This is a genomic window from Mycoavidus sp. B2-EB, from assembly GCF_014218255.1.
Lineage (GTDB): Bacteria > Pseudomonadota > Gammaproteobacteria > Burkholderiales > Burkholderiaceae > Mycoavidus.
This window is the reverse complement of the sequence record NZ_AP021872.1, coordinates 115,344-173,014: the sequence shown is the minus strand read 5'-3', so window position 1 is coordinate 173,014 and position 57,671 is coordinate 115,344. Positions and strand designations below refer to the sequence as shown.

Genomic DNA, 57,671 nt, shown 5'->3' with positions numbered 1-57,671 from the left:
CGGCCGCACTCCGCCCTGTGCAAAAGCCTTCATTGAAGCGCAAATCGCCGAAGTCATTTGCGCGCGGGAAGATCCAAACCCGCAAGTTTCAGGTCAAGGTTTAGCTTTACTACGCGCAGCTCAAATCAATGTGCGTTGCGGCTTGCTCGCGCATGAAGCATATGAGCTTAATCTAGGCTTTATGTCACGCATGACCCGCCACCGACCATGGGTCCGCGTCAAAATTGCCGCCAGCTTAGACGGTCGGACCGCCTTACCCAGCGGAGAAAGTCAATGGATTACAAGCCCCGCAGCGCGCGCGGATAGCCATCTCTGGCGCGCTCGGGCCTGTGCCATCTTGACGGGCATTGGGACCGTACGCGCGGATAATCCGCAATTAACCGTACGTGAAATTGATACACCAAGGCAACCACTACGGGTATTAGTCGATAGCCGGCTTGAGGTACCGCTCAACGCCCATTTATTAAATGGCCATGCTCCGCTACTGATTGTCTGCGCCTCGCTCAACGCTACGCAGATGCAAAAAGCGCACGCATTGCGGGCGCGCGGCGCTGAAGTCATTCCACTTGCCGGCCATGCTTCGGCTCAAGTAGATCTGCCTGCGTTGCTGCACTTGCTAAGCGAACGTGGCATCAATGAATTACAGGTTGAAGCTGGCCAAGGTCTAAATGGTGCGCTATTACAGCAGCATTGTATTGATGAACTGCTCATCTATTTAGCGCCCAGTTTATTATGCGATGCGCAGGGTATGTTCAAACTTGTCGCACCCGCCACGTTAGCGCAACGCGTCACACTTTCATTTCAATCGGTTGAGCGCGTTGGCCGCGATCTACGCATTCTGGCGCGCATTAGCGTACTAGACGATAAAACCGAGCACGCTTGCGCTATCGATACCGCTTAACTTTTTTATTTCCAGAAAATTGAATCCAATGTTTACAGGCATAGTCGCTGCAATTGGTCAAATTGAAACGGTCAGCCCGCTTGGCGACAGCGCCGCTGGTGTACGACTCGCGGTCAATCCAGGCACCCTCAGCCTTGACGATGTTTCTCCAGGGGACAGCATCGCGCTTCAAGGAGCGTGCATGACCGTTGTCACAAAACATCATGCAGCCAACGGCTGCCAGCATTTTATCGTTGACGTATCTCGCGAAAGCCTCGTGCGTACCGCCGGACTCGATACACCCGGCGCAGTCAATCTTGAAAAAGCGTTGCACGCTCATGATCGTCTTGGCGGACATTTAGTAGCGGGGCACATCGATGGGGTCGGCGCTGTCACTCACTTTGCGCCAGCTGGCGAATCCTATGAACTGCGTGTGCTTGCGCCCCACGCGCTAGGCCGCTACCTTGCCTATAAAGGTTCGGTCACCGTAAACGGCGTAAGCTTAACGATTAACAAGGTTCAAGATTTGGCTGACGGCTGTGAGTTTTCAATCAACCTGATCGCGCATACCCTCTCGGTTACCACGTTAAAGCAACTCAAAGTGGGCACCCGCGTCAATCTTGAGATCGATTTAATCGCCCGTTATGTTGAGCGTATTTTGAGTTTCTCAAAAACCTCCGCACCCTAAGCTAAAACATTACTAGAGACAACAGTAATATCTCTTTTGACGCCAATAGCGTAAAATTCATACTTTACGTTTGCCCATCATTATGTCCATTGCTTCTACTCAAGAAATTATTGCCGAGCTTAAAGCGGGTCGGATGGTGATTCTGGTTGATGAAGAGGATCGTGAGAATGAAGGCGATCTAATGCTCGCGGCAGATTTTGTAACCCCCGAAGCCATTAATTTTATGATCCGCTTTGCGCGGGGTCTAGTCTGCCTAACGCTTACGCAAGAGCATTGCGAGCGGCTCAATTTACCACTGATGACCCCCAATAATGGGACGCAATATAATACCGCCTTCACCGTTAGCATTGAAGCCGCGCAGGGCGTCACCACTGGCGTTTCCCCAGCAGACCGCGCACGCACCGTGCAAGCTGCAGTAGCGCGCCATGCGCGGGCAACAGATATTGTACAGCCAGGCCATATTTTCCCGGTGGCGGCGCAGCCTGGCGGTGTGCTCGTGCGCGCCGGCCACACTGAAGCGGGCTGCGACCTCACCCGACTAGCAGGCCTTACGCCGGCCGCGGTCATTTGTGAAGTGATTAATGACGATGGCAGCATGGCACGTTTGCCTGATCTGATTGATTTTGCAACTAAACACGCCCTTAAAATCGGCACTATCGCAGATTTGATTCAATATCGCAGCCTGACTGAATCGATCATTGAACGTGTGGCCGAACGTCCCATGCATACTCCGTACGGGGTATTTCAGGCGGTTATTTATCGAGACAAATCCAACGGAGCGCCGCATATCGCACTGGTGCATGGCGCCCCTCAGCCTGACCGCACAACTTTCGTGCGCGTGCATGAGCCTATGTCCGTATTGGATTTGCTTGAAATCGATGCCGCCACCCACTCTTGGACCCTGCATGCCGCCTTGCAAGAAGTCGCAGCCAATGAATGCGGTGTCATTGTATTGATGAACTGTAGCGACTCAAAAGAGTACTTATTTAATGCGTTTGAAGCATGCAATCAACCAGAAAAAGCGGCACAGCTTAAGCATCGCCCCGCAGATTTCAAAACTTATGGTGTTGGGGCGCAAATCTTGCATGATTTAAACGTGGGTAAAATGCATGTGCTTTCGAGCCCGCGCAAACTGCACGCTATGTCTTGCTACGGCTTAGAGGTGACAGGTTTTGCTCCAATGCCAGGGGTAACTGCTGTACAGTAAAAGCGATTGTCTATTGAGACGCTCTCTAGGCTTCATACACTACTATTTTTATAAACCGAAATTATGGAAATCAACCAATATCAACCCGATCTCGACGGTAATGACCTTTCTATTGGCATCGTGCAGTCGCGCTTTAACGAAGCGGTTGGCAATAGCCTAACGGATGCCTGCCTTGAAGAGCTTGAACGGCTGGGGGTAGAGAGTGAGAATGTGCTATGCATTACCGTTCCCGGCGCACTTGAAATTCCATACGCCCTGCAAAAACTCGCCGTCAGTGGCGAGTTTGACGCATTCATCGCTCTTGGCACCGTCATTCGTGGTGAAACTTATCACTTTGAAGTTGTTTCAAATCAGAGCAGTGCAGGCATTCAGCAAGTTGCCCTCGAATTTCAAGTTCCAATTGCGAACGGAGTGCTCACGACCGATACGGAAGAACAAGCGATCGCCCGTATTGCGGAAAAAGGCCGTGATGTGGCGCGCGTTGCCGTCGAAATGGCGAATTTATCGACTGCGATTGATCTTTCTTTAATCCCCGAAGAAGGAGAGGAAGACGAGGAAGACTTCCAATGAAGAGTGCCCGTCGCCGTTCCCGAGAATTTGCGGTACAAGGTCTATATCAGTGGCTGCTAACTGGAGCTGACGCTGTCGCTATTGTCACCCAGTTACAATCTGCCCCAGGGTTTGGCAAAGCGGATCGGGAGCATTTCGATACGCTATTGCAAGGGGTAATCCGCGATGCTAAAACCCTGGATACACAGTTAACACCCTGTATCGACCGGCCAAGCGCGGAATTATCTCCAATCGAGCACGCCGTCTTGCTAATCGGCGCATATGAACTGACGCATCATATTGAAATTCCATACCGTGTGGTCATTAATGAAGCGGTCGAAGTGACAAAAACTTTTGGTGGCACGGATGGCTATAAATATGTAAATGGGGTGCTTGATCAACTCGCCGCACAGCTACGCGCGGTTGAAATAAAACAGGCGGGCCGCTAACTTAATAGCGTTAAGATTTTTCTGCTATACGCCCAACTCAGCAGACTCCCCTCTGCCATCCACTTTCTGATGGTTCCCCCCCAGCTCGAGCTGCGCCGCCCGTGAGGCTGGGGCAATCAAGATCTTAGGGGGCTGAGAGGCCGTTGCGGTGGCAACTTTCTTGGAATTTTTAGACGCAGCATAAGCCGTTGCCACAAGCGGTCTTTTGGGACGCGACAGTGCAGTGCCTCTGGGCGTTTTATTATATGCCTGAATTATTGAACGGCTAGGCTTTTGCGGAAGATGAATAGAGATATCGTGCCCTTGCGCAACATTGCGTAAACGCTCGCGCTCGGCTTGGACCTTTGCGCCATAAATACCATCATATTTTGAAGTAGCGCCAACATATAAGCGCAGTCCTTGGGCCAGCGACCCACCCCTTACAATACAATCTTTTAAAATCAGAGCGCCGACCTTAAGATTAGCCAGTGGGTCAAAAGCCGCCGCAACCCCGCCAAAATGCTCGAATTTATCCGCATGTAACTTAGACATAACCTGCATCAACCCTTGTGCGCCCACGCCACTTTCCGCATAGGGATTAAATCTAGATTCAATTGCAATGACGGACAAGAGTAGCAAAGGATCAAGGCCAAATTCTCGGCCCGTAATAAAGGCTTCTTTTACGAGCTTGTTGAGCGGCTCGCGCGCGACACGATAACGACGCGCCAGATAATCAACTACCCACTTCCGTTCTTCTACTGAAGCCAAGGCTCGCTCATCACGCGCGTCAGGCGCAATACGGGCAGAAGTGATTTTGCGTACGCGTGCTTCAAATGCAGAAAGCGGCATTGCCTTGGCCAGTTTTTTTACTTCAAGCACGCTCCTTGCTGGCTGAGAAATCTCAGACACCGGCGGCGCGAGCCGCACCATGAACGCTTGCCGCAAAGCAGGCGACAACCAACCTAAGATGAGACCCGAGATTACGATAAAACAGACTAAATAAGCAAAGTAACGGCTGATTTGGGCGCTATGATGCAGGGTTGCGCGCACCGCAGGCACAGACATCAATCTTAAAACGCCTCTTTCCGCCAGAGGCGAAAATTTCGCATATAACAGGCGCCCCGCCTGCATGCCCCACAACCCTAATTGGAAAGCCCATTTCCGCCCCAAGCGACAGCAGCATCCATAACATACCCGTAGCCCCTTTATAAAGGCCGCGGCGAACGGAGCTCTAAGGGTCGGTTGGTTAGAAGGAGGAGGTAAATGAGCATTCATGTAGAAAATTTTAGCAGGCTTTTATGGCCAGTCAATCTTATTCAAAGACATATCTATTACTTTTGGTAATAAAAAGAGAGTTTTTGAATAAATGACCTGCGTTTCTCTTGGCTTGGTTTCGCTCCTCCGCCTGTCTTTTTTCTTCCACAATGAGTCTATTTAATTTTCAGCGCCTTAGGGCATGTTGGGGCAAGCGCCAAAAGACAATAGGCTATTTGTCGATGCGGTGCTGTATCGCTATCGGGCGGGAATACCTTGGCGAGATATTCTCGCTGATTATGGACACTGGAAAGTGATCCATACGCGCTTTAGTCACAAGCGGGCGAAATGGGCTTAAATTCAATGAGCCGTCGCCCACATCACCCCTACTGAACCAATCATCTCACTCTTTTTTACTATAAAAAACATTAAAAACGGTTTGCAGAAAAGTGAAACGATGTCTGTAAATCGCACATTTTACTCAGAAACAGTATAATTTATTAAGTCCCTTAGCCTATCTCGCCCATATGGTCTCTGTTTAACAAGAAAATTCATACATAGACTCTAACGGCTGTGAAAAAACCCATCGCAAAGGAAAAATATGCCAATCAACCCTATCAATAGCAACGTTTCGCTTCCAGTCTCCTCTACTGCTAATCAAGTGAGGACCAATACAATAAAGCAAGAGCCAGAAGATGCGTCGCAGCCCACGGAACTTGTTTCTTCCGAAGCCAAACGAAAGAGCGCTCATCTAGATTCAGAGTCGCGCTCAGTACGTATAAAGCGAGAGCAAGAAAATATATCGTACTTTCAGTTTAATCAAGGGCGTATAAATATAAAGTTAGAATCAGAAGATGTACCGCAACTTCATTTGAAAGATGATCTGAGCGATTCTAAACAAACAGTGCCTACGTCCCTTGCCCCTCACACCCAAGATTCATATACGTTTACTGTTCGAGGGGTAGAAATAAAAATAATCAAAAATGAAATCTTAAAGGAAGCAATAGATCAGCAGGCGGAAGCTAGGAAAGCTTTTTTAAAGCTTATGAATTCTGAAGCAACTTCTGTGGATAAGAAAAGTGCTACTGCAATATTAGCAGCACTTAATACAGTTAACGTAAGTTCTTATTCGTCCATTGAATATGAAACAGCAAAGAAGAGAGAGTTAAAGGAAACCAAAGACTTCCTTTCCAGGATTATTTTAAACTCTGACCAAGAAACGGTAAATAAGGAAAAAGGAGAAGCTTTCAGAACAATAGAAAAATGCCTTAATATAATAAGGTTTCAAGAAGTAGCAGAAAGAGATATAATGGAGCAGCGGACGGAAGCCAGGAAGGTTTTTTTAAAGCTTACGAGTCCTGAAGCAACTCCTATGGATAAGGAAAGTGCCTCCACAATACTAGCATTTCTTAATAAAGTGAGGTTTGATAGGGCCTCTACAATAGATGAACAGAAAGATTTAGCAACAAAGAGGAGAGAATTAAGGGAAGCCAAAAAATTTCTTTCTACATTTATTGCAAACTCTAACCCAGAAGCGGTAAATAATGAGAAAGAAAAAGCTTTTGGAAGAATAGAAAAATACATTAACGTAAGACCGTTTGGGGATCAGGCAGAAAAGGATATTGCAGAAATCTTTGCAAGGCTTAAGAATTACAGAGCGTATGATGAAGAAAATCCTGGAGAAGAGTATTTTCCTACGGCGATCCGTATCGCACTTAGTGGGTCTATACATGCACAGGAATTTAAAATTCTGTTCGATCTTGTAGATAAACTGAGCGTTTTTCCTGAAGAGGATAAAAGAAGATCTCACTACATAAGCTGCAGAATAGTAGAGCGTTTAGTAAAGAATATAACAGATAAAAACAAGAGAAAAAAAGAAGACATAATAAATGAAGAAGGACTAAGAAATTTCCTGATACAGCTTTTAGAGAGAGAAGGGGGAAACGGGGTCTGGAGTGCTTCTATGATGTCCACTATAATTGAATATTTAAGGATGGATAAAGAATGGGTAAAAGGAAACATAATCCTTCTAATGCGTATTTTAAACGTTGCCCTAGCAGAAGATGGGTTTGAGCCCATAAATGAACGGGGCCTTCACATTAATGAAAAAGTGGAGTTTACAGATAGCATAGGATTTTTAAGACATCATATTTTTAGGGCCCTAATAAGCATTAAAGATTCTTTGCCAAAAGATATTCGAGATGCTTTTAAAGCATATGCCCAAAAAGATAATGATGGTAATGAATCTTCCTTTTATGGATTTGCGAGGGGAATTGTGGAGTAGTAAATATGTAGAAGTTAAGACTTAATCTGACATTTTACTAATATTTCAGGTAACTGAATATCCGGCTACCGTCATGCCTAGTGCATTCAGCACAGGCGCTAGATCATCCTGGTTTGGTGATTTGCGACTTTCGCAAAGGATCCTTGTGCTGGATATTCCAGTTGATGGAAGGCACCCGGTTTGCAAGCGGTATGCCCGAACAATCGAATGATCTTAATTCTGATATCGTTGAGGTTTGAGACGGCCTCATGGATGAGCGCGTGTTGATGATTGAAGATGCGTACCAACGCAATGCCCTCCATTAACTGGAATATCCATCGCAAGGTGGGTGTGCTAGTGGGTTTACCCAGTTGATTTGGCAATGTGTCAGCACAGTCCCCGAGTTTAGCGCGTATCTGAAATTGTGTAAGGTTGTATACCATCAGGCATAAAATCATTACCATCATCAAAGCAGCGATACGCTGCGGCGATTTTAAAAAGAGCGTATCGGCTAAGACAACTATACGGCCTGGCAATAGCTCTTTTATACGCTCCCATTGGTCATCTCGTAGCCCATAACGACGATTCACTGGCTTTTTCTCTCATTTTGTTCGATAAGCCAGTTTTTTCTAACACAATTTTTTAATTGAGGACACGCCTAGCGAATACTTGGGGCTAGGGCAGGTTAAAATGACACGATGAAATATAAAGACCTGCGCGATTTTGCCCATCAACTCGAAGCGCTTGGCGAGCTACGCCGCGTAAGCGCCCCCATTTCTCCGGCCCTTGAAATGACAGCGTTATGCGATCGGGTGCTGCGCGCCGGCGGCCCTGCTTTACTCTTTGAAAAACCAACTGGCTATACCATGCCAGTCCTGGGTAATTTATTCGGTACCACGCGACGCATTGCGCTGGGTATGGGTATCGACGCAGCGCAGACAGAGACTGATGCGCTCGCCTCGCTACGCGAGATTGGTCATTTACTATGCGCGCTAAAGGAACCTACCCCGCCCCAACGGCTTAAAGACGCCGGCAAGCTATTAACGCTGGTTAAAGCCGTATGGGATATGGCGCCCAAAACCATTAGCGCGCCCCCCTGCCAAGAAATTGTGTGGGAAGGCAACGACGTTGACTTGACTCAACTCCCGATCCAGACCTGCTGGCCGGACGACGCCGGTCCACTCATTACTTGGGGCCTCACCGTAACGCGTGGACCTAATAAAGCCCGACAGAATCTCGGCATTTACCGCCAGCAAGTCATTGGGCGCAACCAGGTGATCATGCGCTGGCTTGCGCATCGGGGCGGGGCGCTGGATTTTCGGGAATTCGCTCTGGCCTTTCCGGGCCAGCCTTATCCCGTCGCCGTCGCGCTAGGCGCTGACCCAGCGACTTTGCTTGGCGCTGTAACTCCTGTGCCAGATACCCTTTCTGAATACCAGTTTGCGGGTTTGCTACGAGGCGGGCGCACTGAATTAGCCAAGTGCATAACGCCTGGCTTAAGCGCACTACGCATACCCGCGCGCGCCGAAATTGTGCTAGAAGGCTTTATCTATCCCACAGCAGATGCAACTGCGCCCGGCCCGGCGAGCTATGAGCACGCGCTCGAAGGTCCTTTTGGTGATCACACCGGCTATTACAATGAAAAGGCTTTATTCCCGGTGCTTACAATCGAGCGCATCACCATGCGGCGGCAGGCGTTGTACCATTCTACGTATACCGGCAAACCACCGGATGAACCCGCGATACTCGGGGTCGCTCTCAATGAAGTGCTGGTGCCTTTGCTGCAAAAACAATTTACAGAAATCACAGATTTCTACTTACCGCCGGAAGGGTGCAGCTACCGCATGGCGCTGGTTCAAATTAAAAAAAGCTACCCGGGCCATGCTAGGCGTGTCATGTTCGGCGTTTGGGGGTTCCTACGGCAATTTATGTACACCAAATTCATCATCATCGTAGACGATGATGTGAATCTGCGCGATTGGAAAGAAGTCATTTGGGCCATCACCACGCGCGTTGATCCAACGCGCGACACATTACTGGTAGATCATACGCCGATTGACTACCTTGACTTTGCATCGCCCACCGCCGGCCTCGGTTCGAAGATGGGGCTTGACGCCACCCATAAATGGCCTGGCGAGACACAGCGCGAATGGGGACGACCGATTACGATGGACCCAGCCGTCACACGCCGGATCGATGCTTTATATGAAGAGCTCGCTCTGGCCGTTGATGGCCAAGCACAAAAGTGAGATGGCCAAACTACGGGGACTCGTTTTCTTCTTCGAAGTCTTCCAGTAAACTCGTGGAACAGCAAGGCCCAAATGGTACGTGCATTCTTGTTGGCTAATGCTACGGCGGCCACATTCTTGTTTCGCCGATTAACCACACCGTTGATCCAACTGCATGCCTCAGGTTTCTGCTCGGCGTAGCGAATCACAGAACGCCCGCCATGTATCAGCAAAGTTCGGAGATATGTATCGCCTATGGAAGCCACAAGCGCGCTGGCCGTAATCGGTCCAATACCCGGAATGCGCGCAAGCTTGCAACTCGCTGTATTATTGCGATGCCAGGCTTGAATCTGCGCTTCAATTTCATCGACCTGACGGTCCAATTCCTTGAGATGGTCCAGCAGCCTTTGTACAAGTAGGCGAAATGCGCCGGGCAATTCATTGCTAGCTCAGGTACTCGAGTCTGGATGACACCAATGCCTTGTGGGATGATCAATCCGAATTCAGCAGGCAAGCCGCGAATCTGGTTAGCCTGCGCCGTACGTGCTTTCACAAAGCCTTGCCGTACTCGATGTAACGCCAGTACCGCTTGCTGTTCTATATTTTTTATCGGGACAAACCGCATATTTGGCCGGCCTACTGCTTCGCAGATTGCCTCAGCGTCAGCAGCATCATTCTTGTTAGCCTTCACATAGGGCTTAACGAATTGAAGCGCCATCAGCTTCAGTTTTGTGTGCCTACGACACACCTGCTTCAAACTGTTCTCGACTTATATCACTTGGGCAGTGCTTTCTTTTCTTTCAAAAAGATTATTTGCATAGAATAAATAATTGTGCAAGTTTATTTGGTGTTTTGAGAATCATCATTTAGACTTGGCGCATTACATATGATTAAACGGGGTGAATGATGTTAAGACCTATTCATGGGATATCCACTCAATATATTCGAACTCATTCGATTACACCAGATAGGCCAGAGCAAATACCCGCCCCTTCTAATCCAGAAGCGGATGCACCGACGGCGCACCGTGCTCACTCTATCCCCCGCAGCCTGAATCGCGTTATAAAGATTGCCGGAGAGCCGGCCCAACTGATTTTTTCTAATGCCAATGGGATGGAGTGCTGCGGCTATCAATTTCTCCATACCAACCGCCTTGTGCTCACAACCGGCGAACCGGTTTTAAATCGTGACGGTGAGTTTCAGGCCTTTCGTCTAAAAACAGGTCAAATAACGATTCAAAGCAAAACAACCCTCAAAGGATATGAGCAGATTGATGTAATCGCGTATTCGATCAAAATAGAGGGCGAGTTATATGCCAATAAAATTAACTTGAATACAGCAGTGAATGGCTCGAATCTGAGCTTGCCCGTTACGCTGCAACAGGACATAGCCGACACGACCATTCATTCGGAGTTCCCCCGCCAGCTGCAATTCACAGGCACCGCCAAGGTAAAAGCAAAAGAACATTTGAGCATTCAAGCAGATACGCTCGATAATGCCAGTTCTCAGATTCAATCAAACGGAAATATTACCCTCAAAGCCAACCGTTTGATTGGCGCAGGAACGCTCGGCGCCACACTGGATCTTACGGCAAAGCTGGAAGAGCATTACACGCATCGCACTCAACTCAACGCTGGCCGCCATCTATCGATTTCAACGGCCCAAAGTTTCACGAATCAAGGCACTCTAAAAACGCGAGGTGAAATCACGCTTAAAGCTAAAACGTTTGAAAATCAATCCACCTCTTTGATAGACGGTGTTCACCTTAAATTCAAGGTAGAAAATGTGCTTAAGAATTATGGAGTGATTCAGGGCAGCACAGTGGTGATTGATACGCAGCATTTGCTCAATGATGGCACTGAAGATACGGATGAGCAGCAGGCTGGGGCTATCCTCGGGCGAGATCAACTGATGCTTGGAGCAAGGACCCTGCATAACCAGGAGCATGGGTTACTGCATAGTGATGGCGACCTGACAATAGGAGATGCTTTTTATAAACAAAACACCGTCACGGATTTAGCCAAAGAGTTTATGAATGCGGAGTTTTCCACGGTTGAATCAAGAGGAAAGCTTTTGATTAAAGCTATATTTTTAAATAATCAGAAAGGACAGATTACCGCGGGTTCTGATCTGGTTCTTGAAAGTGATACGCTCACCAATGATCAGGGGCATATAGAAGCGAAGGGAGATCAAAGCGTATTGAAGGTGCGGGCTGATATCATTAATAATCACTCAGGTTATCTGATTCATAATGGTGCTGGACCCATCCAGATAGTTGCCGACATGATGGAGAATCATAATGTTGAAGCAATAAAAGGGGCGGGGTTAATTAGCAGTAAGGGTCCGATAACGATCAGCGTTGCCAAGCTGTCTAATCATCAAGGTGGGACCATCCTTTCGGATCAAACACTCAAAATAGGCACTTTTTACACAGCTTCTTTGGTATGCTATTTGAAAAATCTAGCCGGCACACTATCGGCGCACCAAAAAATTGAGATTGGTACATATAAACTAGATAACAGCAAAGGTCTGATTGCCGTAGGGAAAGAGGAAGCTTCCGAACCGGAGATTTCAAGTGATCCAGACCGTTCCACACAGCCGACTCATCCAGGCAGCGTACTTGAAATTTGTGCGCATGCGGTCATTAACACAGAGGGGGGGCAAATCGTTCAAAGTGGACAGGGTGAGATCAAGATTTTTTTAAATGCCAGTGGTAGTGGATACGAAGCGCAAAATGGTTTGATGAGTGCTCAGGGTCGCATCACGATAGAAGCGCCGAATATTGTCCATACGAATAAGAGCCAGATGACGGGAAAAGACCTCAATCTGGTCATCGGAGAAAGAATTCTTAACCAAGCAAATGCAACGCTATTTGCCCGCGATAGATTGTCCTTAAAAGCCTTAGCGCTCGATAATATGCAACAAGGGGTTTTGCAAAGTGAGGGGCGCATCTTCATTTTAGCGATGGCTTTTTGTAACGAAGGCACGATACACAGCCAAGGGGAGATCCGGATCCTTTCTAATAAGATGCGTAACCGTCGAGAAAGTGGCACATTGACCCAGCACTTATTGCGTTTGGCGATTCACCCGGGCCTGATTACGGGCGATACGATTTTAATCAGTGCGCGTGGGCCTGACTCTCTGTTGAGAAATACGGAGAGCATGATTTTCGCGCAAAACAGCCTTCAAATCGGGGTTCATGAGATTCAAAATCGTGCCGGTGGTACGCTTTATAGTGGCGGTGATTTAGCCATTGGCCGTAAGCTGAATGCGGAGTCTATCGTGCAGGGTCGCAGTGAACGCATTCTCAATCATGGATCCACGATGGATGCGGTGGGAGATCTAACGATTCATGCAAAAAAGCTAGTCAATCAAAATGCAAGATTCGAAATCGAAGAAAGGCTGATTGAGGAGCGTGGCATACACGAATGCCACGATGACCAGACAAACCAACGCTTTGATGGCTCCCAAATCGCCTGGCACGGCGACGTAGGGGGCCTCTACCGTGTGCACAGCTCCGGTCATGAAATATTTCGTTTTATCAACTATGTCTTTACGCGCCGAGTGACCACAACCAGGGTGACGCACAGCGAACCTGGCAAGATTCAGGCAGGTGGCGCGATCTCTCTGTCAGACCAGGTGATGAACGATAAAAGCATGATTATCGCTGGAGGGGCGCTCAGCGACCTCGAAGGCAGGCCTGCCCAGATTGAAAACCGGGATGCCATCGGTCAACGCGTCACGACTGATCGGGGAACCTCGCAATACTCAGACAGAGAGTGGCATGGTGGAATTAGTTTCTTCGGCAGCGGCGGTCGGTACTGGGAGCGTAAGTGGAGTGGGCAAGCCCCCTACCATCCGGCCCCAATAGTCGAGCATCACACGCTGACGGTCGCCGTCTCTCAAGAGCATACGGCAGTAGAGCATTCCGCGCCCTCTACCGCCTTAGTGCCGAGTTCTTCGGCTTTAAGCCGTAATACTTTATTAAATAGCGGCTTATTGCACCTGAACACCGATCCCAATCAACGCTATCTGATCCAGATCGACCCCCGCTTTACCCGCCACAGCGACAGGGTTTCGAGCGATGTATTGCTGCGCTTACTGAATCTGGACCCTCAGCACATTCCCAAACGCCTGGGCGATGGACTCTATGAACAGCAACTGATTCGAGACCAAATTATTGGTCTGACGGGCCATTATTATTTATCCAGCTATCACAATCCCATCGCTGAGATTCGGGACTTGATGCACGCCGGAGCAGACTGGGCCAAACGTTTTAATTTGATGCTCGGCATTGAACCGACACCTGAGCAAATCAATGCGTTAACCACCAGCCCCGTCTGGCTAGTGAATCAACGTGTTCAATTACCCGATGGCTCAGAACAGACGGTCCTGGTGCCTAAAGTGTATCTGGCCCCAAGCGATGCGCCGGCCATCCCACGAAGCAATGCACTGATTTCAGCCGATACGATCGAGTTAGAGAGCGACCGCCCCTTTAAAAACACCGGAACTGTGCTCAGTCGCAGCACAACCCGTATTCGTGCAAGCCAAATCGATAATCAGCGCGGCACGCTGGCCAGCCGGGGCACCCTCTCTATCCAAGCCCGCGATAACATCGATAGCCGCGCTGGCAAGCTGATTGCCGTTAAAAAACTCACCGTACAGGCCGGCCAAAATCTACAATTGCAAAGCCAGACACAGACCACTCATGCCGCCAGCGGCAGCCGAACAAACTTAGTGGGCCTCACCCAGATCCAGGCCGAAGAATTGGAAGCGACAGCAGGATCCGATCTCCATCTTGCCGCCACCCAAATTGAAGTGGAACACACGGCAAGGTTAGACGCTCAGCAAGATCTGATCTTAGGGACCGCCACCACCGGCTTGCAACAAAAGATCGTCTGGGATGAACGGAATGCCCTCAGCCTAAGCCAGCACACTGAAGTTGGCACCCAGATTCAGGCCGGCGCGCTTGAGCTGAAGGCTGGGCGCGATGTAACTGCAACCGGCGCGTATGTCAAAGTGGCAGAGAAACTCGCGGTGAAAGCCCGCCGAGATATTCATTTGGAAGCCGCGTTGTCACCAGCACAATTAAACTGACCCACCTGAGCAATTAGCAATTGACCCACCTCCCGTAAATTTCGTCCCTTTGTCGGGATATGTTAAGCGTAGAGGAACAAGTGGAAATTAAAGTATTAGCCCGTCAAGGCATCAGTATTCGAGAGATATCTCGACAGTTACAGGTATCGCGTAACACGGTGCGCCGCTACCTGCGAGAAGTGGATGCAGCGCAACGCAAACCTTGTCAAGCCCGTGTACATAAGCTTGATCCGTATAAACGCTATCTCGAAGAGCGCTTGCGTGCGGCGCATCCCTGCCGATTGCCTGCAACCGTGTTGTGCCAAGAGGTCAAGCTATTGGGCTACGCAGGCGGACTCTCACGCGTATGCCAGTTTGTCCGTAGTTTGCAGGTGGTACGGCCTGAAGAGCGATTAGTACGGTTTGAGACGTTAGCTGGTGAGCAGATGCAGTGTGATTGGATCGTATTTCGCCGCGGCAAATATCCGCTGTCTGCTTTTGTGATGACACTAGGTTGGTCACGGGCTAGCTTCGTCGAATTTGTTAACAACGAGAAATTAGACACGCTGTTGGCTTGCCATGAGCACGCTTTTGAATACTTTGGCGGTGTGACGCGAGAAGTGCTCTATGACAATATGAAGACGGTTGTACTAGCACGGGATGCGTATGGCCCAGGTGCTCACCGTTTTCAGCCTACCTTCCTCGATTTTGCCAAACACTATGGTTTTGTCCCCAAACTATGTCGACCTTACCGAGCTAAAACCAAAGGTAAAGTCGAACGTTTCAATGGTTATTTGAGGCGCAGCTTTTATAACCCGTTAGCTTCCAGGTTGGTGCAGAATCAGCTTCATCTAGATGTCGACACGGCGAATGCAGCAGTACGCACGTGGCTGAGTGAAGTGGCCAATGTCCGCGTGCACGGCACTACGCAAGAGGGGGTGCAAACGCGCTTGAGTCAGGAGAAAGCCGCCTTACAATCCTTGCCACCTCCTTATCTAGGACACACCAAGAGCGCTCCGCCTGTGGTATTGCCGCCTAATTGGATGCAGTTTAGCCAACAGCCGATGCAGCATAAGCTGGCTATCTATGAACAACTGTTCACAGGAGCCTATTAATGGCGTTACAACATCAACGGATTGAGCAATGGTGTGAGCAACTTAAGCTCGACACCATGGCTCAGGCGTACCCACAACTGGCCGCTCAAGCCGTTTCCAATCAATTGAGCTTTGCCGATTTCTTCGAAGCATTATTGAAATCCGAAGCCGCCACGCGCCAAACTCGTTCACGGCAAATCCTGTCTCAGATGGCTGGATTCCCAGCCATTAAAACACTGGAGCAGTTTGACTTTACGGCGGTGCATGGCGTGCATAAAAAAGCCCTACAAGAACTCGCTGCGCTCACTTGGATTGAGCGCGCTGAGAACTTGGTGTTGCTTGGCCCCTCAGGGGTCGGTAAAACACATTTGGCTATTAGCTTGGGCTACTTGGCTACTCAAGCTGGGATAAAAACACGTTTCATCTGCGCGGCAGATTTGATCCTCGCCATGGCTGCTGCACAGCGGCAGGATCGGTTAACGCAGTTCATCCAGCGCAATGTCAACGCCCCTCGACTGCTTATCATTGATGAAATTGGTTATCTCCCCATGGAGCGGGATCAGGCTAATCTCTTCTTCCAGGTCATCGCCAAGCGTTATGAAAAATCAGCCTTGCTCATGACCAGCAACTTGCCATTTGGCCAATGGGATCAGGCCTTTGCAAACGATACTACCTTGACTGCTGCCATGTTGGATCGTTTACTTCACCATGCCCATGTCGTTCAACTTAAAGGAGAAAGCTTCAGACTTAAAGATAAACGCAAAGCTGGAATTATTCAGCCTCGTCAGACCCTAGAAGAAAATCGGGTGGGTCAATTTTAAGTTGCTGGCCAGTAGCTTAAGTGGGTCAGTTTCAGGTTGCTGTTGACAGCGTATGAAGAGACGGATTTTAAGGAGTCTCATTATCATGAATCGAGTCACTTCTTCGGTTCCTCAAGCGAATTAACGCGCAATGCGCTGTACAGAAAACAAGCATTAAGCAGCACCTTATCTGGAGGCACAGTACAGATAGAAGCCGGACATGACCTGAATATCCTCGGCTCAAACGTGGCGGGGATGCATGATGTGGATCTCTATGCGGGAAATGCCCTCCAGCAAAAAGCGGTCGAGCAGGCTGAGCGCGCTCAGCGCTATTCCGTTCAAGAACGCTCCGGCTTATTAGAAAGTGGAAAATTCGGCGTGACGATCGGCACGCGAACCCAAAAAGACGCTCAAGAAAAGGAGCACACGCCCCAAATTGGCTCAGTCATAGGCAGCGTATCAGGTCCTGTCAGAGCGATTGCCGGCCGAGACTACGAGCAAAGCGGTAGTCAATGGGTGGTGCCCACCGGCGATATAGAGATTCGAGCCGGTCAAGGCAAGATTGAAGCGGCCTATGAGCAAGGCCGAGTCTGGCAGCGCAGTGAATGGCATCAATCGGGTCTGACGGTATCGGTCAGTGCGCCGGTGATTGCAGCGGCGCAAACGAATCGTCAGATGCTGCAAGCCAGTACCCAGGTCAGCGATGCGCGGATGCACGCGTTAGCGGCCGGTGCAGGCGCACTGGCGGCGAAAAACGCCTACGATGCGATCAAAGCAGATCCCAAAGCAGCCGGTGGCGCCACCGTGAGCGTGATGCTGGGCGAAGAGCATTCTGAAAGCGAACAGATACAGCTCAGCCAGACAGCGCTCAACAGCACCCTGGCAGCTGGAGGGAATATCTCGATCCAGATCGGTGGCTTAGGAGAAGAGTCCACACTGGATCTGATGGGTGCTCGCATCGAAGCCAAACAGAATATAGCGCTCAACGTAGAAGGCCATCTGAAGGTGGAAGCGGCGCCGAATAGCCTGATTGAGCAAAGTCAGCAGCACAGCCAGAGTTCTGCAGTGGGGGCCGTGGCAACGCTGGGCAGTCAGAGCTCAGTGGGCGCATCGGTTGCACTCAGTGTAGGGCATGGCCGTACAAAAGGAGCGCAAATTAACTATACGCCGACTCTGATTCAGGCGGGTGGCACGCTAGAGCTCAAAGCAAAAAGCGATGTGCGCCTCAAAGGCGCTCAGATGGTGGGCAAGCAGGTTAAAGCCCAGATTGAGGGTGACCTTGACATAGACAGTGTGCAAAACACGGCGAGGTACCAGAGCCATGCTCAAAGTATCTGTGGCAGTGCGACCGCCGGCTCTGTCTCGGCAGCGAGTCTGAACGTCTCACAACGCAGGATGGACAGTGATTATCTGAGTGTGGCAGAACAAGCGGGGATTCAGGCCGGAGAGGAAGGCTTTCAGATCAGCGTTAAAGGGGATACGAAGCTGGTTGGTGGCGTGATGGCAGGTTCTGAGCAGGCGGTGCAGAAAGGGAAGAACACACTGATAACAGCGACCCTGCACAACACGGATCTGACGAATCAGGCGAGCTATTCTGCAAGCAGTATCAGCTTAGGCGGTGGGTACAGTCAAAGTGGCAAAGGGGTCGGCTCAGACCCATCAGGAAAAGCCATAACGCCGGCGCATAGCGGCAATCAACTGGCAAGCCGGGGTGGAGTGAGTGCTGCGCTACCGATTGTGATGAGTGCTTCAGGCCAGGCAAGATCCACTACCCGCAGTGCGATCAGCGGTGCGGAGATGGTGATTACGGATGAAGCGCGGCAAATCGAGCTGACGGGACATAGCGCGGCCGAGACGATTGCAGACCTAAACCGTCATCCGGCACAGAGTCATCAAGCGTTAGCGCCGATTTTTAATCGAGCGGAGATTGAAGCCGGCTTGGATATTGTCCATGCATTAGGTCGGGAAACCAATACTTTTATCGTCAATCGGGCCCGAGACGCGGATCAAAAGCTCGAGCGAGCCAAGAGTATGGAGCTGCTGGCGGGTGATGAATTGATGCCTGTAGGACAGCGGCAGGAATTGCTGGAAACCGCGGCTGAGTTGCGTACGCAAGCACAGACCGTGAATAAGCAATGGGGGCCAGGAGGCGCCTACCGTCGTATCGTCACTGCGTTGACGGCAGCGGCATCAGGCAATGTGACGGGGACGACGGCGCAATTTACCCAGGCCGCAGCGCTCAATTATTTGCAAAGTTTGGGTGCAGAAAGAATCAAGCATATTGCAGATAGCCTGAATGATGAAACGATGCGTGCTGCGTTGCATGGGGTATTGGCTTATGGTGGTGCAGTCGCACGGGGGCAACCGGGTGGCTCAGCGGCCTTGGGGGCGAGTGCCAGTGTATGGGTGAATCATCTGTTAGGTCCTGTAGAGGGTTCGTCTGAAGAGGACAAAGAAGCGCGCAAGAATATCGTTACCAGCTTGGTGGCGGGGGTGGCAAGTGTAGGAGGGGCCGATGCGACCTCTGCGCAGCATGCGGCGCAGATTGAGACGGAAAATAATGCGGCTCTGGTGCTGGCTGTGCCGTTAGCGTTCACCCCACCTGGGGTTGTTGTATTAAGCGTGGTGACTGCGGGCTTAGTGGCATGGAATGCTAATGAAGCGTATCAAAAATATCGAGCCAATAATGCAGGGCAAGATGGAGAGGATGGGGATGAGGATCAGTTAATACTACGGCCCCCGCGGCCGATGATCACGCCGATGGAGCCACCGCAGTCGCGCCAAATTCCAGGCAGAGAGTGGCATCAAGATAAAGAAGTGCTGCTTGAAGGTATGCCGGATCAATCTGGTGAGCATACCGTTCAGCCTTTTGTGAATCCGAGAGAGGTTCAATCAACAGGTAATATGACGGTGCTGCCGAGGCACGAGGGGTTGGATATATCTGATACGGTCATTTTTAGTGACGTCACAAAGGAGGAGGCTACAACTGTTGATATTAAACAGACGCTCACTAATCAGGAAATGAAAGCTATACGCTCTTATGAAAAACTTATTACCGAGCACGAACAAAAATTGAGAGCTTTCAAAGAAAGCATGACTACCAGACCAGGAATGGAAGGTCTAGCGCCAGATATTGTTTCTAAACAACAGGAGGCGCGCATAAAACACTTAGAAAAAGAAATTAAAACATTTTATGATAATATGGACAAAATAAAAGGACAAAGCAAATGACCGTCAACTTAATAAAGCATAGTGGGAATTGCGAATTAATTATTTCATCTTTTGATGATTTTGATTCAATGAATCTTACTAAAGATAGGGAGCTCGTCTGTTTGCTTATAGTAAACAATTTTTTTGATGAGGCGAGAATTTCATTCCTTGTTAAAGAAATTATTGAGCTTGGCGCAGTATTTTTCTTGACTTGTGGTAAATTCTCGGATGAGGCTCATGATTTAATTGATAAAATCATAGAGGTCGACAACAATAATAGAGATCTTTCTTACATTGCCACGACCTCACATAAAAATGAAGAAATAAAAGATATCTCATATTTTTTTATTCGATCTACATATTTAAACCCTACAAATTATCGTTGTTTAGCACTTTTCGATAGATACGACTCTGAATCTATCGATTTGCAGTCAGAATTAATAAAAATATTGAATGAAGATTATCCATGATAATTCGGTTACTTTTGATAGGTGGTAATAAATTGAGGTAACCGTTACAAAGATTGTTGAAAGGCCAAAGAAATCAAAGCTTAGGATATCTGACATAAGATAATTGGAGAAAATGTAGTTAAACTTTTGATGAAGCTAATAGGCGAGGGGTTGGGTACATTTGATACGGTCATTTTTAGTAAGATGGCTAGTAGCGAAAATAACAGGGAAAATTTGCCAAAAGCTGATAATTCAGTTTGGCATGGACTCCAAAATTCAGGAAATGGAATAAAGCTGGTGGCAAACTGTACTATGAATGGGATAACGCATAATGATATTGAGGTTTATAATAAAAATGATGATCATATGGGTTCAATGGATCCAGTGGAAGGGAACATATATAAGTCGGCAGTGCCTGGTAGAAAACTCGGAAGGTGATAATTTGAAAAAAACGAGATTTGCTTAATGAAGTGTTTGAAGCAATACTAACTTCTTATGAAGCTGAAAAAATACTTGATTATTATTTTGGGTATTTGATAGTAGAGGATCTTCCTGTTCATGAGATGTTAGGTTTTTCAATAAAAGAGTGGTCAGCTTATGCTCTTGGTGTGCCGTTTGAAGTTATCGCGAAATGGCGTGCGGATGGTTGGCCTGATGTATGTTTCTTTTGTAAAAAAGAGATTATTTCAGACAGTTACGGTTGGTTTCCATATGTACATGACGGGAAATATGAGTTGACACACCTTGTTTGCACTAAGCCTATTGATTAATAAGAGTTACCCAGAAATGGCTCGGATACTATGGAAAGTATGTAAAACGCACAACTATATTACACCCGATCAAGACTATAAGTGGATTAATCTCGCTGGTTAGAAATAAAGAGGTACGAGCACAGGTAGGCCAAGCGATCTATGCTGAATGGGATGCCAAAATCAACCGGATACAGGCCACGGTAAGAGAAGGCGGCGATCAGAATGCATTACAGCTTGGCCGTGATTTAGGCAATTTAATCTGGCAATGGGAACAGTGGGTGCGGCTCAGCTCACTGCATCGCTGGGTAACGTTGGAGTTCGTTTAGGTAAGGAAACGGCAAAAGAGTTTTTGCATGTTGACTTAGCGAAAGCGGGAAGAACCTTAGGACCCAATGGCAAGCCACTATTGGACTTTAGTTTGTTGGTAGCTGAACAAACAACTGCACGTGCTCCGATCCCAAACCAAGTAATCACTACGGCTATAAGCAGTAACAGATTGACTATGCAACTTTCTGCAGAGCAAGCGGTAGGCGTTCGGATGCCGACGGGGATTATTGGCTATACTAAACATGGGATTAATCATGCTATTTCGCGTGAAGGTTCGGGAGTCAATGCTAATAGTATTTTAGATGCTTGGGGAAATCCGATTGCTATTAAGCATATTCCAACTGAAAAAGGACCTACTTTCCGTTTGAAAGGGAAAGACGCTACTGTCGTAATTAATCCAAAAGGAGAAATTGTTACAGTTTGGCCAGGATCTAAAATTGGAGCAAGAAAATGAATACTAGAGAAAGTTCACTTTTAAGAACAGTTATTTCTAAACGCAATCCAGAGAAGATGAAGTTGGTTGATGCTTTGCTTTCTGGATCTCTAAATGAAGAAGAAGAAAGAGATATCCTTATTGATATAGTAAGTGAAGAAATGCTCTCAGTAGAAATTGCTGGACCTGATTGGTCTTTTAATGCAACTGGAAATGAATTGGAATCTTTAATAGATGCAATAAATCGCAAGGCATGGGGAGATTGATGGAAAGGTCTTTCATCCGCCTATTTTAATTTGTGTGATTTACATAGATCATTTCAATTAAAATAGTCGGATGGACGCACAAATACGCTGTCGACTTAAATGGGTCAAGCTATACGAAGAGCTGGGGGATGCCGGGGTGGGATGCCGACGTTGTGGCGTCTCCCGGGCGAAATGGGCTTGAGTTCAATGAGTCGTCGCCCCCATAATAGCCCTAATCGTAAGGTTACACAAACCGATCAAGACCATATTTTGCGTATGTATTCTGAGAATAAAGGCGCACGCCGCATACAAAATGAACTCCGTCTATACGAGCAAAAAGAATTATCACTGCGGACTATTCATAAAGTTTTGATCGCAGCAAAAGTCAATCCACTGGTCAAACCCAAACGGTCAATTCCGTCTAAGCGATATAGTCTCCTCATTCCAGGTGAACGCGTACAAACAGGCTGAGCGCGCTCAGCGCTATTCTGTAACAGAACGCTCCGATCTACTGGATAGCGGGAAATTCGGCGTGACGATCGGCACGCGAACCCAAAAAGACGCTCAAGAAAAGGAACACACCCCTCAGGGGGCACCGTGCGGCAGAGACGATTGCAGACCTAAACCGTCATCCGGCACAGAGTCATCAAGCATTAGCACCGATTTTTAATCAAGCGGAGATTGAAGCCGGCTTGGATATTGTCCATGCATTAGGTCGGGAAGCGAGTACATTTATCCTTAATCGGGCCCGGGAGGTGGATCAAAAGCTCGAGCAAGCTAAGCGTATCGAGATGGCGGGTAATGAACCAATGCCTGTGGAGCAGCAAGAGGCATTACAAAACATGGCAGTTGAATTGCGCGCCCAGGCGCAAGCGCTGAATCAGCAATGGGGACCTGGTGGCTTAAGCCGGCGAGTATTGACAGCGTTAACCGCAGCCGCCTCCGGTAATGTAACAGGGGCAACCGAACAGTTTGTGCAAAGCGGTGTTGTGAATTTGCTCCAACAGCACGGGGCAGGCTACGTTGGCGAGCTGGTGAAATCTGGCGCAGTAAACGAAGGCAGTCCAGCGCATGCAGCGTTGCACGCACTGGTTGGGTTAGGTGGCGCAGCCGCCTCGAATCAAAGCCTCGGCGCGGGGGCATTAGGTGGCGCGGTATCGAGTATTTTAACGCATGCCTTTAGTCCGACCCGTCCAGATGAAACGCGCTCCGAACAGGAAGCCAAACACAGTCTTGCGACCACACTGGTTGCGGGTGTAGCGGCACTGACTGGGGCCGATGCGACCGTGGCTACACACAGTGCAGCAGCGGCCATCGATAATAACTGGCTGGCTACAGAGCAAAAGGCGTTGGTCTTAAGAGAACGAGAAGCCTGTGAAGACGATCTTACATGCAAAATCCTGACAGAGCTTAAATGGACCGGTGTTGCAGCTAAACAAACTACATTGTTTGGCGTAGGTTTTATCCAGGGTGTAGAAGAAGAAATCCAGGCAATTCCCAAAGGAATCGCCGAACTTATATTGCACCCGATCGAAACTGTAAGAGGATTAATTTCGCTTGTTAGAAATAAAGAGGTGCGAGCACAGGTAGGTGAAGCGATCTCGGCTGAATGGGATGCCAAAATCAACCGAATAGAGGTTGCCATAGCAGAAGGTGGAGACCAAAATGCTTTGCAACTGGGGCTTGAGGGAGGCCGCTTATTCTGTCATGTAATCACCGCCATCTTCTTGGTAGGGGGAGTTGCGGATTTAGCCGCCTTATTTGGTAGGGCTGGGGTACGGCTAAGTAAAAAAGCGTTAGAAGAAGTATCTAAGCTGTCGAAATTCGAGCACTTGGCAAAGGCGGGTAGCTCTTCTATAACTGATGGCAAACTACTGGCAACCGCTAGCCAATCAGCAAATATCACAAAAATAGAGGAAAAATTACAGTATTTCTTTGGGAAAGCAACAGGAACAAAGCACAATACTGATCGCTCTATAGGAATGCTCCGTGAGCTTGAAAAAATCGGGCTATCTGATACTCCCGCTGCTCGGCAATACCTTGCTCAATCTATTTTAGAAGCTTACAATAATCCAGCAAATATTGTCCATATTCAACCAGATGGAATTATAGTGCGCCATTCTTTGCTAATGGGGCCGCGGGGTGGTTCGATACTTGAAACGTATTGGGATGGTAATCGTTTGACTACAGGAAGAATATTTAAATCTAAGGGAGGGCGCTATCGCCATGGACCTCTGACAGGGGAATAATGTTGATTTCTATTACTGAATCTTTTGATCATATAAGTAGTCTCGAGTACGTACTCAAAAATAAGCACGAAAAGTGGCTAATCTTAGATACTGGGCAACAAGTAATTAATGAGTGCTACGAGCTTGAATCTGACTCAAATGAGCTAGATTTTGGGCTGGGTATAGCATTTGCAGGCACAGGCATAAAGCCTAAAATATTGTTTGTCGGAAGTTATCAAACTGTGTATGTGGGATTCGATTCTTACCTAGCAGCGGTCCCTATTACCCAGCCATCTTCAATTATCGAAAGCCAGCTACTTCAGCTAAACGGAGTCTTTTTTGACCTGTTCTTATTGAAAAATGGAAATCTTTGCATTATCCATGAAATAGGTGTGCAAGTTGTTACGAGAGAGTTAACAGGGATATGGAGTTTTAGCATAGATATTGTTTCAGATTGGGCTCTTAATGAGGAACAAGGAATACTTTCGCTGACCCTAATGGATACAGAGGAAGTAATAAACCTTTCGATCTCAACGGGCGCTATTTTGCCAGCTTGAAGTCAAGCGCTGGCCGTTGACTGCCAGGCACAAAAATAAGAGAACCAAACTCTAAGCCTACCTTGCGCCCCAATCAATAATGGCGGCCACGGCGATGCTCGCGCCACCCATAGCCCCCCCAACCCCGATAGTCATCGCGATGACTATCGTAAACAGGAGACGGACCATAATAAACCGCGCTTGGCGGAGCATAAATCTGCGCTCCGTAATAATAAGCGGGGCGAGAAATATAAGCCGGCGGCGGCGCATAAATAGGCATCACCGGCTCTACCGCAACCGGCCCGCCAATGCCAATATTGACCGACACGCCGGCCTTGGCTACAGTTGCAGCACTGACTAAAAATGCGACAGCAACCGTCCTTAGAAATAGCTTTTTCATTTGCACTTCCTCAACCTTCAACTCCAACTGAGCGTATATTTTTGCAATATATAGAGAAATCTTAAACCGTCCAACAAAAATCACTTTTTGTTGCAAATGACAATTTTAGTTATGATGTGCGTTCTACCCAATTTCCTGCCATTTTTTCCCGTGACGCACGCCCAAACTCTTGCCGATTCAATCGAAGATCTGCTGCCGCAAACACAGTGCACTAAATGCGGCTATGCTGGCTGCCGCCCGTATGCTGAAGCTGTCGCACACGGCTTAGCACATTACAATCAGTGCCCTCCAGGCGGCTTAGAAGGGATTCAGCGGCTCGCCGCGTTATTAAACCGGCCCGTGATTCCGTTAAATCCAGTCAATGGCGTCGAACGACCTCGCCCATTAGCCACGATTGATGAAAACATTTGTATCGGCTGCACGCTCTGTATCCAAGCTTGTCCGGTCGACGCGATTATTGGAGCCCCCAAACAAATGCACACGGTGGTAGCGGCGCTATGTACGGGCTGCGATCTATGCGTTGCCCCCTGCCCAGTCGACTGCATTACAATGCAACCCATCACAGGAACGGCCACGGGTTGGCGTGCATGGTCACAAGAAGCTGCCGCTACGGCGCGCACACGCCATCAGTTACAGCGCGCACGAAAAGCGCGTGAACAAACACAACTCGAAGCGCGCATAAGCACCCGTCAGACCACCGCCCAATTAGCAAGCCCAATCGCTGCGCAAAAACGCGCAATTATTCAAGCCGCGCTTGAGCGCGCGCGCCAAAAGAAAGAAGCAGCAAAAAACTCATGAACCTAGCCAAACGCCGCGCCATCTATGAGGCACTGCAAAGTCTGAACCCACACCCGACGACTGAGCTTGAATATAAAACACCGTTTGAATTATTGATTGCGGTCATACTCTCAGCGCAAGCAACGGATATTTCTGTCAATAAAGCGACGCGCCAGATGTTTAAGGTCGCCAATACACCCCAAACTCTATTGGAGCTGGGTGAAGCAGGTGTGATTCACTATATCAAAACCATTGGCCTGTTTCGCACCAAGGCAAAAAATCTAATGGCAACCTGTAAAATGTTAGTTGAGCAGTATGCTGGCCAGGTTCCGGCTCAACGGGAAGCGCTTGAATCGCTCCCTGGCGTAGGCCGAAAAACGGCAAATGTGGTTTTAAACACGGCTTTTGGTCAGCCCACCATTGCCGTCGATACGCATATTTTCCGGGTGGCGAATCGCACCGGTTTAGCGCCAGGCAAAGATGTACGCGTCGTGGAAGCTGCGCTTGAGAAATATACGCCCAAAGAATTCCAGCAAGATGCTCATCACTGGTTAATTTTACACGGCCGTTATGTCTGTAAAGCGCGCCGCCCAGAATGCTGGCATTGTATTATTGAACCTTTATGTGAATATAAAACCAAGACCCTAACAGCCCCGGATTTAGCGATTAAAGCCTCCGCTCGGCAACCCCGAGTAAAGATAAATCGAATCGCAAAGAGTTAAAATTAATTTTGATTGCAGAATAAAACAGGCCCATGTTTAACCCAAGTCAAACGGAAGTCCGCCAATTTTTTTGCGAAACCTGGCGCAAACAATCTACCGGAGCGCTGCTCACCCCTCTTGAGAATATGGCGGCCCACTGGATTAGCGAGCACCCTGAATATCACGCGCTACTTTCTGCGGCTGATGCACAACATCAATCCTACCTTCCAGAGCAAGGTCAAACCAACCCATTTTTGCATTTATCGATGCATCTTGCCATCAACGAGCAGCTCTCCATCGACCAGCCGCCAGGCATTCGCGCAGCCTATGAGCGACTTGTCATCAAATTGGGGACCATGCATGCCGCCCACCACAGTATTATGGAGTGTCTCGGAGAAACCTTATGGCAAGCGCAGCGCAACCAAGCACCTCTAGATTCCACAGCTTATCTTGCCTGCATTAAGCGGCAGGCCTCATAAAATCTAGACTTTTTTCACGCGCGCAAAAGATCGAATTTCCCATGCCCACTATACCTCGCTTCTTTGTCGCAATGCCGCTTGCCGCTGGCACATCCATCCGCTTACCCGATGACGTGGCCCGCCATATGCGTGTCTTGCGCTTAGCTGCAGGCGACCCAATTATTTTATTCAACGGCACAGGCGGCGCATTTAAAGCCACCCTGTTAGCGATCGATAAAAAACAGCTCGGCGCGCAAGTCAGCGCGACCGATACAGAGAGCCTACAAAATACCGAGCCCCCCTATCAATTGATCCTTGCGCAAGGCATTGCCGCTGGCGATAAAATGGACTGGTTGATTGAAAAAGCGGTTGAATTAGGCGTGCACCAGATCGTTCCCATCGCGACCGCAAAAAGCGTCGTACGGCTAGTCGGGGAACGTGCAACACGGCGCCATCACCACTGGCAGGCCCTCGTGCACGCTGCCTGCGAGCAATGCGGCCGAAACCGACCACCCATGGTTGATGCGCCCGTTGAGTTCACAGCTTGGCTCAATGCGCTGCCCCCCTTCACGTCAACCAATGAGGCGACCCGATTTATACTGTCGCCCCGCGCCACGCGCAGTTTTCAGACGCTACCAGCCACGCCTCCTAGCGAACCCATGATCATTCTGATCGGCCCTGAAGGCGGCCTCACGACAGAGGAAGAACACATAGCGGCAGCTCATGGCTTTCTTGAGCTGTCTCTCGGGCCTCGCATATTGCGGACCGAAACAGCCGGCATTGCGGCGCTGGCTGGCTTAGCTATACGCTGGAGTAGCTGAGGATAAGGCAAACGAGAAAAACACTCGAAAATCAACATCGCATTTAGCCCAAAATTCCGCCGCCTCTCGAAAGACATCAAGTAGCGTCTCGCGCGCTTCTTTATCAAATTTTTGCGTGGCGGGCAGCCCTTCGAGCACAACCACGAAGCCAGGCTGCGGGCCAGCTTTACGAATCAGTTCCGTTAAATTGTCATACAACGCATCATAATTCTTACTCTCCTGCTTAGGCAGCAGAAATGAAGCCGTGATCGTGCTCAACAGCTCCGCTTTCGTTTGCACATCAGAACAGGATGCATACAGAAAATGCTGATCTAGCCGCTTCGCTTCTTGCGCTAAATCAAGCACCCGAAATGCGCGAATTGACTGCACAATATTAGGGCGCACGTTCTTAAAAAGACACAGGTTAGCTTGATCGGACAAGGGCTCACTACAAACAATGCTCTGGCGGCTCGACAAAATATATTGAAACGGATTAGCGCCTCGCCCAGACAAGCCACCCACAACATGCGTGTCATAAGCCATAAAGTTGTCGCTCATACGATTGATTCCATTATGCGCTTGAATATCGACTTCATCCTTATGCGGTGAATCACTGCTAATGAATGCCAAGTGCTGTAAAAAACTTGCGCATCACTCTCTTTTGCGTCCTTGACACTTCGTCAAGCAAGATTCGACCTTTTAGTATTCTCTTCTGTTAAAAGAAAAAGGATCCTTCCATTATGGCGTTGAATTTTTTCGCGCCAATAGATGAAATGCAATTTCAATTGCCGTTAAAAGCATAAGAGTAACGTTATTAGGGGCCAGAATCAACACTAACCCACTTCGCGGCTAGCCGCAACTACGTCTGCGACGACTAGCGCAGCCATATTAATAATCCGCCGCACCGTAGCCGATTCAGTTAAAATATGAACTGGCTTAGCCGCCCCAAGCAAAATAGGGCCAATCGCAATATTGTTACCCGCCGTGGTTTTTAGCAGATTGTAGGAAATATTGGCGGCGTCAATATTTGGCAACACCAATAAATTCGCCTCCCCACGAAAAGTCGAGTCCGGCAAAATTTCGCGGCGTAAACGCTCATCCAGCGCACAGTCGCCATGCATTTCACCATCCACATCTAGCTCAGGAGCACGTTCCTGCAAAATTGCCAAGACTTCGCGCATCTTCTGCGCAGAAGGTGCATGACTTGAGCCAAAATTAGAATGCGAAAGCAGTGCAATTTTAGGTTTAATGCCAAACCGAGAAACCTCCTCTGCCGCCATTAAAGTAATTTCTGCGAGTTGGCTAGGAGTTGGATCCACATTAACATGCGTATCCACCAGAAAAATCTGCCGACCAGGCAAAATTAGACCGTTCATCGCCGCATACACTGAGCACTCTGGGCGTTTGCCGATGACCTGATCAATAAAATGCAAATGACGATGCGTGGTGCTAATCGTGCCGCAAATCATGCCATCGGCTTCACCTTTATGCACCAACATCGAACCAATTAATGTCGTGCGCCGGCGCATTTCGACTTTGGCAAGTTGCTCGGTAATACCTTTGCGCGCCATCTTTTTATAATAAGTCTGCCAATAGTCACGATAACGTTCGTCATGCTCTGGGTTAACGATAGTACAATCTTGTCCAGGAGTTAAACGCAATCCATAGCGTGTGAGTCGCTGCTGAATCACTGCAGGCCGCCCCACTAAAATTGGGTAAGCAATTTTTTCATCGACAATAATTTGCACCGCGCGCAAAATCCGCTCTTCTTCGCCCTCACAAAATACAATCCGTTTTTTATTCGCGGCCGTGCTGCGGGCAACCGCAAAAACCGGCTTCATAAGAGTGCCACTATGGTATACAAATTGCTGCAGATGCTGCTGATAAGCATCCATATCTTCAATTGGCCGCGTGGCCACACCAGCCACCATTGCTGCGCGGGCTACGGCAGGTGCGATTTTTACAATTAAACGTGGATCAAATGGCTTCGGAATTAGATATTGCGCCCCAAACGATAGGTCTTGGATCCCGTAAGCACTTGCCACAATATCGCTCTGCTCTTGTCGAGCCAGCTCAGCCAACGCGTCGACCGCGGCAATCTCCATTTCACGAGTGATGGTGGTGGCGCCAACGTCGAGCGCGCCTCTGAAAATGAATGGAAAACAGAGAACATTGTTGACTTGATTAGGATAATCCGTGCGTCCGGTCGCCAAGATAGCGTCAGGGCGCGCAGCTAACGCCAGCTCGGGCAAAATTTCTGGGGTAGGATTAGCTAACGCCAAAATCAATGGCTGTGACGCCATATGTTTGACCATTTCCGCTTGCAGGACACCGGCGGCTGACAACCCCAGAAAAATATCAGCTTGATTCATCACCTCAGCCAAAGTACGCGCTTCAGTCGCTTGAGCAAAACGCGCCTTATCTGGATCCATAAGCTCCACTCGACCTTGGTACACTACGCCAGCAAGATCGGTAACCCAAATATTCTTGAGCGGCAAGCCAAGGTCCACCAGCAGATCCAGACAAGCCAGTGCCGCCGCGCCCGCGCCAGAAGTGACCAATTTGATGTCGCTGATTTTTTTGCCGACCACTCTAAGCCCATTAATAATCGCCGCCGCAACCACAATGGCCGTACCATGTTGATCATCATGAAAAACTGGGATTTGCATCCGTTTCCGGCATTCACGCTCGACAATAAAACAATCCGGCGCTTTCACATCTTCGAGATTAATACCCCCAAAAGTAGGCTCAAGTGCAGCAATGATCTCAACCAGTTTTAATGGATCTTTTTCGTTGATCTCAATATCAAAAACATCAATCCCAGCAAATTTTTTAAAGAGAACCGCCTTACCTTCCATAACAGGTTTAGAAGCAAGCGGACCAATGTCGCCTAAACCCAATACAGCCGTGCCATTGGTCACAACCCCAACGAGATTGCTACGCGCAGTAAAGCGCGCAGCGTTAAGCGGATTCGCTTTAATTTCTTCACATGCAGCAGCCACTCCTGGCGAATAAGCCAGGGCCAAATCACGTTGATTCAGCATTTGCTTGGTAGGCGTGACAGAAATTTTTCCGGGGACGGGAAATTCGTGATAATCGAGCGCGGCTTCGCGCAGTTTACTGTTGTATGGAGTCGACATGAAAGAGCCAATTATTTGAATAAAGTCCTAATTCAGGATTCTTAACCCGCATTTTAGCGCTATTCTTCACTTTTCTCATGCTAACTGAATTTGATGTTATCGAGCGCTTCTTTACGCGCTCCCGCCCAACCCACCATACGCCAGGGATTATGCTCGGCGTAGGGGACGATTGCGCGCTGCTTAACCCGGCTTTGGGCCATCAGTTAGCTATCTCGACTGACATGTTAGTTGCAGGCCGTCATTTTTTTGCAGATACAGATCCGCGTGGGCTGGGGCACAAGGCACTCGCTGTGAACTTATCTGATCTTGCTGCGATGGGCGCCACTCCACGCGCCTTTACCCTGGCTCTAGCGTTACCCGAGGCGCGCGCCCAGTGGCTCGCCCCGTTTAGTGAAGGCTTATTCGCGTTAGCAGATCAATACGATTGTGAATTGATTGGCGGTGATACGACAGCGGGCCCACTGAATCTTTGTCTCACTGTATTTGGCGAAGTCAAACACGGACGCGCACTCACTCGCGCCGCAGCTTGCGAGGGCGACGACATTTGGGTCTCAGGCATGTTAGGCGATGCCCGCCTCGCACTAGGCGTCCTCCGTCAAGAGTGGACTCTTGACTCTCGCGATTGGCTTGTGGTGCAGCGCGCGCTTGAATGGCCACAACCGCGCATCCCCTTAGGCCAGGCGTTAATAGATATAGCCCATGCCGCCCTTGACTTATCAGATGGTCTCGCCGGTGACTTAATGCACCTGGTCAAACGCTCTAAAGTTAATGCTGTGGTTGAAGTTGAACAACTGCCGCGTTCCGCCATTTTAAAAAAGCAACCGCTTGCCATACAACAACACTGCGCGCTCAGCGGCGGCGATGACTATGAATTATGCTTTACCGCGCCCCTCAAGGCCCGCACCGCGATTACCGCACTCGAAAAAAAGCTGAGCTTACCGCTCACTCGTATCGGTACAATAACTGCCTTTGATCCATCTAAGGCGCAAATTATCTGGCGTACCGCCAATCATATCCCGTTGCCTACGCCATTGCGTGGATTTGACCATTTTGCCTCTCATGCACCCTAAGACCTCAACCAACATCAACCATCAGGCCCACTCTAAAAAACCGGGCCAACGGCTGACTGTGCGTTTTTTATTTTCACATCCGGCCCATATGCTGTCGCTTGGCCTAGGCAGCGGACTCTCGCCCATTATGCCTGGCACCTTGGGCACGTTATTAGGATGGTTATCATTTGTTGCGCTGCATCGGTATCTTACGCTAGAGCATTGGTTAGCATTGATTTGCCTGGGGTTTTTAGTCGGCATTCCAGCTTGCGCCTACACAGCGAAGGCACTCAATATGTCAGACCCCAGCGCCGTGAATTGGGATGAAACGGTCGCTTTTTGGTTAGTGCTCCTATTTATCATGCCCGCCTCCTTTGGAATGCAATTGGCCGCTTTCTTAATTTTTCGATTTTTCGATATGGTCAAGCCACCCCCCATTCGCTATTTTGATCAGCACGTTAAAGGTGGCTTCGGTATCATGCTAGATGACATCATAGCTGCGCTCTGTACTTTGCTTACTTTTGCGATATGGGCACGCTTAACCTCTTTTTGAGCTCTATTTATAACTGGCCATTTCTTCATGGAAACAGACAGCGTTATTCATCAACTTGCGATTCGGGTTGGCAACCAACTACGAGCTGAACGGCTTTTGCTCGCTACCGCAGAGTCCTGCACAGGCGGGCTCGTAGCCGCTGCAGTTACAGAAATTTCTGGCAGCAGCCAATGGTTTGAACGCGGCTTTATCACCTATTCCAACCAATCAAAAGCTGAAATGATTGGGGTGCCCACTGAACTGATAGAACGATATGGTGCAGTCAGCGAACCGGTTGCTCGCGCCATGGCCGAGGGCGCACTACGCAATAGCCGCGCTCAAATTGCCGTCGCCGTCACAGGCATTGCTGGACCTGGTGGCGCAACTGAGCGCAAACCCGTTGGCACCGTGCATTTTGCCTGGAGCAACCGCCTTCATACCACCAGTGAAATGTTGCTATTCAAAGGCGAGCGCCAGCAAATTCGCCTACTCGCGGCAATTCACGCATTACGTGGTGTGTTGAAGTTACTAGACGAACAAGAAGTCTAAAGCCTATTCAAAATTTCTTTAAAGGATTCAGCTTACCAATAGTCATGACTCTGACTAATTGCCTGAGTCCTGTCTTTGTCAGCGCTTCGCATACTCGATGCAAGGCAGATAATGTTTGTTGCAAATTCTGTCTAAAGCCGCATTGAAGGTTTTGAGGCTCCCTCACAAAAATTACTTTGGCGACTGCAGTCATACTTGTTGCCTTTGACAAAGAGACATACAAACTACGGAAATGAGTTTAACTTCGTCCAAACTCTACCCGTTTGCGGACCATGTGGTGTACCCCTGCGCGCGCTTCTTTCTATCACTATGGTCTTTTTAAAAATTGCAAGCCAACTACTTTATCTTGCCCGTGAATGAAACGATACCTTACCTCAATCAATTCCTATCAGCACTACTGTATTCATAAGGGCCTCCGTAAAAATCACCCTTCTAAATTCATCAATTTAGAAGGCAGGGAGGTCCCTCCCATTAATGCTGGCATCATTAAATCAATCAGTGGAGCTTTATCAATCAATTCAACTAATCAACAATCAACCTTAATAATCGAACCCTTTTTATTCACTGGCGTGATATTATTCCTAGTTAAGAAATCTTCTGGCACACGATTGCTAGTCAAGTCTAGAACTTGAACCTCTGTTTCTTTCAATTCATTTAATATATTGATTGCGCAGCCTTCATCAATATTATTAAATCCAAGTTCCAAATGCGTCAATCCTTCTGGTGAATTCTTAATCAATCGAACCATATCCCTCTCTGAAAAAGAGAAGAGCTCCATAGAAACTTCCAAAATGTGCATTTTTGGAAAATACTCAACTAAGGTATCCGCCACCTTACTTGCTTCTTCAGGATTTAAAGTTCCAGACATTGAAATACGATTAATCAACCTACCCACTAATGCAGGAATTAATTCTTGCATATGAGCACTGTTAATTTGATTATAAGAAATATCTAAATTTTCAATAGATATTAAATTTTGATTTTCATTCAAAAAATCGACTAATGTATCAACAAAATATTTTGGATTATTAGCAAACTGCTTCGCAGCATTTAGCGATATAACGGACACATCTCTCTGCTCCGCAATAGCATTAAGCAATATATTTGCCTTATCTATATTATAAGGGACAATAGAGCCCGCCATATCTAAGTCGCCACCATAAAACTGCACATCTATAAAAGCAGTCTTGCTTAGAGCCTTCTTAATTTCAATCTCAAATCCCTCATTTTCTAATCCTTTATTTTTAATATTGCTAATCTCATTAGAACACGCTAGAAGCCTCTCTTTCGCCATATGTTCACTGACATCAAAATTTCTTTCAAAGGTGGATTTGAACGTGCTATTCAAAACTCTAAATGCAAGTAACTCACTATTGGTAAATTCTTTTGCCTGCACACAATAATTCATAACCCCGTCCCAAATTTCCATCGGAAAAGTAGACTTATATAAAGGGGATTGTAGTGTCCTCGGGTCTAGTTTTCTATTATTCTTTTCTGTATTTACAGCCTCCCCAGGATTTGTTTCGGCAGAATATGCCAATTCATCTCGGGCAACTGAGGGAGTCCGTGGAATATAATTACTAGATCCAATTGGGAGCATGATGTTTGTTCCAAATGATAATTTGATAGAGAAAGTGGCCTCTGCAATGTTACAGCATAGACTGTATATTAAATCTTTGATACTATATTTCAGTGATAAATTTTCATGCAATAAAAATCAGGCGCCTGCATTGACTCTCACATTAACTCAGAGAAACTATACCTTATTGATATAACTATTACAATACTCATCATCAAATTCGATCTGAAAATTGCTGAAGAACGACGCAAAGAGATTTATTTGCCTGGCGTCAGATCACGGTCCAACTCATAGGAGGCCAAGGTGACGAAGACTGCGTCTGCGCGGGTAAAGTCAGAAATGGCTTGTAAATTCAGCCCCACTTTCGAATGAACTGCCCCCAAAAAATTGGATGGCAAATTAGCCAAGAATAAAAAAGCTGTGACCGTAGTCAATATTATACGAGGCTCAGCCCATTCAATCCGAATTTAATACGTTCTAAATAATCACTTAAACCTGCCTATACTTCATCAATATTGCGAAACTTATTCAGATAAGAGAATTCCGATTTTATTGGAGCGAATCAATTTTCCATAGTCGCGCGGCACACTTTGTGTAACGCCTTTGCACGAGCGCCTTGCGATAGGCAGCCATTTTATTGCCAACCTTGATCTGGGTGTATGATTAACGAGACAAATCTTCTGCCTAATAGCACTTGTAATCCGAGGATAACCATATCGCTCTTTGTGGTAGGCAAAAATAGTTTGAATCTTCTCTTTGAGCGTTGTGTGTTTATCGCTTTTCTGAGATCCATTCAGTTGGTAATAGAAAGTACTACGTGCCAAACCGGCTACTTTGAGCAGGCCCGTTATCAGATACTGTTGCCTTAATTCAAGCCCTATTTGTATTTTGCTGATTTTTTGCTCACTTGAATTAAGGCTTCTAGATTTTTTAGATACGCATTCTCCATACGTAAATAATTTAACTCCCCGAGCAACTGCTCTCGAATGAGCGTCTCATTATTTCCAGCCTTGGGTGCTCTGCCTCACATGTATTGGAGGCCCTCCTCTTTTGAAAGGAGATAGGGCCTCTATCCCCTACATGATACAGGCACTTCCCTATGTAACTTGAACTGCGAATATCAAAGTACGCAGCCGTTTCGCGATATGACAGATGCTTATCCCACATGTGCTGGAGCACTTATTGCTCATATGTATCAATTCGGCCTTTCCGTTTTTTCGGGCGATGAGCGCAGCTCCTCCTACAAATTGCTTGGAATCTTTGCTATAATCCGAAATCTTGGCGAATTAGCTCAGTCGGTTAGAGCGACGGAATCATAATCCGCAGGTCCGGGGTTCGAATCCCTGATTCGCCACCAGTATTTATAAGGCTTACACTGCTGTAAGCCTTTTCTTTTTTAAGCGCTGGTTGTAGCTACGCCGTGTTGCTAATTTATATTCAAATATCTAATCCTTAGGTCAAGGAAGATCATACCCTGTACCAGGAAAAGCAATATCTACATTCCCTTTGACCGCCCGCAAACGGAACGTTTCGGGTACGCCGCCGGCATCTTTTGGGAATTAAGACAAGGAAGGTCATATTCAAGGCATAGTTGAATATTCTTATCGACACTCTGGTATCTGCTATATAACCCATAGGATCAGAAATATAACTAGCACTAATACCATTAGTGACAAACTGCCTTTTAAGATCGTCTAAAAAATTTCACTTCTTCCTATATTGCAAAATTTTAGTTCAAGGATACCGATTTCCTTTAATCCAGTATTCTTTAAGACGCAAGCTAAATTCTCCGCTGACATCCCTGAGAACAAGGTTTCATTGCCATTCTCATATATAGCCAAACGGTCAGTTAATTCTATTTATTTTAATATTTCTCCTGCCTCATAAGAATATTCTCGCCAGTCTCAATTTTAGCATCAAAATGAAAACTGTTATCAGTTGGGATTTTATACTCGATTATTTGAACTCTAGCACTACGCTCGACTACCGTATCCGCATCCATAGAAAGCACCGTCTTTCTTTGGTACCTGGTTTTCGCATGATACGTTGAGCACTGCCTCTAGGCTTTTGCCGGTTGCTCTGTAATTTTGCCTTTTAACCTAACGCATTTCTCTAGCAAAGGCGATCTTGGCCGGGAACCAGTCACGTTTTTAGCGAATTAGTGTTACGCCAGAGCTATCGAGAATGGAGAGTGATTTTTATTAAATTTGGCTAGCCATTACCCTCTAGATCTTTATTCCACTATGGAATTGATCGCAAGAGGCCATTTATCTTGCCTATTATAGATTTTGGAGCTATAAATATCATTATGATTTAGCTCAAGGAAGCAGATGAATGATTTTGTTGAAATACTAGTAAAATACCAACATTCAATCGCTGGATTAATTGCTATTGCAGGATGGATTGTGACATATCAACTCAAAATTCTTAGAGATCGTAAAAATAAACAACGTGATCTTATTACTGATTATTTACTCGATGCTTATCGGAAACTCGAATCCGCCTCTACCCGAGGAAAATTGACAGAAAATCAAATAGCCAATGTTGAATCTGCGATAGCAGATATTCAGATTTTTGGCTCAGAAGAGCTGATCACTGCTGTAGATAAATTTATGGAAGAATTTGTAGTGAATAAAAATATAGATTTAAGTGGAATTTTAGGACTCTTGCGTGAAGATGTGCGAAGCGCCCTTCATCTACCTTGGACTAACAACGCATTACGGCATTTCAGGCTATGAAAGCTAAGCCAACTTCGCTTCCAATACTCCATGCAGCGCATTACAAACCATAATTTTTTCTGCTGCATACAAGTCAGCACGTGTTAACACACACTCAGTTGCCCCCCAGCTCGCATCGTCAAGCAATACCGCACGCATGATGCCCGGCAAAAGTCCGCTTGCAACCGGTGGAGTCAACCAGCGACCTTTTAATTTAATAAAAGCGTTACTGCGCGCCCCTTCAGTGATCTCTCCGCGTGTATTACAAAATAACAAATCAAATACGCTCAGGCGTTGCGCCTCAGCCTGAGCTTGCGCATAATTTCCACGCACTGTCGTTTTATAACGTAGCCACATATCTTCAGCCACTACCGGCGCATAACCCATAGCTGAGGCAAGCCGTAAGTGAACCGGTTGCCTCAGCGGAACAAAGGGCATATGGGTTATTTCAACCTTACCGAATTTATCTAAAGTAACCCGCAACCGGTGCGCCGAGCCTGCGGGCAAACTCGCAATTGCTGCATCAAGCGCCACACACAACACGTTTATGTCCCACTTAAAACCAAAATAAGAAGCCGTTTTATACAAGCGCTCCCAATGTCGCTCAAGATAACGCACGCCGTGTTCGCGCGTTGCATACATGGTTTCGATGAGTGCAAAACCTGGGTCCATTCCCGTTAAAAAATGAGCTTTTAAGGCGCATTCAGCGGATTCTTGCGCTGCCACGCTATCGTATACGATGCCTGCCCCGATCCCTAAACAGCCCTCACGCAGGCGGTCAACGCGACACGCATCTAAGGTTAAGGTACGAATGGCGACCGAGAGGCAAAAGTCCCCGCACGTTGGTGTGGATGACGCAGAAAGTGAAGGTGTGTCGAGCCAACCGATCGCCCCAGTGTATAAACCGCGTTGCGTATTTTCAAGCTGGCCAATCAATTGCATCGCACGATATTTGGGCGCGCCGGTAATCGAGCCAGATGGAAAAAGGGCGCGCATAACCGCAGCGAAGTTAACCTCCGCACGTAACTGCGCAGTCACCGTCGAGGTCATTTGCCAGACGGTTGCGTGTGGCTCAACGGAAAATAGCTCGGGCACCTGCACTGAGCCTGTTTGAGCGATACGGCTAATGTCATTACGCAGTAAATCAACAATCATGAGATTTTCTGCGCAAGTTTTTGGATCAGACGCTAACCTAGCCGCCGCATTGGCATCAGCCAAGTTCTCCGCACTACGTGCCGCGGTGCCTTTCATCGGCTGCGCAGTGATTTTTCCTGCTTGGTGACGCAGAAAAAGCTCGGGAGAACAGGAAAGAACCCAGCGCTCATTCGGTAATGCTATAAGTGCGCCATAAGGCACCGGTTGCCGCGCGCGTAAGCGCCGGTACAAACTTATAGGCGAACCAAAAGTGCTGAAGTGCAGCCGATACGTGTAATTGATTTGATATGCATCGCCCGCACTTAAGGCCGCTTGAATAGAAGAAAACGCCTGGTCAAAATTCGCCTGATGCACGCTTGGGCAAACCTCGGCAATACCTGCAATGCCTGGCTCAGGAGCAGCGGCATCACGCATGACAAGCCATGCATCAACTTCATGGCGAGATAAATGCACACATTCGTGAAACAACAAAAAACGAAACGATGGCGCATTTGAGTCGCCAGCGCCCGACACCGCGCCCTCTTTTGGCTTAAGTTGCGCCTGCACGCCCCATTCATAGTCGGCCAATATCACCCCGTGCAACCCAGCGCACAGGTCAGCGTCTATTGCGCTACACACGCGCTCCCAATCTGCTATATCCGTGCATATGCGTTGGTACGCTAAATCCGTATACAAACGACTTGTAGGAGCTACCTCGCTTGCATTGCAATCATCCAGCAAAGCAAAGCAATCAGGATTTATGAATTCCGCGATTGCCATGATTTCAATTGAAAATGATCCTTAGCGCCTCAGCTTGATTTGAAATTTAAATTGCCGCGCAACGCTAAGGTTGCAGATTTACTCAAAAAAACTTTTCACTCGATCAAACCAGCCTTTACTTTGCGGGTTATGCCGTTCGCCCCCATCTGCCAGTGATTGCTCAAATTGCTTTAGCAATGTACGTTGTGCATCAGTGAGTTTAACGGGCGTTTCAACTTGCACATGCACATAAAGATCGCCCGGTATATTAGAGCGCACGCCTTTAATGCCTTTACCGCGCAAGCGGAAAGTTTTCCCTGGCTGCGTACCTTCTGGCACGTTAAAGCTCGCTCGTCCGTGCAGAGTAGGGACCTCTATATCCCCACCAAGCGCCGCGGAGGTAAACGGGATCGGCATCTGGCAATGTAAATCATCGCCATCGCGCTCAAACACAGAGTGCGGCTTGACATGAATTTCTACATATAAGTCCCCCGGCGGCCCGCCATTCAAACCAGGTTCACCATTACCGGCGGAGCGAATCCGCATTCCATCGTTAATTCCGGCGGGGATATTGACGGCTAATGTCTTATTTTTCTTGATCTTGCCAGCGCCGTGGCAAGAGCCGCATGGCTGCGCGATATAACTGCCGCTACCATGACATTTAGGACAGGTCTGCTGAATGCTGAAAAACCCTTGTGACATCCGCACGGTACCTGAGCCTGAGCAACCGGGACAGGTCTGCGGCTGAGTGCCTGCGGCGGCGCCTGAGCCACTACACGTTGTGCATGACTCCCAGGCGGGCACCCGAATTTGGGTCTCATAGCCGCGCGCAGCCTGTTCAAGCGTAATTTCCATGCCATAACGTAAATCAGCGCCCCGATACACACGCGAAGCGCCCGCCGGCCCACGCTGCCCACCGCCGAAAATGTCGCCAAAAATATCACCAAAAGCCTCCGCGAAGCCGCCAAAACCTTGCGCCCCCCCGTTCATATTAGGATCTACTCCAGCATGGCCGTATTGGTCGTAGGCTGCACGTTTTTGTGAATCCGAGAGCATTTCATAGGCTTCTTTAACCTCTTTGAAATGCGCTTCTGATTCTTTATTATCCGGGTTGCGGTCCGGATGATATTTCATCGCCAGCTTACGATATGCCTTTTTAATGTCATCGTCGCTTGCATTTTTGGCAACGCCCAAAACGTCGTAGTAATTCCGTTTCGCCATATTGATTCAATGTTCACTCACAGTTTTAGCGAACAGCTCCATGTCTACAAATAAAATTTGCCTGGTGAGCGCCAAGGCTCACCAGGCATTGTTTGTGCAAAACTCACTTCTAAGCATGCACCATTTCAGTCCGCCTAATTTTTCTTAACTTCCTTGAAGTCAGCATCGACGACGTCTTCTTGCGCGCCACCGGTTGCCGCCTCAGCCGCGCTAGCTGGCTCGGCTGCCGCTGCATCAGCTTGCATATTAGCGTACATTTTTTCGCCAAGTTTTTGTGATGCTTGAGCCAGCGCTTCAATTTTTGTATCGAGTTCAGCTTTATCTGCATCACCACGCTTGAGCGCCTCTTCCAGCGCTTTTGACGCATCTTCAATGCTGGTTTTCTCAGCCGCGTCCAGCTTATCGCCGTGCTCAGTCAACGCTTTCTTAGTGCTATGCACTAATGCATCACCTTGATTACGGGTATCCGCTAACTCGCGTAGTTTATGGTCTTCCTCGGCATTCGCTTCGGCATCTTTCACCATTTGTTCGATTTCAGCTTCGGATAGACCTGAATTGGCTTTGATCGTGACTTTATTTTCTTTGCCGGTTGCTTTATCTTTGGCCGACACATGCAAAATCCCATTAGCGTCGATATCGAAAGTCACTTCGATTTGCGGCAAGCCACGCGGCGCGGGAGCAATTCCTTCAAGGTTAAACTCGCCCAGCAGTTTATTCGCCGTAGCCATTTCGCGCTCGCCCTGGAACACTTTAATGGTGACGGCCGGCTGATTGTCGTCCGCGGTTGAAAACACTTGTGAGTATTTGGTTGGGATCGTCGTGTTCTTTTTAATCATCTTGGTCATCACACCACCCAGCGTTTCAATCCCAAGTGAGAGCGGTGTCACGTCAAGCAACAGCACGTCGGTACGATCGCCTGACAGTACTTGCCCTTGAATCGCTGCGCCCACCGCCACAGCTTCATCCGGATTAACGTCACGGCGTGGTTCTTTGCCGAAAAATTCTTTGACTTTTTCTTGCACTTTGGGCATGCGTGTCATGCCGCCAACCAAAATAACGTCATGAATTTCGCTTACGTTCACTCCCGCATCTTTAATCGCGGTACGGCAGGGCTCAATCGTACGCGTAATCAACTCTTCAACCAAGGCTTCCAGCTTAGCGCGGGTAATCTTCATATTCAGATGCTTTGGCCCACTCGCATCCGCCGTAATATAAGGTAGGTTGATCTCGGTTTGTTGCAGGCTCGAGAGTTCAATTTTAGCTTTTTCGGCAGCTTCTTTTAAGCGCTGCAACGCCAACACATCTTTTGACAGATCGACGCCCTGCTCTTTCTTAAACTCGCCAATAATGTAATCGATAATACGTTGATCAAAGTCTTCGCCACCGAGGAAGGTATCACCATTGGTCGATAGAACTTCAAATTGCATTTCGCCATCAACATCAGCGATTTCAATGATCGATACATCAAAGGTGCCGCCACCCAAGTCATAAACGGCGATCTTGCGATCCCCTTTTTCTTTTTTGTCCAACCCAAAAGCGAGCGCTGCCGCAGTAGGCTCGTTGATGATGCGCTTGACTTCAAGCCCAGCAATACGGCCTGCATCTTTGGTTGCTTGGCGCTGACTGTCATTAAAATACGCCGGTACGGTTATGACGGCCTCCGTGACGGGTTCGCCTAGATAATCTTCGGCCGTTTTTTTCATTTTGCGCAGCACTTCAGCCAAAACTTGGGGCGGCGCAAGCTTTTGCTTCTGCGCTTCAACCCAAGCATCGCCATTATCTGCTTTGAGGATTTTATATGGCATCAAGCTAATGTCTTTTTGCACCTCTTTTTCTTCGAAGCGCCGCCCAATCAAGCGCTTAACTGCAAAAAGTGTATTGCGCGGATTGGTTACAGCCTGCCGTTTAGCGGGTGCACCGACAAAAATTTCGCCATCTTCCATATAAGCGATGATCGAAGGCGTCGTGCGAGCGCCTTCTGAATTTTCAATCACTTTAACCTGATTGCCTTCAGTCACGGCAACACAAGAGTTCGTCGTACCCAGATCAATCCCGATAACTTTACCCATTTAATTCTCCTAATCCTCTAAATCGTCGTAAGCGCATGGCTTACCTGTTTATTCAAACTATGCTAAAAATAAGTACGATATGCTTATTTTCAAGGCGTTTCTTTACGCCAGCTTGGCGTTATGCGCAGCCGGCGCGGAAGAGCTGGCGCTTTTGGGCTCGCAGACGGTGACTAATGCTGGGCGCAAGACACGCTCCGCAATCAGATAGCCTTTTTGCAAAACACTCACCACTGTATTCGGCTCTTGCTCAGCGCTGACCATTGAAATGGCTTGATGCAAACGCGGATCAAATTTCTCGCCAACTGGATTCATCACCACAATCCGCCCCTTTTCCAGCGCGCTATTAAACTGGCGTAAGATCAGCTCAATCCCTTCGCGCACTTGAGCAAGATCCTCTGAAGGATCGGCCAGCGCAGCGTCAAAACTATCTATTACGGGCAAAAGATGTCCAGCAAATCGCTCTAGTGCGAATTTATGTGCTTTTTCAACATCCTCTTGGGCGCGGCGGCGCATATTTTCGGTTTCTGCCTTAGCGCGTAAGTAATTGCCTTCGAGTTCAGCAATTTTTTCCTGCGCCCTAGCGAGCGCCTCGTCAGTCAAGCAAGCGCTTTCTGGGGAGGAGACTTCGTTTAGCATATCCTCTAGCTGAGGTGTTTGATTAGGCTGCTTTTCTTCCATATTCAATCTATTTATTCAATCCAAAAAATGATTTTACACAATGTAGAATGTTCCGTTAGGATGGAAATTACATGCTTTTTATTGCAGAAGGTCTAATTGGGGACCTAATCACCTATTTCAAGAGGATACGCCAGATGAATTTTGAGCAGGCCAACCTTGCAGGTGTAAACCCACCAGGTCTGCTAAGCTATCGATAAACAACGGCGCAGCATTTAAGCATGGAATGTAATGATATGCCTCTCCTCCCGCGCGCAAAAAAGTCGCCCGCCCTTCAATCCCAATTTCTTCAAGCGTTTCTAAACAATCCGCCGTAAAACCCGGGCAGAGCACATCAACCCGCTTTACTCCTGCCGCTCCGAGCTCTTCAAGGACTGCCGCCGTATCCGGCCGCAACCATTCAGCTCGACCAAAGCGTGATTGAAAGGTTATACAGTATTCAGCATCGGATAAACTCAGTCTTTGCGCAAGCAATGTCGCCGTTAACTGACAGTGCATATAATACGGATCACCTAAATCGATGATGCGTTTAGGCACGCCATGAAAGCTCAACAGTAAGCGGCTGCCTGAGGCAAAATCAGGCAAGCCGTGGATTGCCCAATGCGCGCGCACTTGCGCTGCAAGCGCATCAAGATACGGCATAAAATCCGCATAATGCCGAATTGTGCGCAATTCAGGCTGGTTACGCATCCGTTGTAATGCCGTAAACGCCATATCAAAAGCGGAGGCCGTAGTAGCTGCGCAATATTGCGGATACATCGGCAGCAGCAAGATGCGCTCAGCCCCGCGGTGTTTTAATTGCGTGAGCATCTGATGGATATTGCGCGTCCCATAGCGCATCGCATACGCCACATCGACGGTATAGCCTTGCGCATTAAGCCGCTGCTGCAACGCTTGAGCTTGTTGCGCAGTATAGACGTGCAAAGGCGAGCCTTCGGGCAGCCAGATTGACCTATATTTAGCCGCCACGGCACGCCCGCGCAAGGGCAAAATAATCAAACGCAAAATCAATTGCCAGATCAGCGCAGGAATTTCAATCACCCGCGGATCAGACAAAAATTCGGCCAGATAGCGCCGAATTGACCGCGGCGTTGGCCTATCTGGCGTACCCAGGTTAATCAACAACACTGCGACGCGCGATGAATGGCTTGGCTGACTCTGTGGTTCAAGCTCAACAGGCATTGGCATACGTTATTTCACGGTCCTCAAATATTGATACAACGTTTCCCGGCTGATACTAAAGTCGCGTGCGACCTGAGATTTTTGAGCGCCGCCCGCAATGCGACGGCGTAATTCAGTAATTTCAACGTCCGAGAGCGATCTTTTGCGGCCACGATAGGCACCACGTTGTTTAGCCAACGCAATACCTTCGCGCTGGCGCTCTTTGATCAGGGAGCGTTCAAACTCTGCAAATGCGCCCATGACAGATAACATCAGATTTGCCATTGGTGAATCTTCGCTGGTAAAACATAGATGTTCTTTGATAAATTCAATACGCACACCGCGTTGCGTCAACATTTGCACGATGCGATGCAGATCATCAAGATTGCGCGCTAGGCGATCCATGCTATGCACCACCACGGTGTCGCCAGTACGGGCAAAACTTACCAGTGCTTCCAATTGCGGGCGCTTAATATCCTTGCCTGATGCCTTGTCGGTGAAGGTGTGGTCAACCTGAACGCCTTCCAGTTGCCGTTCCGGGTTCTGATCGAAAGTGCTGACCCGGATGTACCCAATACTCTGTCCGTTCATGGCTTGCGTCTGCTGGTTCGTAAATGATGATTTCGCTCATTGCTCAAATTCCCTGAGAAATGTCAGGGAAGACTCTATTATCTTTTGCAAGGCATGTCAATAAATCAAAAATTTAACTCTATTCTGACGTAATTTGCAGAGAGAATCTGACATCCGCTCAGCGCCGCGGCAGCGCTAAATAAATTTTTAATTAATTTGCGCCGACTCAATTCCTCTCTCGGTTTCAGACAGGGCGAAACGAGGCGCTTTAACTTCGGGTTACCGTTGGCTCAAAGCTTGCGACAGCAACTTTGCTGTAATATCAACAATCGGAATGACGCGCTGATATGCCATCCGCGTTGGGCCAATTACGCCAAGCGTGCCGACCACTTGGCCATCGACCTCATAGGATGAAGTGACTACGCTCATTTGCTCAATCGGTACGAGATTGGATTCGCCGCCGATAAAAATCTGCACGCCTTGCGCGTGACTAGAGACTTCAAGCAGCTGTAATAAACTGGTTTTTTGATCAAAGATATCAAACAGCTTACGCAAGCGATCCATATCAGACGACAAATCCGCGACCTCAAGCAAATTCCGCTCCCCAGAGATCAAGACGGCTTCGCCCAAATCAGAATCGTCCGTACTGGCGACGACCGCTTCCTGCATGACGTGCATTAAATGCGTCATATCGCCGCGCAGCGCTTCAAGTTCCGCACGTAAGCGTTTACGCACTTCAGTAAAGCTCAAATTTGCATAATTTGCATTAATATAATTTGATGCTTCGCTGAGCTGTGCGGACGAGTATTCCTTTTGCGTCGCCATAATGCGGTTTTGCACATCGCCTTCAGGGGTCACGATAACCAGCAGAATGCGTTTTTCCGAAAGACGCATAAATTCAATCTGCTTAAATATATGGCTGCGCCGCGGCGTTAAAACCACACCCGCAAATTGCGACAAATTGGAGAGCACGCTCGCCGCAGCCGCCACGAGTTTATTCGGCTCGCCAGGCTGCAATCGTGTGCGCACCGTACTTTCAACCCGCGCATCATCTGTGGGCGGCTGAGCCACCAGCATGGTATCGACGAAGAGTCGATAAGCCCGTGGCGTGGGGATACGGCCGGCTGAGGTGTGCGGACTCACAATCAGCCCACTGTCCTCTAGATCAGACATCACATTACGGATGGTTGCGGAACTCAGCTCAAGGCCAGAATATTTAGAGAGCGTGCGCGACCCCACCGGCTGACCTTCGGCAATATACCGTTCAATCAGAGTTTTAAGCAGAGTTTTGGCGCGCGGGTCTAACATAGAACTAAATTGTAGCGCAATCGTCACAGTAACCGCGGATTCATCATGGTTTTTTTGGCCGATCGATCAAAATAAGATCAACGACTTAAAAAGCCTTATTGCCTAGTTAGGCAAACATGGTATGTTCCTCTTTCTGGGCGCAGCGCAACTTTATTTCCAAATGGTGCATCGTCTTTTTCAATCACGGCATAAGCCCACTATGCAAAACCACGCTCCTTTTAAAACCATCGCTCTCATCGGTCGCACCGATGCTCTACGGATTGGAGAGTTATTGGCGCTCTTGGCTAAGCGCATTCAGCAAGATGGCTTTGAGGTTGTGTTTGAAGCCAACACCGCCCGCGTCATTAACTTGGCAGCGTATGATGATTTAACGCGCTGTCCAATTTTGACGCTCACTGAGATAGGCCACCGCGCCGATGTTGCGATTGTGTTAGGAGGCGACGGCACAATGCTTGGCGTAAGCCGCCAACTCGCGTCTTACGGCACGCCATTGATCGGCATTAATCACGGGCGGCTGGGTTTTATTACCGATATCTCAATTAGTGAAATGCAGCAGGTTATCCCGACCATGCTAGCAGGTCATTTTGAACGAGAAGAGCGCGCCCTGCTTGAAGCACGCATCATGCGGGCTGGCGCACCCATTTACCATGCGCTCGCTTTTAATGATGTAGTCGTCAACCGTAGCGGCTTTTCTGGCATGGTCGAATTACGGGTTCAGGTAAACGGTTGCTTCATGTATGAGCAGCGTTCCGATGGCCTAATTGTCGCCACTCCAACCGGTTCCACGGCCTATGCATTATCATCGCAGGGGCCGATTTTGCATCCTCAGTTGGGTGGGATTGTCCTGGTACCTATCGCGCCCCACGCGCTATCAAACCGACCCATTGTATTACCTGATCATTCCGAGATCGCGATTCAGATCACCAGCGGGCGCGATGTGAATGTGAATTTTGATATGCAATCATTCACTGCTTTAGAGTTGGACGATACCATCGAAGTCCGCCGCTCCAATCATACGGTGCCTTTCTTGCATCCGCCAACATATAGTTATTATGCAACGTTGCGCAGCAAGCTACATTGGAGTGAACCGCCTTCATATGGACCTAATCTTAATATTGATTGAACTGCGCGCGCAGTTAGCCAAGCACTCTCTAACGACTGGCTAGCTGTAAATTAGATTTTGCGATATTCTCAAACTGCTTGCGATGCTTTGATTGCGGCAGCGAATTTTTTATGAGTCCGAGCTTAGGATGTTACGCTATTTATCGATTCGCGATTTTGTTATCGTCAACACGCTTAAACTTGAATTTGAGCCTGGTTTCACCGTATTTTCCGGCGAAACCGGGGCTGGCAAATCAATTCTCATTGATGCTCTAACCTTGGCGCTCGGTGCACGCGCGGATGCAAGCGTGGTGCGAGCGGGCCAGCCGCGTACAGAAATTACAGCTGAATTCATGGTCTCGGAGCAGGTGCGTTACTGGCTCAATGAGCACGCACTAGATGACGCTGAGCATGATAATTTGTTACTTCGCCGCGTCATTGATAGTGGCGGCCGGTCCCGCGCTTTTATCAACGGCACACCCGCTACGCTTGCGCAACTGCGGGAAATTGGCGAAATGCTGGTTGACCTCCATGGTCAGCATGCGCATCAACTGCTCATGCGCCCACAGGCGCAACGCACTCTGTTTGATCTACATGCCGGCCTTGCGCCACTCGCGCATGAAACAGCTCAGGCCTGGCACCGTTGGCACGATGCAATACGCGCAACCCAAACCGCACATGACGCAAACCGTGAGATTCAGCTTGAACGCGAACAACTTATCTGGCAGTTAGATGAATTGGACCAACTGGCCCCGCAGCCTGGCGAATGGGAGTCGACTCATACAGAACACCGGCGCTTAACGCATGCCGCCAGCTTAATTCACTGCGTTCAGCATGCGCTAGAGGTATTAGCTGAATCCGATCAGGCTTTGCTGCCACGACTTGGCGCGTTAATGAACCAACTCCGCAAGCAAACACAGATTGATGACCGGCTAGCTGATGCGTTGACCGCTCTAGAGCCGGCCGAAATCCAAATCAGTGAAGCCGTGCATACATTAAATCATTATGCCCAACAGCTCGAGCTTGACCCTGCTCGACTCGCCCAGATTGAGACACGACTTAATGCACTCCATAGCAGCGCCCGTAAATTCCATGTGACGCCTGAAACGCTACCCGCCGAACATGCGGCGCGACGCGCCCGCTTAAAAGAATTCGAGGCGGCAACCAATTTGGAGCAACTGCATGCAGATGCAGCCTCTGCTCAAGCTCACTATGAGAAACTAGCGCGCCAGTTATCGCAGGCGCGCGCGCAAGCCGCTCAGAAGCTCAGCGCAGCAGTCACTACGACCATGCAAGATTTAGCCATGGCGGGAGGACGCTTTGAAGTTGCACTCGTGCCACTGACGCAGATGGCAGAGGAATCTCATCCTTTAGGCCGCGCACACGGATTCGAGCAAATCGAATTTCGGGTTGCGAGCCATCCTAGTGTACCTTTGCGACCTCTAGCGAAAGTCGCCTCCGGCGGCGAGCTAGCGCGGATTAGTCTCGCCCTTTCCGTCATTACCAGCACCGCTAACCCAACCCCGACTTTAATCTTCGATGAGGTAGATAGCGGTATCGGCGGCGCTGTTGCTGAGGTAGTCGGGCGTTTGTTGCACCAACTCGGACAGCAACGTCAGGTGTTATGCGTCACGCATTTACCGCAAGTAGCAGCGCGGGGCGATGTGCATTTACAGGTGACGAAACAGACCACGTCTGCTCAGCAAATCGTCAGTTTAGTGACTTCATTAGATCCCGCTAGCCGTGTCGAAGAAATTGCGAGGATGTTAGGCGGCATTGAAATTACGTCAACTACGCGCCAACATGCGCAGGAAATGTTGACGGTTTAGTCAGCCAAATCATCTGAAACTCACTTAAACACGCGCGCCCAAAGCGCCAGGACAGCTTCGCGTTGGGTCTGCACTTGCGCCGTCGGCACCCGCATATGCTGCTCGATGCCATCAAGTTGCAACCTATGTTGCCAGATACGATAGAAACGATATGCATCACCCACGGTAGCCGCTTCGCTGGCCGTGATCGCACCATAATGTGCTGCGGTGCGCAGCAACGCGATGTTGCCTGTATTACGAATCAGTTCAGGGCATGAGCCAGCGTAAAGCAACACAAAATACTGCACCATAAATTCAATATCAACCATCCCGCCCCGATCATGTTTAAGGTCGAACAGTTGGCTTAAATTCAGGTGGCCTTCTAAGACACGAGCGCGCATCGCCACAATCTCTTGCGCCAACGTCGCCGCGCGGCGCGGCAAGGTCAATACTTGGGTCCGAATGGCTTCAAACGCGGCGCCAATACGTGCATCGCCAGCACAGTAGCGGGCTCGCGTTAAGGCCTGGTGCTCCCAGCTCCAGGCGGTATTTGCCGCCCCCTCTTCATGCAGTTGGTAACGACGGAATGCATTCAGATCAGTCACCAGTAAACCGGATGCGCCATCAGGCCTCAGCCGTAAATCAACGTCAAATAGCTGACCGGCTCCGGTCGAGCTCGTCAGCCAGGTGATTAAACGGCGCGCAAAACTTAAATAAATTTCTGGCGCAGCCTCGTCTGGGTCATCATATAAAAATATAAGATCCAAGTCAGAACCATAAGCCAACTCTTTGCCGCCCAACTTGCCATAGGCAATGACCGCAAAACGCGGGATGGCACAATGACAGCGCGGCACTTGCCGCCAAACAGCCTCAAGCGTGACATCTAATACCGCATCGGCCAGTTCAGACAGTCGGTCACTGACGTACTCAAGCGTCATGCGCCCAGCCAGATCAAGCAAAAGAATACGAAATAATTCGGCATGGTGCGCATGGCGTAGTAAGTCCATTTGTTGCTCAACACCATCGGCTGCTGCAAGCTGCGCTGCCAGCGAAACTTTAAAAGCCGGCCAATCAAAGGTATTCGTCAGCAGCTCATCATCGAGCAATTCATCGAGCAGCTGCGGATGGGAACACAAGTAATCCGCAGCCCAGCGTGAAGCTCCCAAGGCGGATAAAACCCGGACCAGCGCCGCTGGGTATTCGATTAATAATGCAAGGTAGGCCCCACGCCGATTAATTGCTTCGAGTAAATCGAGGAAACGCAATAAAGTTTCGTCACGGCGCTTAGCATCCAATTCGTGCATAGCATAGAGCGCCCGCTCAACCAGCAAATCAAAACGCAGTCGGCTTTTTTCAGGTAAGTTCGTATGTCGCACCGAACGCCATACTGTAGTTAAACGCGCCAAAATCTTCGCAGATGCATTAAAACCTAACACGGCAACGGATTCGAGCAATTGAGGCGTGCTTTCGTCGTCTAGCATTTCGCTCCAAACCAACGCGGCCGCTTCTGCGGCTGTCATCGTATGGGTTATAGCCTCTGCGGGTAGCGCACCAGCCGTTGGAGAGGCCTCTGTTGCGGGGGCGGCAAGCGGAGAGGAGATACGGCTCACGGCACTGTGGCTCAGCCCATAATGAAGATCGTTCTTATCCGCAAAAATGGCATCAAACTGCCGCTCAACGTTGGCACGATGTTCATCTAGCGTTTGTTTAAATTCCGCATAATTGGCAAATCCAAGCGCCGCAGCTAGCCGTGCGCGCTCAACCTCATCGACTGGCAGGACATGGGTTTGCGCATCATCAGCATATTGCAAAAGATGTTCTAATTGACGCAAAAAACCATAAGCTTGCGCTAACTGTTCAGCTACCGTGGGCGCGAATAACCCGAGTGCTGCGGCAAAGGCTAGGGCTTGCAAGGTTGGACGCACCCGGAAACCTGCATTTTGCCCCCCCCGGATTAATTGAAAAACCTGTGCGCAAAATTCAATTTCTCGAATACCGCCGCGCCCGAGTTTAATATCGTCAGCCTTATCGGGTTTCTGCGCAGCACGGCGCATGGCCTCTCGACGAATTTGCGCGTGCAGTGCGCGCACCGCATCGATGACGCCAAAATCAAGGTAGCGCCGATAGACGAATGGCTGCACCAGGGTTTCTAGCTGCGCGGCTAGACGTTGGGCCGCCGCACTCTTCGTTTCACTAACCAATCGACTTTTAACCCAAGCATAGCGCTCCCACTCACGCCCCTGAACATAAAAATACTCTTCTAACATAGGCAAGCTGCATACGAGCGGCCCAGCTTCGCCATTAGGCCGCAAACGCATATCTACGCGAAATACATAACCATCTGCGGTCAATTCAGACAGCGCACCAATCAGTTTTTTGCCCAATTTTGAAAAATATTCATGATTTGAAATAGGTGCGCGCGCGCCGCCCGTAGTTTCCCCTTCATCACCATAAACAAAGATTAAATCAACATCCGATGAAACATTGAGCTCACCTCCACCTAGCTTGCCCATACCCACTACGCCAAGTGTTTGCGGCAGCGCATCCACGCCATACGGCGTACCGTACAGTGCTTGCAGCTCGGCATTTAATACTGAAAGCGCGCTTTGAATCGAGAGTTCGGCCAAATCGCTCATAGCGCCCGTGACTTCGGCAAGATCCGCCGTACCCGCAAGGTCACGCTCCATCACCGTGCAAAACACTTCTATACGCAGCTGGCGCAATGCGCTTTTAAGCTGGGCTTCGTTGGGGCACACCTGACCCGCGGACAATAGCGCATCCAGTCGGTCCGCCATTTTTTTTCTTGATAGTTTGGTTGCACTCCAACGTGCAATCAAACTGGCGAGCTCCGGCTGAGCCAGCAAGATACGTTTGGTGTAACGAGAATACGCAGCGCTGCGCAAAGTAGATTCCATTTCTAGCGTAGCCTAACAAAAAATTTAACTCAGCTTAATCTTCTAAATAGGATCAAGAATAATACGACCACGGATTGCGCCGCAGATCGTGTTACATTTAACCACCAGATCATTTCCCTATTTTTATAGCCCCTTAGCCGCAACATGCCCGCTTCCCAACCCACGCCCTCCGCGCGCGTCGTTAAACAACCTTCGTGCGCTAAGCGGATGTTTATCGCTTTTGCTGGACTGGCGCTGTTGCTTCTTACCGGCATGACAGCGGCCGCCCTCACGTTACGCTATGGGATTTTGCCAAAACTTGATACCTTTAGACCTCGTCTCGAGCAAGTCGCCTCGCGCGCGCTGGGGATGCAAGTCTCGATCGGTCAACTTAGCGGACACTGGCAGGGAGTACATCCTCGGATTGAAATTTCACAATTTACCCTACAGGACGCGAGCGGACGCACCCATTTAATCATACCCCACACTACCGCCATCCTATCTTGGCGCTCTTTGCTTGTATTCAAACCGGTATTGTCGAAGCTAGAGATTCGCGCGCCAGAAATTACGGCCTGGCGCACCACCGATGGCAAATTATTCATCGCCGGCATCGCCGCCAATCCTTCGCTCACGGCGCAGAATAAAGACCAACACGCATTGTGGGACTGGCTATCCTTACAAAAAACCCTCTCTCTCTATAACAGTACATTACATTGGCAAGATCAGACCCAGCCCAATTTAGCTTTTACGCTAACGAGCGAGCAATTCACGTTATTTAACCATAGCGGTCAGCAGCACACGCAGCAAGATATGTCGGTACGCGTACGCCAGCTATCCGTTCGCTTAGACCAAGGCTCAGCCTTATCAGATACGGCTTATAACGCGCCCATTAATCTCATTAAGCGCTTTGATGGACGCTATCGCGCGCCATCCATCGAGCATGGCGCGCGTATCGCCGTGCATGGCGATCTCGCCGATCTGCACTTATTGAGTCAATTCGCTACGCTATCACAGATAACGCCAGCCCTAATCAATCCGATCACCCGCCTCAAACCACGGGGGATACTCCGTGATTACGCCATAGAATGGGAGCAACCCGCGCCTCATGAAAAAGGTCAAACGTCAATTACACACTATCAATTTAAAGCGCAATTTGAAAATATCGGCATCGCAACGTCGAGCCTTCCATTGACGCACCAGAATGCAGACCCTTTTCCCTCGATTTTATCTGGCTTGACGCGGCTTTCCGGCTCCATTGACGCGAATGAAAAATACGGCACTCTCACCCTGGCGTCAAAACAAACCTCCATCACGCTCAATACGGTATTTGACGAACCCACTCTCAAATTCGACACGCTCACCGGCAAAATGGATTGGCAGGTTAAACAGCTTGATTCACGCAAGCTATTTCAAGTTCAGCTTTCTCACCTGAATTTTGCTAACACCGATGCCGCTGGCAGTGTGCATGGAAGTTGGTCGAATCAGACCTCAAAGCAAGGCTATTTAAAATTAGCCGCAGATTTTGAGCGCCTACTCGTTGCCCGCGTGCCCCGCTATTTACCGGCCCACATTAACCCAAAACTTCGAGCCTACCTTAAGCATGCGCTGGTGAGTGGTATCTCACACAAAGCGGTCATCAAAGTCCAAGGCTCACTTGACGAATTTCCATTTCAAGATCCGCGAAAACCTGGCGTTTTCTATATTTCGGCACCATTTGAAAGCGGCTGCTTCAACCCCTCTTCTGATGCAGCAGAAAATCCCGCCATTCAGCCGATTGCACAATGGCCCGCGCTGGAAGATATACGGGGTCATTTTGAGTTAAATCGTACACAACTCAAAGTCAGCGCCAAGTCGGCACGCTATCGTAATGTCGCGCTAAAAGAAATTAAGGCCGAGATTAATGATATATCCACCCATACGGATAATTTAATGATTAGCGGCTCAGCACATGGACCGCTGGATGATATGTTGCATTATTTCAATGCGAGCCCGCTACCGAATTGGACCACGCATTTAACTGAGCAACTACGCGCAAACGGCAACGCCCAGCTTAAGCTGGGACTTGAAATACCCCGCGGGGGTCAAGCGCATACCAAAGTTAAGGGTACGTTGATTTTTTCTAAGAACGGTTTAACTTGGGGGGCCTTACCTCCGCTTACCGCACTTACAGGTCAGCTCAATTTTACTGAGCGCACCCTCACGCTTGCCAAGCTCCAGGCCCAGTGGTTAGGTGGCAAGATCACTGGCGCTGGCGGCGTCAAGGAAGAGGGTTCTACCGCGCTCACGCTGCATGGAAAACTCTCCGCTCAAGCGCTGCAAAATGTATCCGATGACCCCCTACTCGCTACTCTAGCACGCTACCTAAATGGAGCAACGGATTACCAAATCAACGTGCAAGCCGCCCTAAACACCGCCGCGCAGATTACTGCAACCTCAGATTTAACCGGTTTAAGCCTGGGTTTACCCGAGCCATTCTTTAAAGATGCAAAGACCCCAATGCCGCTCCGGTTTGCGCTCAAACCCGTTTACCGCAGTCAGGAAGTTGGATCTGCCGCTACCCGCGCCACGCGCGCGGTTCAAACGCCGAGTTCCCTCGGGCTCTTCCATAGCCGCCTTGATCTGCAAATGGGCCCGCTTAACGCAACTTATTTATTACAGCAAGGCCCGCAGCCCTCCGTTATCAACGGCCAAATTACAATTAGCGAGCCTGCCTCAGCAAAAACCGAGCCCGCCCTCCGCGGACCAGCACGCGGCATTAAAGCCACCCTCAATCTCGAACAGCTTAATTTGGATGCGTGGCGCACCGCCCTAAATTCGCTATTCACGCCACCAACGACCGCTCACTCACCGAACCATCACGGACCATCTAAACAACCCACCCCTTGGTTAGCTTGGCTACCTACCCATCTATCTGCTCAGATTAAAAAATTAAAAGCGGCCAATCGGCATTGGGAAAATACAGAGCTCAGCGCACAGCGCACCCGTAACAGTTGGGAAGCGCATCTCACTTCACCTCAGGCTTTGGGTGATCTGCGTTGGCAATCCTCTTTATCGGCGACAAATGGCATCCTTCACGCACGCTTTAAACACGTCAACCTGCCAGCGCCCATTGCAAGCCAAACTGCGGTGCCAACGAGTACCAAACTAGAAGCTCAGGCCAGCTCTTTTCCGGCTATTGATTGGGTGATTGACCAGCTCACCGTGCACGGCCATGCGCTAGGACAAGTTGAAGTAGCGGCGCACAATACCCTCGATAGCAACGGCGCTCCGGTTTGGCAGCTCGATAAATTACAGCTCTTGAATCCCGCTGCGACCTTGCATGCAACCGGCCATTGGGACCTGCCACACCAGCACCCACTCACTCCGCTCTCAGCCCGAGAAACCGATCATGCTCCACGCACAGCGCTTGCCTTCAACCTTGCCATTAATGATGTGGGCGACTTATTAAATCGCTTCGGGTTACCGCGTACACTACAGCATGGCCGTGGCTCCCTGACGGGCGAGATGAGCTGGCAAGGTACGCCCATAGCGCTGGATTATTCAAACTTAAATGGCTCATTGTCGCTGGCCTTACAGCGCGGGCAAATTCTGCAGATTGAGCAGGGCATTGGTAAATTGCTTGGGGTATTGTCACTGCAAAGTCTGGCGCGTTTTCTAGCATTAGATTTTCGTGGCATATTTGGCTCTGGCTTAACCTTTGACCAAATTAATGGGGCAGGCACAGTCAGAAATGGCGTAGGCTATGTAGATCATTTTGAAATCTTAAGCCCCAGCGCGCGCATCACCATGGTTGGCAACACTCATATTCTGCAAGAAAAGCAAAATTTACTGGTCACGGTTGTACCGTCGATTGATGCCGGTTCCGCCGCATTAGCGACGGCTGCCATCAATCCCTTACTCGGCTTTAGCGGCTACCTTGCGCAATTAGCCCTATCGGCCGCCATCTCCCGCAATTTTTCGCTCCAATATGCGATTACCGGCTCATGGACCAACCCGCAGATTGAACGAATTCCGAGCGAAGCGAGTAAAATTGACTCTCAGACCGAAGCGGCTCCTGCACAATCACTGCATAGTCGCCCTTAAATTACGTTTATGAACCTTATTAAAGCCAACTTGAACTCTCTTACGATTGCCAAAGATACACTCCTCACTCCTTATGGACTTGATGAAGCATTACTAACCGGTATGCTTGCCGACATTTTCACGCGCCGCGTTGACTATGCGGATTTATATTTTCAGGCAACGCACAGCGAATCATGGGAGCTTGAAGAAGGCAAGGTTAAATCAGGGACATTTAATATCGACCAGGGGGTAGGTGTACGTGCGGTGGCCGGTGAACGCACCGCTTTTGCGTACTCAGATGATTTGTCGCCCGCCGCTCTGAAACAAGCTGTCGCCACAACCCATGCGCTCGGCCGCCAAGGCGGGGGCCGCACACGCGTCACGCAAGTTAATTCGCGCCCTAACACAGCCGCGCATAAGCTTTATCTCGGCATTAATCCACTGGCCTCACTGAGCGCTAACGAGAAGATTGCAATACTTGAACGGGTTGAGCATATGGCGCGCAGCCGCGACCCACGCATTAAGCAAGTTATGGCGAATCTAGCTGGTGAATACGATGTAGTGCTGATTGCGCGTGGCGACGGGAGGCTGGCGGCGGATATACGGCCACTCGTAAGAATTTCCATCACCGTGATTGCCGAGCAACATGGCCGCCGTGAAATGGGCAATGGCGGCGGTGGCGGTCGTTTTGCTTATGACTATTTCAGTGATGCCGTACTCGCGGGTTATGTCGATGATGCCGTGCACTCCGCCTTGATCAATCTTGAGGCGCAGCCTGCGCCGGCTGGCGTAATGAGCGTGGTTTTAGGTCCAGGCTGGCCCGGCATTTTATTACACGAAGCCATCGGTCATGGCCTCGAAGGCGATTTTAACCGTAAGGGCGCTTCCGCCTTTGCCGGATGCATTGGCCAAAGAATCGCCGCCAAAGGCGTCAGCGTCGTGGATGACGGAACCTTAGAGAACCGGCGTGGGTCGCTTAATATCGACGATGAAGGCAATCCAACTCAATGCACCCCTTTAATTGAAGACGGAATCTTAACCGGCTATATCCAAGATACGCTGAATGCGCAGTTAATGAAAATGCCTGTGACCGGCAATGCCCGCCGCGAATCATACGCAGATCTGCCGTTGCCCCGCATGACGAATACCTATATGCTAAACGGCAATAAAGATCCACGTGAAATTATTGCCTCCGTTAAAAATGGCTTATACGCAGTCAATTTTGGTGGCGGTCAAGTGGATATTACAAATGGCAAATTTGTTTTTTCAACGTCCGAAGCATACCTCATCGAAAACGGCCAAATCACTGCGCCGGTCAAAGGCGCAACTTTGATTGGCAGTGGTCCAGAATCGCTTAAATATATCAGTATGATAGGCAACGATATGGCTCTGGATTCTGGCGTTGGCGTTTGCAGCAAAGAAGGGCAAGGCATTCCAGTTGGAGTCGGCCAACCCACTTTACGCATCGACCGGATGACGGTTGGTGGTACCGCTTAGCCATAATCCCCACTGATTCGTAGGAGAATGTTTATGTCCCCGCACAATACTGACGACGTCCGT

The 57,671-nt window shown here is 49.0% G+C and carries 45 protein-coding genes, 1 tRNA gene and 5 pseudogenes (2 of these 51 cut by a window edge); 34 read left to right on the top strand and 17 right to left on the bottom strand.

What is annotated here, in order from left to right; all coding sequences use genetic code 11:
- From ribD to nusB, 5 genes are all read left to right on the top strand, one after another.
- A protein-coding gene (ribD, locus tag MPB2EB_RS00720; protein WP_185181984.1) for a bifunctional diaminohydroxyphosphoribosylaminopyrimidine deaminase/5-amino-6-(5-phosphoribosylamino)uracil reductase RibD crosses the window boundary here: on the top strand, positions 1-901 show its 3' portion. The gene continues 251 nt to the left of window position 1, outside the view; only the last 901 of its 1,152 coding nucleotides appear in the window; the start codon falls outside the window, past its left edge; the stop codon is at positions 899-901.
- A gap of 28 nt (positions 902-929) precedes the next feature.
- Positions 930-1,568: a riboflavin synthase gene (locus MPB2EB_RS00715; RefSeq protein ID WP_185181983.1), complete on the top strand. Its 639-nt coding sequence runs from the start codon at positions 930-932 to the stop codon at positions 1,566-1,568.
- An 82-nt stretch (positions 1,569-1,650) separates the two neighbouring features.
- Positions 1,651-2,775, top strand: a complete 1,125-nt coding sequence (gene ribBA, locus MPB2EB_RS00710) for a bifunctional 3,4-dihydroxy-2-butanone-4-phosphate synthase/GTP cyclohydrolase II (protein WP_185181982.1) — start codon at positions 1,651-1,653, stop codon at positions 2,773-2,775.
- 63 nt (positions 2,776-2,838) lie between these two features.
- The gene (ribH, locus tag MPB2EB_RS00705) at positions 2,839-3,345 is read left to right on the top strand and encodes a 6,7-dimethyl-8-ribityllumazine synthase (RefSeq protein ID WP_185181981.1); all 507 of its coding nucleotides are present in this window, start codon (positions 2,839-2,841) and stop codon (positions 3,343-3,345) included.
- Positions 3,342-3,773 carry a transcription antitermination factor NusB gene (nusB, locus tag MPB2EB_RS00700; protein ID WP_185181980.1) on the top strand — a complete coding sequence of 144 codons (432 nt, stop codon included), beginning with the start codon at positions 3,342-3,344 and terminating at the stop codon, positions 3,771-3,773. Before ribH ends, nusB begins: the two co-directional genes overlap by 4 nt.
- 24 nt (positions 3,774-3,797) lie before the next feature.
- On the opposite strand, the gene MPB2EB_RS00695 is transcribed toward nusB, so the two are convergent.
- Entirely contained in the window at positions 3,798-4,817 is a 1,020-nt protein-coding gene (locus tag MPB2EB_RS00695; protein ID WP_232534450.1) for a lytic transglycosylase domain-containing protein, read from the bottom strand.
- A gap of 403 nt (positions 4,818-5,220) precedes the next feature.
- On the opposite strand from MPB2EB_RS00695, the pseudogene MPB2EB_RS08590 reads away from it, so the two are divergent.
- Together MPB2EB_RS08590 and MPB2EB_RS00685 are read left to right on the top strand one after the other, a co-directional pair.
- Positions 5,221-5,296 (top strand): annotated as a pseudogene (locus tag MPB2EB_RS08590) (hypothetical protein); the annotation flags it as partial.
- Between the two features lie 311 nt (positions 5,297-5,607).
- Complete coding sequence (locus tag MPB2EB_RS00685) at positions 5,608-7,290, top strand: hypothetical protein (RefSeq protein ID WP_185181978.1); 1,683 nt, start codon at positions 5,608-5,610, stop codon at positions 7,288-7,290.
- 98 nt (positions 7,291-7,388) lie between these two features.
- On the opposite strand, the gene MPB2EB_RS00680 is transcribed toward MPB2EB_RS00685, so the two are convergent.
- Positions 7,389-7,859, bottom strand: coding sequence for a hypothetical protein (locus MPB2EB_RS00680; RefSeq protein ID WP_185181977.1), 471 nt, complete (start codon positions 7,857-7,859; stop codon positions 7,389-7,391).
- 108 nt (positions 7,860-7,967) lie between these two features.
- On the opposite strand from MPB2EB_RS00680, the gene ubiD reads away from it, so the two are divergent.
- A complete protein-coding gene (gene ubiD, locus MPB2EB_RS00675; protein ID WP_185181976.1) occupies positions 7,968-9,518 on the top strand; it encodes a 4-hydroxy-3-polyprenylbenzoate decarboxylase in 1,551 nt (516 codons plus the stop codon).
- Positions 9,519-9,568: 50 nt separating this feature from the next.
- On the opposite strand, the pseudogene MPB2EB_RS00670 reads toward ubiD, so the two are convergent.
- Positions 9,569-10,233 (bottom strand): annotated as a pseudogene (locus MPB2EB_RS00670) (IS110 family transposase); the annotation flags it as partial.
- A gap of 167 nt (positions 10,234-10,400) precedes the next feature.
- Between MPB2EB_RS00670 and MPB2EB_RS00665 the strand changes: the two are divergent.
- The 12 genes and pseudogenes from MPB2EB_RS00665 to MPB2EB_RS00610 all read left to right on the top strand — a co-directional run bounded on the left by MPB2EB_RS00665 (position 10,401) and on the right by MPB2EB_RS00610 (position 24,668).
- Complete coding sequence (locus tag MPB2EB_RS00665; protein WP_185181975.1) at positions 10,401-14,594, top strand: hypothetical protein; 4,194 nt, start codon at positions 10,401-10,403, stop codon at positions 14,592-14,594.
- A 59-nt stretch (positions 14,595-14,653) separates the two neighbouring features.
- Complete coding sequence (istA, locus tag MPB2EB_RS00660) at positions 14,654-15,688, top strand: IS21 family transposase (RefSeq protein ID WP_185181249.1); 1,035 nt, start codon at positions 14,654-14,656, stop codon at positions 15,686-15,688.
- Positions 15,688-16,488: an IS21-like element helper ATPase IstB gene (gene istB, locus MPB2EB_RS00655; protein WP_185181250.1), complete on the top strand. Its 801-nt coding sequence runs from the start codon at positions 15,688-15,690 to the stop codon at positions 16,486-16,488. Before istA ends, istB begins: the two co-directional genes overlap by 1 nt.
- A gap of 36 nt (positions 16,489-16,524) precedes the next feature.
- Entirely contained in the window at positions 16,525-19,698 is a 3,174-nt protein-coding gene (locus tag MPB2EB_RS00650) for a hemagglutinin repeat-containing protein (protein ID WP_185181974.1), read from the top strand.
- Positions 19,695-20,147 carry a hypothetical protein gene (locus tag MPB2EB_RS00645; protein WP_185181973.1) on the top strand — a complete coding sequence of 151 codons (453 nt, stop codon included), beginning with the start codon at positions 19,695-19,697 and terminating at the stop codon, positions 20,145-20,147. Before MPB2EB_RS00650 ends, MPB2EB_RS00645 begins: the two co-directional genes overlap by 4 nt.
- Positions 20,148-20,297: 150 nt before the next feature.
- A complete protein-coding gene (locus MPB2EB_RS00640; protein WP_198422337.1) occupies positions 20,298-20,564 on the top strand; it encodes a colicin E3/pyocin S6 family cytotoxin in 267 nt (88 codons plus the stop codon).
- Between the two features lie 32 nt (positions 20,565-20,596).
- Positions 20,597-20,896 carry a hypothetical protein gene (locus MPB2EB_RS00635; protein ID WP_185181972.1) on the top strand — a complete coding sequence of 100 codons (300 nt, stop codon included), beginning with the start codon at positions 20,597-20,599 and terminating at the stop codon, positions 20,894-20,896.
- A gap of 247 nt (positions 20,897-21,143) precedes the next feature.
- Positions 21,144-21,659, top strand: a complete 516-nt coding sequence (locus tag MPB2EB_RS00630; protein WP_185181971.1) for a hypothetical protein — start codon at positions 21,144-21,146, stop codon at positions 21,657-21,659.
- A complete protein-coding gene (locus MPB2EB_RS00625; protein ID WP_185181970.1) occupies positions 21,656-21,904 on the top strand; it encodes a hypothetical protein in 249 nt (82 codons plus the stop codon). The genes MPB2EB_RS00630 and MPB2EB_RS00625 overlap by 4 nt, the downstream gene beginning before the upstream one ends.
- Positions 21,905-21,974: 70 nt before the next feature.
- Positions 21,975-22,345 (top strand): annotated as a pseudogene (locus MPB2EB_RS00620) (IS481 family transposase); the annotation flags it as partial.
- A 230-nt stretch (positions 22,346-22,575) separates the two neighbouring features.
- Positions 22,576-24,132, top strand: coding sequence for a hypothetical protein (locus MPB2EB_RS00615; protein ID WP_185181968.1), 1,557 nt, complete (start codon positions 22,576-22,578; stop codon positions 24,130-24,132).
- Positions 24,132-24,668 (top strand): hypothetical protein, encoded by a 537-nt coding sequence (locus MPB2EB_RS00610; protein WP_185181967.1) that lies wholly within the window; start codon positions 24,132-24,134, stop codon positions 24,666-24,668. Before MPB2EB_RS00615 ends, MPB2EB_RS00610 begins: the two co-directional genes overlap by 1 nt.
- 73 nt (positions 24,669-24,741) lie before the next feature.
- Here MPB2EB_RS00610 and MPB2EB_RS00605 read toward each other — a convergent pair whose 3' ends face one another.
- A complete protein-coding gene (locus tag MPB2EB_RS00605; protein WP_185181966.1) occupies positions 24,742-25,047 on the bottom strand; it encodes a hypothetical protein in 306 nt (101 codons plus the stop codon).
- 114 nt (positions 25,048-25,161) lie between these two features.
- On the opposite strand from MPB2EB_RS00605, the pseudogene rsxB reads away from it, so the two are divergent.
- The 4 genes and pseudogenes from rsxB to MPB2EB_RS00585 form a co-directional block, all read left to right on the top strand.
- A pseudogene (gene rsxB / locus MPB2EB_RS00600) lies at positions 25,162-25,827 on the top strand (electron transport complex subunit RsxB); the annotation flags it as partial.
- A gap of 14 nt (positions 25,828-25,841) precedes the next feature.
- Positions 25,842-26,468: pseudogene (gene nth, locus MPB2EB_RS00595) on the top strand (endonuclease III); the annotation flags it as partial.
- 110 nt (positions 26,469-26,578) lie between these two features.
- Positions 26,579-27,004 (top strand): DUF1841 family protein, encoded by a 426-nt coding sequence (locus MPB2EB_RS00590; RefSeq protein ID WP_185181964.1) that lies wholly within the window; start codon positions 26,579-26,581, stop codon positions 27,002-27,004.
- Positions 27,005-27,045: 41 nt separating this feature from the next.
- Positions 27,046-27,804 (top strand): 16S rRNA (uracil(1498)-N(3))-methyltransferase, encoded by a 759-nt coding sequence (locus MPB2EB_RS00585; RefSeq protein ID WP_185181963.1) that lies wholly within the window; start codon positions 27,046-27,048, stop codon positions 27,802-27,804.
- Here MPB2EB_RS00585 and MPB2EB_RS00580 read toward each other — a convergent pair.
- Positions 27,781-28,341: a barstar family protein gene (locus tag MPB2EB_RS00580; RefSeq protein WP_185182600.1), complete on the bottom strand. Its 561-nt coding sequence runs from the start codon at positions 28,339-28,341 to the stop codon at positions 27,781-27,783. The genes MPB2EB_RS00585 and MPB2EB_RS00580 overlap by 24 nt on opposite strands.
- A 275-nt stretch (positions 28,342-28,616) precedes the next feature.
- Positions 28,617-30,923, bottom strand: coding sequence for an NADP-dependent malic enzyme (locus tag MPB2EB_RS00575; RefSeq protein WP_185181962.1), 2,307 nt, complete (start codon positions 30,921-30,923; stop codon positions 28,617-28,619).
- Between the two features lie 77 nt (positions 30,924-31,000).
- Here MPB2EB_RS00575 and thiL point away from each other — a divergent pair, with 77 nt between their 5' ends.
- The 3 genes from thiL to MPB2EB_RS00560 are packed head-to-tail and all read left to right on the top strand — an operon-like array spanning position 31,001 to position 33,053.
- A complete protein-coding gene (gene thiL, locus MPB2EB_RS00570; RefSeq protein WP_185181961.1) occupies positions 31,001-31,993 on the top strand; it encodes a thiamine-phosphate kinase in 993 nt (330 codons plus the stop codon).
- A complete protein-coding gene (locus tag MPB2EB_RS00565; protein WP_232534493.1) occupies positions 31,983-32,525 on the top strand; it encodes a phosphatidylglycerophosphatase A in 543 nt (180 codons plus the stop codon). Before thiL ends, MPB2EB_RS00565 begins: the two co-directional genes overlap by 11 nt.
- A 27-nt stretch (positions 32,526-32,552) precedes the next feature.
- Positions 32,553-33,053: a CinA family protein gene (locus MPB2EB_RS00560; RefSeq protein WP_185181960.1), complete on the top strand. Its 501-nt coding sequence runs from the start codon at positions 32,553-32,555 to the stop codon at positions 33,051-33,053.
- Between the two features lie 526 nt (positions 33,054-33,579).
- On the opposite strand, the gene MPB2EB_RS00555 is transcribed toward MPB2EB_RS00560, so the two are convergent.
- The 3 genes from MPB2EB_RS00555 to MPB2EB_RS08585 form a co-directional block, all read right to left on the bottom strand.
- On the bottom strand, positions 33,580-34,653 hold the full coding sequence (locus MPB2EB_RS00555; protein ID WP_185181959.1) for a hypothetical protein: 1,074 nt from the start codon (positions 34,651-34,653) through the stop codon (positions 33,580-33,582).
- A 236-nt stretch (positions 34,654-34,889) separates the two neighbouring features.
- The gene (locus MPB2EB_RS00550; RefSeq protein WP_185181958.1) at positions 34,890-35,066 is read right to left on the bottom strand and encodes a hypothetical protein; all 177 of its coding nucleotides are present in this window, start codon (positions 35,064-35,066) and stop codon (positions 34,890-34,892) included.
- A 90-nt stretch (positions 35,067-35,156) separates the two neighbouring features.
- The gene (locus MPB2EB_RS08585) at positions 35,157-35,456 is read right to left on the bottom strand and encodes an IS3 family transposase (RefSeq protein WP_185181957.1); all 300 of its coding nucleotides are present in this window, start codon (positions 35,454-35,456) and stop codon (positions 35,157-35,159) included.
- A gap of 456 nt (positions 35,457-35,912) precedes the next feature.
- Between MPB2EB_RS08585 and MPB2EB_RS00540 the strand changes: the two genes are divergently transcribed.
- Positions 35,913-35,989 (top strand) — tRNA-Met (locus MPB2EB_RS00540).
- A gap of 973 nt (positions 35,990-36,962) precedes the next feature.
- On the top strand, positions 36,963-37,370 hold the full coding sequence (locus MPB2EB_RS00535) for a hypothetical protein (protein WP_185181956.1): 408 nt from the start codon (positions 36,963-36,965) through the stop codon (positions 37,368-37,370).
- Between the two features lie 3 nt (positions 37,371-37,373).
- Here MPB2EB_RS00535 and pabB read toward each other — a convergent pair whose 3' ends face one another.
- The 7 genes from pabB to hrcA form a co-directional block, all read right to left on the bottom strand.
- The gene (gene pabB / locus MPB2EB_RS00530; RefSeq protein WP_185181955.1) at positions 37,374-39,263 is read right to left on the bottom strand and encodes an aminodeoxychorismate synthase component I; all 1,890 of its coding nucleotides are present in this window, start codon (positions 39,261-39,263) and stop codon (positions 37,374-37,376) included.
- 78 nt (positions 39,264-39,341) lie between these two features.
- Complete coding sequence (gene dnaJ, locus MPB2EB_RS00525) at positions 39,342-40,463, bottom strand: molecular chaperone DnaJ (RefSeq protein ID WP_185181954.1); 1,122 nt, start codon at positions 40,461-40,463, stop codon at positions 39,342-39,344.
- Between the two features lie 134 nt (positions 40,464-40,597).
- Positions 40,598-42,532, bottom strand: a complete 1,935-nt coding sequence (gene dnaK / locus MPB2EB_RS00520; RefSeq protein WP_185181953.1) for a molecular chaperone DnaK — start codon at positions 42,530-42,532, stop codon at positions 40,598-40,600.
- Positions 42,533-42,634: 102 nt separating this feature from the next.
- Positions 42,635-43,210, bottom strand: a complete 576-nt coding sequence (grpE, locus tag MPB2EB_RS00515) for a nucleotide exchange factor GrpE (protein WP_185181952.1) — start codon at positions 43,208-43,210, stop codon at positions 42,635-42,637.
- Positions 43,211-43,327: 117 nt separating this feature from the next.
- A complete protein-coding gene (gene hemH, locus MPB2EB_RS00510; RefSeq protein ID WP_185182598.1) occupies positions 43,328-44,389 on the bottom strand; it encodes a ferrochelatase in 1,062 nt (353 codons plus the stop codon).
- A gap of 9 nt (positions 44,390-44,398) precedes the next feature.
- Positions 44,399-44,959, bottom strand: a complete 561-nt coding sequence (locus tag MPB2EB_RS00505; RefSeq protein WP_185181951.1) for a recombinase family protein — start codon at positions 44,957-44,959, stop codon at positions 44,399-44,401.
- Positions 44,960-45,217: 258 nt separating this feature from the next.
- Positions 45,218-46,246: a heat-inducible transcriptional repressor HrcA gene (gene hrcA / locus MPB2EB_RS00500; RefSeq protein WP_185182597.1), complete on the bottom strand. Its 1,029-nt coding sequence runs from the start codon at positions 46,244-46,246 to the stop codon at positions 45,218-45,220.
- Positions 46,247-46,445: 199 nt separating this feature from the next.
- On the opposite strand from hrcA, the gene MPB2EB_RS00495 reads away from it, so the two are divergent.
- Both MPB2EB_RS00495 and recN read left to right on the top strand, forming a co-directional pair.
- Positions 46,446-47,369, top strand: a complete 924-nt coding sequence (locus MPB2EB_RS00495; RefSeq protein ID WP_185182596.1) for an NAD kinase — start codon at positions 46,446-46,448, stop codon at positions 47,367-47,369.
- 127 nt (positions 47,370-47,496) lie between these two features.
- Positions 47,497-49,176, top strand: coding sequence for a DNA repair protein RecN (gene recN, locus MPB2EB_RS00490; RefSeq protein ID WP_185181950.1), 1,680 nt, complete (start codon positions 47,497-47,499; stop codon positions 49,174-49,176).
- Between the two features lie 20 nt (positions 49,177-49,196).
- On the opposite strand, the gene glnE is transcribed toward recN, so the two are convergent.
- Entirely contained in the window at positions 49,197-52,070 is a 2,874-nt protein-coding gene (gene glnE / locus MPB2EB_RS00485; protein ID WP_185181949.1) for a bifunctional [glutamate--ammonia ligase]-adenylyl-L-tyrosine phosphorylase/[glutamate--ammonia-ligase] adenylyltransferase, read from the bottom strand.
- A gap of 144 nt (positions 52,071-52,214) precedes the next feature.
- Between glnE and MPB2EB_RS00480 the strand changes: the two genes are divergently transcribed.
- The 3 genes in view from MPB2EB_RS00480 to aroG are tightly spaced (at most 33 nt apart) and all read left to right on the top strand, a layout consistent with a single transcriptional unit that may run on beyond the window.
- Positions 52,215-56,132 (top strand): YhdP family protein, encoded by a 3,918-nt coding sequence (locus MPB2EB_RS00480; RefSeq protein ID WP_185181948.1) that lies wholly within the window; start codon positions 52,215-52,217, stop codon positions 56,130-56,132.
- A gap of 9 nt (positions 56,133-56,141) precedes the next feature.
- Positions 56,142-57,608, top strand: coding sequence for a metalloprotease TldD (tldD, locus tag MPB2EB_RS00475; RefSeq protein ID WP_185181947.1), 1,467 nt, complete (start codon positions 56,142-56,144; stop codon positions 57,606-57,608).
- 33 nt (positions 57,609-57,641) lie between these two features.
- A protein-coding gene (aroG, locus tag MPB2EB_RS00470) for a 3-deoxy-7-phosphoheptulonate synthase AroG (protein WP_185181946.1) crosses the window boundary here: on the top strand, positions 57,642-57,671 show its beginning. It continues 1,047 nt past the right edge of the window; the window shows 30 of its 1,077 coding nt (coding positions 1-30); the start codon lies at positions 57,642-57,644; its stop codon lies beyond the right edge, outside the window.

Bases quoted from the DNA above. Each gene is read 5' to 3' on its own strand.
- MPB2EB_RS00715 (WP_185181983.1), top strand. From the start codon at position 930: ATGTTTACAGGCATAGTCGCTGCAATTGGTCAAATTGAAACGGTCAGC.
- ribBA (WP_185181982.1), top strand. From the start codon at position 1,651: ATGTCCATTGCTTCTACTCAAGAAATTATTGCCGAGCTTAAAGCGGGT.
- ribH (WP_185181981.1), top strand. From the start codon at position 2,839: ATGGAAATCAACCAATATCAACCCGATCTCGACGGTAATGACCTTTCT.
- nusB (WP_185181980.1), top strand. From the start codon at position 3,342: ATGAAGAGTGCCCGTCGCCGTTCCCGAGAATTTGCGGTACAAGGTCTA.
- MPB2EB_RS00695 (WP_232534450.1), bottom strand. From the start codon at position 4,817: ATGTCTGTGCCTGCGGTGCGCGCAACCCTGCATCATAGCGCCCAAATC.
- MPB2EB_RS00685 (WP_185181978.1), top strand. From the start codon at position 5,608: ATGCCAATCAACCCTATCAATAGCAACGTTTCGCTTCCAGTCTCCTCT.
- ubiD (WP_185181976.1), top strand. From the start codon at position 7,968: ATGAAATATAAAGACCTGCGCGATTTTGCCCATCAACTCGAAGCGCTT.
- MPB2EB_RS00665 (WP_185181975.1), top strand. From the start codon at position 10,401: ATGATGTTAAGACCTATTCATGGGATATCCACTCAATATATTCGAACT.
- istA (WP_185181249.1), top strand. From the start codon at position 14,654: ATGTTAAGCGTAGAGGAACAAGTGGAAATTAAAGTATTAGCCCGTCAA.
- istB (WP_185181250.1), top strand. From the start codon at position 15,688: ATGGCGTTACAACATCAACGGATTGAGCAATGGTGTGAGCAACTTAAG.
- MPB2EB_RS00645 (WP_185181973.1), top strand. From the start codon at position 19,695: ATGACCGTCAACTTAATAAAGCATAGTGGGAATTGCGAATTAATTATT.
- MPB2EB_RS00630 (WP_185181971.1), top strand. From the start codon at position 21,144: ATGGGAACAGTGGGTGCGGCTCAGCTCACTGCATCGCTGGGTAACGTT.
- MPB2EB_RS00625 (WP_185181970.1), top strand. From the start codon at position 21,656: ATGAATACTAGAGAAAGTTCACTTTTAAGAACAGTTATTTCTAAACGC.
- MPB2EB_RS00610 (WP_185181967.1), top strand. From the start codon at position 24,132: ATGTTGATTTCTATTACTGAATCTTTTGATCATATAAGTAGTCTCGAG.
- MPB2EB_RS00605 (WP_185181966.1), bottom strand. From the start codon at position 25,047: ATGAAAAAGCTATTTCTAAGGACGGTTGCTGTCGCATTTTTAGTCAGT.
- MPB2EB_RS00590 (WP_185181964.1), top strand. From the start codon at position 26,579: ATGTTTAACCCAAGTCAAACGGAAGTCCGCCAATTTTTTTGCGAAACC.
- MPB2EB_RS00585 (WP_185181963.1), top strand. From the start codon at position 27,046: ATGCCCACTATACCTCGCTTCTTTGTCGCAATGCCGCTTGCCGCTGGC.
- MPB2EB_RS00580 (WP_185182600.1), bottom strand. From the start codon at position 28,341: ATGAGCGACAACTTTATGGCTTATGACACGCATGTTGTGGGTGGCTTG.
- MPB2EB_RS00575 (WP_185181962.1), bottom strand. From the start codon at position 30,923: ATGTCGACTCCATACAACAGTAAACTGCGCGAAGCCGCGCTCGATTAT.
- thiL (WP_185181961.1), top strand. From the start codon at position 31,001: ATGCTAACTGAATTTGATGTTATCGAGCGCTTCTTTACGCGCTCCCGC.
- MPB2EB_RS00565 (WP_232534493.1), top strand. From the start codon at position 31,983: ATGCACCCTAAGACCTCAACCAACATCAACCATCAGGCCCACTCTAAA.
- MPB2EB_RS00560 (WP_185181960.1), top strand. From the start codon at position 32,553: ATGGAAACAGACAGCGTTATTCATCAACTTGCGATTCGGGTTGGCAAC.
- MPB2EB_RS00555 (WP_185181959.1), bottom strand. From the start codon at position 34,653: ATGCTCCCAATTGGATCTAGTAATTATATTCCACGGACTCCCTCAGTT.
- MPB2EB_RS00535 (WP_185181956.1), top strand. From the start codon at position 36,963: ATGAATGATTTTGTTGAAATACTAGTAAAATACCAACATTCAATCGCT.
- pabB (WP_185181955.1), bottom strand. From the start codon at position 39,263: ATGGCAATCGCGGAATTCATAAATCCTGATTGCTTTGCTTTGCTGGAT.
- dnaJ (WP_185181954.1), bottom strand. From the start codon at position 40,463: ATGGCGAAACGGAATTACTACGACGTTTTGGGCGTTGCCAAAAATGCA.
- dnaK (WP_185181953.1), bottom strand. From the start codon at position 42,532: ATGGGTAAAGTTATCGGGATTGATCTGGGTACGACGAACTCTTGTGTT.
- grpE (WP_185181952.1), bottom strand. From the start codon at position 43,210: ATGGAAGAAAAGCAGCCTAATCAAACACCTCAGCTAGAGGATATGCTA.
- hemH (WP_185182598.1), bottom strand. From the start codon at position 44,389: ATGCCTGTTGAGCTTGAACCACAGAGTCAGCCAAGCCATTCATCGCGC.
- MPB2EB_RS00505 (WP_185181951.1), bottom strand. From the start codon at position 44,959: ATGAACGGACAGAGTATTGGGTACATCCGGGTCAGCACTTTCGATCAG.
- hrcA (WP_185182597.1), bottom strand. From the start codon at position 46,246: ATGTTAGACCCGCGCGCCAAAACTCTGCTTAAAACTCTGATTGAACGG.
- MPB2EB_RS00495 (WP_185182596.1), top strand. From the start codon at position 46,446: ATGCAAAACCACGCTCCTTTTAAAACCATCGCTCTCATCGGTCGCACC.
- recN (WP_185181950.1), top strand. From the start codon at position 47,497: ATGTTACGCTATTTATCGATTCGCGATTTTGTTATCGTCAACACGCTT.
- glnE (WP_185181949.1), bottom strand. From the start codon at position 52,070: ATGGAATCTACTTTGCGCAGCGCTGCGTATTCTCGTTACACCAAACGT.
- MPB2EB_RS00480 (WP_185181948.1), top strand. From the start codon at position 52,215: ATGCCCGCTTCCCAACCCACGCCCTCCGCGCGCGTCGTTAAACAACCT.
- tldD (WP_185181947.1), top strand. From the start codon at position 56,142: ATGAACCTTATTAAAGCCAACTTGAACTCTCTTACGATTGCCAAAGAT.